The organism is Legionella busanensis (assembly GCF_900461525.1).
In the GTDB taxonomy this organism is placed as follows: Bacteria; Pseudomonadota; Gammaproteobacteria; order Legionellales; family Legionellaceae; genus Legionella_C; species Legionella_C busanensis.
Map to the genome: position 1 here is coordinate 3,366,029 of NZ_UGOD01000001.1, position 48,883 is coordinate 3,414,911.

A 48,883-nucleotide genomic window follows, 5' to 3' on the forward strand; every position below is an offset into this window, starting at 1 on the left:
AATCTAATCTATATATAGATTAGATTCAGTCAACTTTATTTACATTTAGGATATTTTATTATCAGCCTACTTCTAGACTATACTAATTAAGAAATGCCTTTCAATGTATTTAGATATAAGGCCGATGTTCTAGAACATTGCCTACTGAATTTTAGCCAATTTAGTATAAAACTTAGTGGGGCATTAGATTAACTCATAAATAATATTCAATTGATAAATACTTTTAAAAGGAATTAATTATGAAAGCACTGTGTTGGCATGGAAAGCACGATGTAAGGGTTGATTCTGTTGATGATCCTAGAATACTTCATGATCGAGACGCTATTGTTCGAATTACAGCAAGCGCAATCTGTGGATCTGATTTACATCTTTACAATGGGATTGTTCCGACTATGGAGTCAGGTGACATCTTAGGTCATGAATTTATGGGAGAAGTTGTTGAAGTCGGACGCGGTAATACTAAGTTAAAGGTTGGTGACCGTGTTGTTGTGCCTTTTACAATTTCCTGTGGTGAATGCTTTTTTTGTAAAAAAAGTTTATTTTCCTTATGCGAAAATTCAAATCCTAATGCTGAAATTGCTAAAGAGAGAATGGGACATTCACCTGCAGGGATATATGGTTATTCACATATGTTAGGTGGATTTTCTGGCGGGCAAGCTGAGTTTGCACGCGTACCTTATGCAGATGTGGGTCCAATTGTTATTCCAGATGGCTATAGTGATGAACAGGTTTTATTTTTATCAGATATTTTCCCTACTGGGTATATGGCTGCTGAAAATTGTAATATTCAACCGGGAGATACCATTGCTATATGGGGTTGTGGACCTGTAGGGCAATTTGCAATTCAGAGTGCTTGGATGCTAGGAGCCGGCCGTGTTATTGCTATTGACTGTGTTCCTGAACGCTTAAGATTAGCCGAAACGTGGGGGAAAGCAGAAACCATTAATTTTGAAGAAAAAGATGTTTATGAGGAATTAATGTCTATGACCAAAGGCTTAGGACCGGATGCATGTATTGATGCAGTTGGTACAGAAGCCCATGCAGGACCTAAGTTCGATGCTATGATTGATAAAGCAAAACAGGTTTTACATTTAACCTCAGATAGGCCACGCTGTCTTCGAGAGACCATTATGTGTTGTCGAAAAGGTGGTACTATTTCTATTCCAGGCGTTTATGTTGGCTTTGCCGATAATATTCCCTTTGGGGCGGCTATGAATAAAGGCTTAACCTTTAAGATGGGGCAAACGCACGTACAACGTTACTTACCTTTACTGTTATCAAAAATTATGGATGGTAAAATTGATACAACGAAAGTTATTTCCCATCGTATAACGCTTGACGAAGCACCAACTGCTTATGAAAAATTTTGTGAAAAAGAAGACAATTGTATCAAAGTTGTCATGACACCTAATTATCATTAATATAAATAATCTGCCCTTTATTTATAGATAAAGGGTAGATTTAAATGCAGCTCTTTAATCCCCCATGAGGCCAGGTTATACTTTCATAATTAAATTATAAGTTAATTAGCTTAATGATTAAATTTTCCACAGGGATGAGCTACCTTTTACTAGGCATGGTAAATTTACCGACAAAAGGACTTAAACGCTTTGTCATTTTACCTATTTTTTTTAATCTTCTTGTTTTTATCGGCCTTTTTTATCTTTTTTATCATTATCTATTTCCTCTCTCTAATTATTATATTAATCAGCTACCTTCTTGGCTGAGCTTCTTAAGTACTATTTTCATGATTTTTTTTATTTTAAGTTGCTTTCTCTTTTTCTTAACAACATTCACTATTGTATTTAACCTGATTGCTGCGCCTTTTAATGGCATTTTAGCTGAGCGTGCTCAATATCTATTACGTAATCAAATGATTCCTGAATTAACTTATTCAGAAATTACAGTGCGGACTATTAAGCGTCAAATACAATTTATTGGTTATTTTTTGCCGCGCTTTATTGGTATGTGTTTTCTTTTTTTTATCCCTTTTATCCATCCTTTTTTTCCTTTCATTTGGTTTGCATTCAATTCCTGGATTTTAAGTATGCAATATCAAGATTATGCCATGGATAATAATTTAGTTGATTTCAAAACTATGCGGCAATTAATGAGGCAAAACAAAGAAGAATCTTTTGGTTTTGGTTTTCTAATTAATGGTATTAGCTTCATACCTATTTTAAATATAGTTAGTATGCCCGCTGGTGTCATAGGTGGTGTCTTAATGTTTTGTGATAGGCACAGCCAGAAACTACCGCCTATACTGATTAAAAAACAATAGACTTTTATTTAAATTAGATAGGTTAATTTAAGATAACTTAAAAAATTAAATACTTATTTTAGTGAAGAAAATTATGGAATATAAAGACTATTATAAAATAATGGGACTTGATAGAAATGTAAGCCAAGAAGAAATAAAACGGGCCTATCGAAAACTCGCGCGTAAATATCACCCTGATGTAAGTAAAGAGCCTAATGCTGAGAGTAAATTTAAAGAACTTGGTGAAGCTTATGAAGTATTAAAAGATCCAGAAAAACGAGCCAAGTATGATCAATTTGGGCAATATTGGCAAAATCCTAATGCTGGAGCCTCTGGTAGACAGGGTGAGCAATCTAATTATCAATACTCACACTCTTTTGATCAAGGTAGCGCTGCCGATTTTGAAGAATTTCTTAATAGTATTTTTAAACAGCGTCAACAGCAAGAATATGATTATTTTGAGGAGTCTTTAGATATTCACGCTAAAATAACAATTAGCCTTGAAGATAGCTTTCATGGTACTGAAAAAATGTTACAGTTACAAAAACCTGTTATGGCTCAACCAGGTTGGCCAGAGTATGAGACACGAGCTATCAAAGTAAAGATTCCTAAAGGGGTCACAGACAAACAGCAAATTCGCTTAAAAGGTCAAGGGAATGAAGGTAGAAAACATCACAAGGGCGATTTATATATCGAAATTAATATTGCTCCTCATCCTTGGTTTAAATTAGAAAAAAAAGATATTCACTTAGAATTACCTATAACACCTTGGGAAGCAACCCTAGGCGCTTCAGTTCAAGTACCAACTCTAGGCGGACCGGTGCGGCTTAAATTACCTAAATTGTCACAAACTGGTAAGCAAATGCGCCTTAAAGCTAGAGGTTTACCAGGAAATCCAGCAGGGGATCAGTTAATTACTTTAAAAATTGTTATTCCAACCACTGAAAATAATGAAGTTAATAAATTATATGAGCAAATTGCTGCCTTAACAAAATTTAATCCCCGTCAAAGTTTAGGAGTAAGTGATGACTAGAAATCAGAATAAAACTCAATTCCCTGAATGTGAGGAACACTTTTATTTATCTTTGCAAGAGATCACCTATTCTTTCGGGGTTTCACAAGCAACTATTTTAGAAATCATAGATGAAGGCATTATTTCTGCCACAAAAGATGAGCAAGACGAATTACAATTTGATCACGAAGCTTTTCGGCGTATTCGTACTGTTTTAAAATTAAACAGAGACTTAGGCGTTAATCTAGCCGGCGCTGGCTTAGCCTTAGAGTTATTAACTGAAATTGAGCGTCTAAGACATTTGCTTGAAAGAAAATAATATGAAGTTATGATTTCCAGTTGTTACTGACCGTTAGTTTCTTGCTGTAGTTATTCTCTCGAGGGTAGGCTTGAAAACAAAACATATTAAGGATTTAAAAGAAGGAATAAGTGCATGAAAAAAATATCCATTTTAATAAGTCTACTTTTTATAAACTTAAGTTACGCTGATGAACCAAATGATCAATCACTTAAGGAATATTGTGAGCAATCAAGCGGTCAAGTTGAACGTATGCCGGCTCAATTTAGTACTAAAACTGGTTTAGTAGAAGGCTTTAGTAAAGATTTCTGTACGTTCAAAATCGATGGTGGTTTTATTGCTGTAGGGTTAGGAACCTTTGCATCAACATCGCCTAATATCGCGGCAACCTTTATTAAACAATTACCGCCTATCTCTCATGACTCTCCTTTATTTAAAGGCAAATACGAAAATCCATCTCTTAATTTTTGTAAAAATATAGGGGGAGCCAGTATTGCATTTCTTGCTAATGGCGGTTTTAGTAATGCATTAGGACAGACAGATATGTGTGTTTTCGGCGATGGCTCAATGGTGAGTGGTTGGTCGCTAATTTATATTGCTAACGGCAGGAAAGGCTACCATCTAGTAAGGGATAAGATAAAAGCTGAACCTTTAGCTATCAAAATGCCAAGCTAGGATTACGGTCTAAAACTAAAATTTGGTAAAAGATTAAGCTTAAGTTTAGGTTGCAAGAAAATAAGAGCAAGAAACCCAATATAGTTATCTATGTGCACATCCCCATCTACCTGGGGACAGGCTTCGCAGCATTATTTTCTTGCAAGACGTACGACTGCCTCGTGACAAAGTTAATCACTTATGATTATCTTTCATCACACACCGTGTAGTATCCATGTCGGTATGGATTACTACGCGCTCTAAATATGTAATCGCGGCAAGATTGACCACGCTCATCACGATAGCGCTTATCTAGACGAAAAGCAAAATCATTAAAATTCATATCCTGTTGCCATTCTCGTTCTTGACGAGCCCGGTCTTGAGCATCCATTTTGTTTAAATACTTACTAAGCTTACTAGCATAACCAATAGAAACAAAAAGAGTTGTTAGAAAAGCCATAAGAAAAATAAATTTTTTAGCCATAATACTCTTAATTAAAACAACAGAGACAATATTAAAACATAAAAATAAAATTTAAACAAATTGTTCCTACCCATGCCTACTTAGTGCGGCTTGTCGGCAGGAGCCAGGAAAGGGTTAAATCATAGGTTCCGCAAACAAGTCGCAGAACGCAAAGGAAGGTGAAAACAAGCGTAGGTTGAGCTAAACGAAGCAAGCGTAGGGTAGTAGCCTGGGTGAAACAACGTGAAACCCGAGTTTCGTCCTATAGGCCTGCACCCAGGCTACTTAGTCTTTTATAAATTTAATCCCTATACTGCAATAGGCGCTTTTATAGTAGGATGCGATTGATAATTTTTAAAACTAAAATCTTCAAATTTATAATCGAATAAAGATGAAGGATGGCGATGAATAACTAGCTCAGGTAAAGGAAATGGCTCTCTTCCTAACTGAATTTGCGCTTGCTCTAGATGGTTTGTATATAAATGGCAATCGCCGCCTGTCCAAACAAAATCCCCTACATCAAGATTACATTGCTGAGCAATCATATAAGTCAATAATGAATAAGAGGCAATATTAAAAGGGACCCCTAAAAAGACATCAGCTGAGCGTTGATATAGCTGACAAGACAGTTTCCCTTGTGCAACATAAAATTGAAATAAAGCGTGACAAGGCATTAAAGCCATTTTATCTAACTCACCCACGTTCCAAGCACTTACAATCAGACGTCTTGAATCAGGATTTGTTTTAATCTGCTCTAAGAGCTCAGCTAATTGATCAATACTACGGCCATCAGAAGTTGGCCAACTACGCCATTGTCGTCCATAAACGGGGCCTAAATTACCTTGATCATCGGCCCATTCATCCCAGATGGTAACACCATTGTCATTTAAATAAGCGGTATTTGTATCACCACGCAAAAACCACAGCAATTCATGAATAATACTGCGCACATGTAATTTTTTGGTAGTTACTAAAGGAAACCCAGCCGCTAAATTAAAACGCATCTGGTAGCCAAAAACAGATAATGTACCAGTCCCTGTCCGATCTGATTTCTCAGTACCATGTTGTAAAATATGTTTTAATAACGCTAAATATGTTTGCATCGTCTATTCCACCATAACCAAAATCCTGCAGCAAGCATAGGAATGGATAATAACTGTCCCATGGTTAACCAATTAAACGCAATAAACCCGACTTGAGCATCCGGTTCTCGGAAAAACTCAATAATTAAGCGACTGCAAGCATACCCAATTAAAAAAATAGCAGATACGCAGCCTTGAGGCCTCGGTTTTGCAGCATACCACCAAACTAAAATAAATAGTCCAATTCCTTCTAGCCCAAATTCATAAAGTTGAGAAGGGTGACGAGGTAAGCCATCTGAATGTGGAAAAATCATAGCCCAAGGTACGTCAGTTACCCGTCCCCATAACTCACCATTAATAAAATTTCCTAATCGGCCAGCAGCAAGTCCTAAAGGTACCAAAGGTGCTACAAAATCACCAATTTCTAAAAATGACTTCTTTATTTTACGTGAATACAAAGTTAGAGCTACAACAACGCCTAACAATCCACCATGAAATGCCATCCCACCTTCCCATAATTTAAAAAATATAAGGGGATTACTAATGAATTGGTGGGTATTATAAAATAGCATGTATCCTAATCTACCGCCTAAAATAACCCCTAGAGCAGCATAAAAAATTAGATCGCTGATTTGCTCACTTGTCCAATTTAAGTGATAACGTTTAGCACGCCAATGAGCTAAACCCCAGGCCGCTGTAATGCCAAATAAATACATTAAGCCATACCAATGTACTTTTAACGGTCCAATAGAAAATGCAACTGGATCAATAGCAGGATAAGTGAGCATATTCTTACCTCAAGTTATGTGCAGGATTTTGCTAAATTGCTGGAAAAAATAATTAATTCTTTAAAGTATCTAAGGTTAAATACTTACATATTAAAAATTAAACAACACTAATATTATTAATTATGACGCAATAAAACTACAATGCTAACTGGATACTTGTTATAAGTAAAATTACTATAAAAACATATTCTAAATGTTTTTGAGAAAGAAGATAAGTCAGTTTCGCTCCCCAGAAAGCACTAAAGATACTAGGCAAAGCAACACATAATACTGCTGGCCAATAAACATAGCCCGTACTATAAGCGGGAAGTGCTGCTTCAGAAAAGCCAATTACTATAAACATAATAGTACCAACAATAGCGGCAGTCATAATACATAAAGCGGCTATAGGCGTGATTTTTTTTATATTTAAGCCACAGTAAGACAGATAGGGAATAATAAGCACGCCACCGCCAATACCTAATAAACCAGAAATTAGCCCAATAAAAAAACTAATTAAAATATTTAAGGCAGTAGGTGGATAATGTGGTGTAGGTTGACTGAGTTTAAAGTTAAATATTCTCTCTATAGCAATCAGTAAAAGAAAAAAAGCCAATATTCTTTCTAACCAAATAACCGGTAAATAATTAGATAATAAAACGCCAACAAAGGCACCCATAAAAATACCTGGGGCTAGCTTAAGAAAAGCCGACCATAAAATGGTACCTTGTCGATAATGCGCCCGTACCGTTGCTTGGGAAATGAATAGAATAATTGCAAGAGAGGTGCCTGTGGCTAAATGAATAGCTAAGTCTGCGGGCATTTTGCCTATGTATTGAAAAATAAAGAGTAAAGCAGGCACAATAATAATTCCGCCGCCAATACCTATCATACCTGACATTAAACCGGCGACAATGCCAGTAAAACTATAAAGAGCACCCGTTAGAAAGGTAATTAACATCATTATATTCTGCCAGCTCTAATTAAGCCGCCTAGACCTTCATCTTCTAACGCTTTTTGTAAATAAAGTCTTATTTCAACAGCATGCTCTAATTCTAATACATCAGCCAGCACTTTTCGTGCTTTAGCTAGAGAAATATTACGCACTACCCATTTTATTCGCGGTAGACTTGTTGAATTCATACTTAATGTATCAAAGCCCATAGCGATTAGTAGAACTACCGCCAAGGGATCGCTAGCCATTTCGCCACAAATACTTACTTCAATACCTGCGGCATGGCCGCCTTCTACTATTTTTATGAGAGACCGTAGCATTGCAGGATGAAATGAATCATATATATTCGCTACACGAGAATTATTCCTATCTACAGCCAGTAAATACTGCGTTAAATCATTGCTTCCTACCGAAATAAAATCAACACGCTTGGCTAAATCTTTTGCTAAATAAACAGCCGCCGGCACTTCAATCATCACACCTAATTTAGGTTTTTCAATAACACAGCCTTCTTCTAGTAATTCTTGAAATGCTTGTTCAATCAATAATGCTGCTTCTTCCACTTCACTCAAACTGGTTATCATAGGCAGCATAATACGCAAATTATTTAAATCGACACTCGCTCGCATCATGGCGCGGACTTGAATCAGAAAAACGTCAGGATGATCAAGAGTCACTCTTATACCACGCCAACCTAAATAAGGATTATCTTCCTTTACTGGAAAATAAGGTAAAATTTTATCACCGCCAATATCTAAAGTACGCATGGTTACCAATCTAGGTGCAAAGGCTTTTAATATTTGACGATAGATAATATGCTGTTCATCTTCAGAAGGAAAACGATCGCGACTCATAAAAGGAACTTCAGAACGATAAAGGCCTACTCCTTCTGCCCCAACACTCATAGATAATCCAGCATCCATTGCCAACCCTGTATTAACTTGTAGTGAAATTTTAAAATTATCAAGTGTTTCTGCTGGTTTATCTCGTAAGCTTTCTAAGCTTTGATTTAACTCTAACTCTTCACGAGCTAGTTTTTTAAATTCCGCAAGTAAAACACGTGAGGGGGAGACATAAATATGGCCTAAAAAGCCATCAACAATAACAGCTCGATTAGATAGTGTTTCTAATTTAAGACCTCGTACACCCATAATGGTAGGAACACCTAGAGCGCGAGCTAAAATGGCAACGTGTGAATTATTCGATCCTTTAGCTGAAACAATTCCCACTAATTGCCCTTCTGGCACTTCAGCTAATACAGACGCTGTAATTTCTTCACCAACTAAAATTGTGCGTCTAGGATAGGTAATTTCTATTCGCTGTGAGAGTTGTAATTCAGCAAGCACGCGTCGTCCTAAATCTCTAAAGTCACTTGCTCGCTCTTGCAAGTACTCATCTTCCATACTTTCAAATTGCTGCACATGTTTACGTATAACAACAGATAAAGCAGCTTGAGCGCTTAGCTTTTCAGCTTGAATAACAGAGATCACTTCCGCACCTAAACTGTCTTTATCTAAGATGCGAATATAAACATCAAATAAGGCTTGCTCGTCTTCTGCAACAGTTGCTTTCATACGCCTACTTAATCGTTGCATATCTTCACGAGCTGATTGAAGTGCTTTTAAGAAAATATCTATTTCAGCTTCAATATCCTCAACCATATGACGTGGTACAGAATCAATATCTGCAGGCGCATAAATAACGACAGCGCGCCCAATACCTACGCCAGGTACACAACCAATTCCAGATAAAGCTATATGCGCAGGTAGTTCAGCTTTTTTGGCACCTAAAGGCTTAGGTTGAGTTAATTGAGCTAGTTCCCCTGTTGCCTCAGCATGCGCAATAATACCACCTAATTGTGCTGCTAAAGTAATTAAAAACGCTTCCTCTGCGTCATCAAAATAGCGTTGTTCTGTTTGTTGTACAGTGATAACACCATAGAGCTTACGATGCTGGATAATGGGAACGCCTAAAAAAGCGTTTAGATGTTCCTCACCTAAAAGAGGATTTTTATGAAATTCAGAATGCAAATGTGCATCAATAATATTAATAGGTTCTTCACGCCTACCGACTAGCCCAATAATACCACTATCTAAACCTACTCTAACTTTAGATTCAGCATATTTATTCAAGCCTTCAGTTGCGATTAAAACATATTCAGCATGTTTATTGTCTATTAAATAAACAGACACAGCATCTGCGGCTAAAGCTTTATGCAAACGCTGCACGAGAATAGCTAAAGCCTCAGATAAGTGATTAGCAGTTGTAACATCCTGTACAATTCGTTTTAAAATTTTTAACATTTATGAACTATGATTACCTCGCTTGCGACGCATACCAAAAGGTGTACGACGTTTTTTTAACAGGTGCTCTAACTCCTTCATGGCTTGAGCATAGACTTGTCTTTTAAAAAAAATCACCTGTTCCTGAGGTTCGTGATAATCAATCCAACGCCAGCTGTCAAATTCTGGCGAATCACTTAGATCAAGACGTACCTTCTGTTCACAAGCAATTAACCTAAGTAAATACCATTTCTGTTTCTGGCCAATTACTAATGGCTCACTTCCATGTCGTAAGTATTGTTTAGGCAAGCGATATTTTAACCATCGCTTTGTTACCCCTATAATTTCTATATCTTCTTTATCTAAGCCTATTTCCTCGCGTAGTTCACGATACATTGCTTCAAGCGCCGTTTCACCTGCAATTAAACCGCCTTGCGGAAATTGCCAAGCATCATGGCCGTTACGCCGCCCCCAAAAAACTCTACCGGAATCATTAACTAAAATAATTCCTACATTAAGCCTATAACCGGCTCGATCAATCACCATTTGATTACTATTTACATATAAGTCATTAATTCGTGATTTTTCCATAAAGTGCAAGACTTTGGCAATTACTCTCTATGTTAATTTAAGCACAAGGAAAAATATTATACGGTGTAAGAAAAAAATTCGTATTTCTTTAAGCGTTTTTTTGATAATTTTGGTGTTTACAATTCTGTAAAAAAATTTTGAATAATTTGAGGGCAATTAAAATATAAATAAATCAATTTGGATTTAAAAAATTCCAAATATAAATAAAATTAACAACTTACAAAAAAAATAAACTTTATTTAAAATTAGGCGCCAAAAAACAGTAAATTTACAGTTTTGTAACAAGTTATTGAACATATTTGTTTCACATCACATAAATATTTGCTATGATGCCAGCGATTTTTTCAAACATATGGAGAAAAATTATGGCATTATTTAAATTTAAAACACCAGAAATCAATTTTAGAAATTTTTTAAAAAATAATTGGAAAAGTGCTGCTGCAATCGGTCTAACTGTTGCAGGCGCAGTAGGTGTTGGCTTACTATGTGCATTCTTCCCACCAGCAATTCCTTTTATCGCTGGTATTACTGTTTTCGGTGTGGCTCCTTTCGCAGGCTTAGCTTCAATGTCTGTCGTTGCAGCTTCTTTCGCAGCTGCTGGTATTGCTGCTGCTGCAGTGGTTGGTTTTTCAGCTATCGTTAATGCAGTGACTAAAATTTCTAACTTATTGGATAACTTATTCCGTAGTAAGAAAACTCACGTTACAGACTTCAAACATGAAGAAATTGTAACGACTGCTAGTCCTTTTAACAACCCTGCATTAAAACGCAATAGTCATGGTCATGATTCTAACGCAGCAAATAATTCTACTTTAGGTGAGGAAGAGCCATTGATTCGTAAAGGTGGCCGTCCTGTAGAGATCACTCCTCCTACGACTGCTCCTATTACTAAAGTTGAAGACTTAGGAACAACTAATAAGCGTTATGGTTTCCTTCAAGAAACTCCTGTTGACGCTAAAGTCTTAACAGATACAAATGTTGAAGTAACTTCACACGAATCACTTGTTGTCAATGGTCCTAAGTAATTTAATTTACTTCAGTATATGTTGAGCTTGTGCTCAACATATACTTTTTTACCAAGCCTTAATTTCTCTTCATCTCTTCAATCAGTAAACCAATTTGTTCTATAAAAAAAGTCAAGAGTAAGCAGTATTTCGCTAACAAATGAATTATAATCTGTCATTTTCTTGATAGGACAGGGTTAAGTATGACTCGCAAATTAGTAGTAACCAGTGCGTTGCCTTATGCTAACGGCCCACTTCACTTAGGACATTTAGTTGAGCATATTCAAACAGATGTCTGGGTACGCACACACAAGATGTTAGGTAATACTTGTATCAGTGTTTGTGGGGACGATGCGCATGGCACGCCTATTATGCTAAAAGCAGAACAGCTTGGCATTAGCCCAGAAGAATTAACTACCCAAATGAAGCAAAGCCATGAACAAGACTTTCAAGATTTTGCTATTCACTATGATTACTATCATACAACCCATTCCAGTGAAAATCAGGCTTTGGCCAGTAAAATTTATCAGCAACTAGAAGCCAATGGTGACATTGTTAAAAAAACAATACGCCAAGCCTATGATCCCGTGAAAGAAATGTTTTTGCCTGATCGCTATGTAAAAGGTACCTGCCCAAAATGCAAAACTCCTGATCAATATGGCGATAATTGTGAGGCTTGCGGTGCAACGTATTCAACAACTGATTTAATCGATGCAGTTTCAGCTATATCCGGTGCTAAGCCTATCGAAAAAGAATCAGAACACTATTTTTTTGATTTACCACGCTATGAACAATTACTAAAAGAATGGACTCGCCAAGGCCACTTACAACTAGAGGTAAGTAATAAGCTAGATGAATGGTTTGCAGCTGGCTTAAAACAGTGGGATATTTCGCGCGATGCGCCTTATTTTGGTTTTCCTATTCCCGGAACTGTGAATAAATTTTTCTATGTCTGGCTAGATGCACCTATTGGTTATATGGCAAGTTTTCAAAAATATTGTGAGATAAATGGATTAAATTTTGATGACTACTGGAGTAAAAACTCTAGCGCCGAACTTTACCACTTTGTTGGTAAAGATATTGTTTATTTTCATGCTTTATTTTGGCCTGCTATACTTGCTGGCAGTAATCATCGTCTTCCTACCGCTATTTTTACTCATGGTTTTTTAACGGTTAATGGCCAAAAAATGTCTAAATCACGTGGCACTTTTATTGAAGCCAGGACATATCTTAACCATTTACATCCTGAGTATTTGCGTTACTACTTTGCTGCTAAATTAAATGGCCGAGTTGATGATCTTGATTTAAATTTTGATGATTTTATTAATCGCGTTAATGCTGATTTAGTTGGTAAGGTTATCAATATTGCTAGCCGCTGTGCAGGCTTTATTAATAAACGCTTTGATAATCAGTTAGCAGAAAAGTTAAGTGAGCCAGCACTCTACCAAGATCTTTTAAATCTGCGTGAAACAATTATCGATGCTTACCTACAACGAGATTATGCAAAAGCAATTCGGCAAATTATGGATTGTGCTGATCGCGTTAATCAATATATAGATACGAATAAACCTTGGGTATTAGCCAAAAACCCAGAGCAACTACCTGATGTACAAACCATCTGTACAATGGGATTAAATTTATTCCGCATTTTAATAACCTATCTTAAACCTGTGCTTCCTTTAATGGCAACACAAGCTGAATCCTTTTTAAATTGTGACTCACTTACTTGGAATAGTTTAGATAAACCCCTACTTAATCATGCTATTAAGTCATTTACACCTCTAATGATTCGTGTGGAGCGTGATAAGATAGATGCCCTACTTACAGAAACAAAAGAAAATTTAATTAACAATAAGCAATCAAAACCTATGAAACCAACGCAGACAGACTCCATTAGCATCGATGATTTTAGTAAAGTTGATTTACGCGTTGCCAAAATTATCGCAGCTGAACCCGTTGAAGGTGCGGATAAATTGTTGCGTCTTAAACTAGATTTAGGCGATAGTCAAAAACAAGTCTTTGCCGGTATAAAAACAGCTTATGCTCCTGCTGATCTTGTTGGCCGTTTAACAATTGTTGTTGCTAATTTAGCACCACGTACCATGCGTTTTGGCGTATCTGAGGGAATGGTTTTAGCCGCTGGTGATGGTAAACAGATTTTTTTATTACAACCTGATACGGGCGCGTTACCCGGTATGAAAGTAAAATGAACATTACAGTAAAAGATATCGACGCCGTACTACCCCAAACTCAATGCGGCGAATGTGGCTTTTCTGGCTGCATGCCCTATGCAGAAGCTTTGCTGCAAGGCAATACACCTATTGATCGCTGCCCACCAGGTGGGATTGAGACCGTGCAAGCGCTTGCGAAGTTATTAAAAGTAGAGGCTGCTCCGTATCTTTTAACTGCCCAAGAGAATAAACGCAAACCCAGTGTTGCGAAAATAAATGAACAAGATTGTATAGGCTGTACAAAGTGCATTCAGGCATGTCCTGTTGATGCCATTGTTGGTAGTAGTAAATTAATGCATGTTATTATAAAAACAGAGTGCACAGGTTGCGGGCTTTGCGTGGATCCTTGCCCAGTCGATTGTATTGAAATGCAATCACTAGATGAGCCTACCTATGATCATGATATTGCTCGGCAACGCTTCCAAGCTAAACAAATAAGAAAATTACGTGAACAACATGAGCAACAGCAATTATATCGCTCTAAAAAACAACTAGCACAGCGTACCCACCTAATGCAAGAGATTGAAGCAAAACAAAACTACATTTTACAAGCCCTTAATCGTGTTAACAGTAAAAAAAATCATGGATAATTTAACTCGCCAGGAAATTTTTAAACGCTTGCAAGCAGCCAATCCTAATCCAACAACTGAATTAAAATTTAATTCTGCTTTTGAATTGCTAATTGCAGTTATTTTATCTGCTCAGGCAACTGATGTCAGTGTTAATAAAGCGACTGATAAATTATTTGCTGTTGCTAATACGCCGCAAGCATTTCTTAAGTTAGGGGAAGAAAACTTAAAAGAATATATAAACAAAATTAATTTATATCGAGGAAAAGCTAGAAACATAATCAAAACGTGTCAAATGCTGCTCGAAAAGCATCACGGCAATGTTCCAATAACGCGCCCTGAGTTAGAGGCACTGGCAGGCGTTGGCCGTAAAACAGCTAATGTTGTTTTAAACACCGCTTTTAAACAACCCATGGTAGCGGTTGATACTCATATCTTTCGGGTAGCTAATCGTACAGGTATTGCGCCGGGTAAAAATCCATTAGAGGTTGAACTCAATTTACTTAATGTTGTTGATGAAGAATTTATTCTTAATGCTCATCATTGGTTACTTTTACACGGTCGTTATGTTTGCGTTGCCCGTAAACCTCACTGCAGCGTCTGTTCTATTCGTGACTTATGCGAATATCAAGAAAAAACCTTATAAATTATCTTAATTTTAAGCTCAATAAATTAAACAATAAAATGTCTAGTAAATAATTTACTTTAGCCATAGAATAAAATTTCCGACTTCAGCAAGGAGCATTTATGGGGTGGTGGGATAAAAGCAATGAGCCAGATAACGCTGTAGGGAATAATAGTATAGTTTCTCAAACAACTAGCACAGGTTGGTGGGATAAGATAAAAGGATGGGGCAGCGCTTTATGGAATAGTAACTTGACTGCTCAAGTGACAAACAATGTCAGTAGTTTTACATATAACACCATTCTAAAATCTGTCGAACTTGCACCTGCAACTGTTAAAACAGCTGCCTCAGTACTTACACATGCACCAACTAGAAGAATTGCTTATAATGTCGCACGTATTTTAGTTGAAGATATCGCACCTTATGTTGCAATTAATTATGTCTTTGATTCGCTAAAAAAATACACGCAAGATGAATTAATAGAAAAAGATGCACCTTGGGTAAGTACTAGTACTTTCTTACAAACTTCATTAGCTTTATTACAAGTCGCTTTGTGGGCTTATAATACCCGCAGAAAAACGCAGGCAACAGTACGTATGACTGTTGTAGCCATTGAAGCGGCTAAATCATTAAGTACAGTTAATAATGACTTACCAAAACAAGTCTGCATTGACGAAAACTGTGATCTATTTCGCTACGTACGTGGTAATTTTCGTGATCTTACAACTTTTTGGGCTACGGAAGTAGCTTTATCCTTAGTTGGGTATTTGCCACTAGGTGATAAAATTGTGCCAGTTCTATCTGTTTTTCACCGCGGACGTTATGCTTTAACTATGGTATTACCCGATTTATGCCAACGTCATCAAGTAGAATATTTAAAAGAGTATGCTGAGCTACCAATAACATTAGGTATCCATGAATTCATTTCAACAACCTTACTAAGCTGGGGTATTGAATCATTAACAGGCATACCCAGACATTACTATAAACCTTTCGTAGCTCAAGCCATGCTTTTAACCCAAATCAGTGTTGTAGCACACTCACGCTTGCCACCACCCGTTATTCAATCGCAACGAAAAATTATTGACCCTGTTGGCGCTTACCAGAGCTTTATCGGATTTATTTTTGACATTGTATCCTCTGGCCTTAAGAAACAACTTCCTCTTTTATTGCAAGGGCCACCAACTAATATCCCTTGGCAAACAATTTACAATTTAGCAAAAGAAGTACAAAAAAATCCTTATACCCAAAAAATTGAAACAATTATTCTACCCCGCATGCTACATAGCTCAGAAGCCTTTATTTCTGACCCCGTTATTCAACCTTATTGGCTGTATTTACGTGAACGCTCTATTTTAGCTTTAAAAGCAATAGAAAATTCAAAAGAATCATTTTTAAAAATTTCCAAAGTAGCAACGGTTGATCCTGGAAAAGCAGCTAAATTAATGTTAATTAAAGTTGCGGTTTATGATCCCCAAAAAGCGGCGAAGTTATTATGGTTAATTTTTGGAATACCTAAATCTATTGGCCGTGAAGTATTAACATTATTAGGTAAGAAAGAATTTATGCTTGATCTTGGCTCTATCCGCAGAAAATTAGAGTCTTTAGAAGTTAAGAAGTCACTCAAAGAAGTTGATTTAAGTCCGTTAGCAATTCAACTAAGGCAAGCAGATTCTACAAAAGCATTAATGCCACCACCACCTCCAGCAAGTGAAGATAAGGAAGAAGGTAAAAAAGTAGATGCTAAAGCGATAATTAATCCGAGAAAGAATACAGGCACTAATCCAGCAAAAAATATTATTATTACTTCAAATCGACCAGCACTACATAAACAGCCTACTAATTTAATTCAGACTAAATTTACTCCCCCTATTGTCTCTAAACTATCAACGAATAACCTTCGTATGTTTAATTCGAGTGAATCTGATCAACAAGATAAATCTGAACTCGATTCTATTGATGGCATGAGCTTATTCTTATAGATATTTATTTTGTCTATTAAATGTCGCAGGCTTACTGCGGCATTTAGAATAATCTACTGCAGTAATGGTTAGCACCTATGAATTTTATTTTAGTAATGCATAAATTTTAATTTAATTCTCATTAGCTACAATTTTAATAAAGAGATTTAGCTAGATTTGCCAAATAAATAATGATAGTGTTATATTACCGGGCAGCCAATCTAAATTAGATACTTTACCTGCTATAGATTTTATAATGCCCTACTTGACCGGCATGAGGTATAAGTCAATCTATTGAACCAAAATAAAGAAAAGTTACGCTAGTTTTTGTCCAAATCTTTACTGTAAATAATGAGAGAGTTAACTCAGTAGTTACAGAAAAAACTAGTTAATTACTCAAGGATTTATGCGCTGTAGTTTTAGTAAATGGTTTTAATATGAATTTAATTGCTACACCATTTTACGATCGTAGGTTCATGTCTCTTACATTGGCAATAGTAATTTGTTTAATTCTTCTAATTAATGTTTCATTTAAAATCATCGTAATTCATGGTTTATTTTTTACAGCTAATAGTGTCCTATGCTCTTTAATTGCTGGTCTATATCTTTTAGTATTAAAAAATTGTAATTTAATGCAACAACGGCAAGTTTTAAATCAATCTTTACTAGCTTTATATCTCTTTTCTATCGGTGTTTACCTTTTATTAAATTTACCTTCGATAGGAAATATACGTAATACACTTGCTTATCAAATTGTCTTTGAAGAGATACCTCGAAAATTTTTCTCTTCAACGATTGCTTTTGGTATTAGCTTTTACCTGCCGCATCTCCTAGTTTCATCACGATACCCTCAGGTCTTTAATTCACCACATAAATGTATGTTGTTGTCTTTGTTAGGTGGTTATACTTTTTTTTCGATTGATTTTTTATTACTTTTCTCTGAGCCTTATACTAAGAATTTTGGCTTAATTTATATGGATTCTTTGCTAATCACCGCAAGTATTTTATTACTTATAGGTATTAGTTTTTTAACTTATATACTTACGCTACATAATAGTAAAACGTTTACTAAACCCGATTACTTTTTTAATCCTTATTATCATTATTTAACTGGCTTAGCGGTTATTGTTTTATTAATTTGTTTTGCTTGTGAATACCGTCTAATCTCTTTGGGCGATCATCGGATTATAGCAGCTAATGGTATTTTATTTCCTTTTACTATGCTGATTAGTAGTTTAGTAGGCGAATTATTTGGTTATAGGGCTAATTTATATTTAATATTTATTATGATCTCAGCGGAATTAGTTTTTGATCTGCTGTTTTTATCCACTATCTTATTACCATCTCCTGATTTTTTTAATTTAAATCCTTATTATTCTTTCATAATGCCTAAACGAATTCCCATGATGACATTAGCAATATTAATTGCCTTTAGTAGTAATGCATTTTTACTTGAAAAATTTAATAAAAATAATTATGTCACTTCTCGTTTTATACGTATTTTGACTGCTAGTATGCTTGCCAATACCTTACTTTGTATTATCAACTATACTATTTTATTTGCGGGTATTTATCCTTACGAAGAACTCTTTAATTTAAGCTTAAGTGGTTGGGTTTATAAATTTGTAGTTACTCTTTTTAGCTTACCTTTTGTCCTTTATTTATATAATAAATTACAAAAAAAAACAGAAATTACAAATCTTAAATTAGCTACCTGTTAATTAACGTGAATTCGCCATAAAATATATTCATGATAACGTTCGTTTAGCGCCATGAAAGAGCCTTCGTCTCTTTTCTGGCGAACTCACGTTAATTATTTAAATTAAATAATACAGGTTAGATATTTTATTATTTCTTTTTTATAGGCCTTTTCCAACCTAAAATTGTCTTTTGTCGATTTTCGCATATTGTTAGTTCACCTGCAGGAACATCCTTACGAATAGTACTACCAGCACCAACTGTTGCGTAAGCACCTACTTTAACGGGTGCAACTAATTGGGTATCTGAGCCAATAAAAGCCCCATCTTCAATAATGGTTTGATGTTTATTTGCGCCATCATAATTACAAGTAATGGTACCAGCGCCAATATTAACATCTTTACCTAAAGTTACATCACCCAAATAACTTAAGTGACTGGCTTTACTGCCCTCAGCAAAGACAGCGTTCTTAGTCTCAACAAAATTGCCTATTTTACATTGCCGTCCTAATTGGGTACCCGGACGTAAACGAGCAAAAGGTCCTATTTGACATTGTTCTTCGATTTTACATTTTTCAAGGACACTATTTGCTAAGATTTCAGAGCCAGTGCCTAAAGTTACATTGGTAAGGACACAATTAGGTCCAATAGAGCAATTATCCCCTATAATTACATCCCCAATAAAAATACAATTAACATCAATAAATACATCTCGACCACAAACTAATTTACCGCGTATATCAATGCGATTAGCATCAGCAATCATAACACCACTTAATAATAATTGTTCGGCTTGCCGTTGCTGCCAGGCTCGCTCCATTTGCTGTAATTGTAATCGGGTATTCACTCCTTGAATTTCTAAATTATCTTCTGTTGTAAAAGAATTAATGCTATATCCTTCGTGAACTGCAAAAGAAATGATTTCAGTAAGATAATATTCCTTCTGGGCATTATTATTATTAAGTAAAGGTAGCCATCGTTCTAAGTCTTTCGCCGGAATACAACAAATTCCCGTGTAAATTTCATTAACTTGCTTTTGTTCTAGAGTGGCATCTTTTTCTTCGACGATTTCTTTTATAGCGCCTGTATGATCACGAATAATTCGTCCAAGCCCCGTTGGGTCAGGTAAATTTGCTACTAATAAAGCAAGAGAGCCAATAGACTTATTAAAGCTACAAGCCATTTCAACTAATTTTTGCAACGTATGCACCTGAATTAAAGGGACATCCCCTGAAAGAATCAATACCTGGGAATTAATTGAAAGATGAGACAAAGCTTGTTTAACCGCATGCCCTGTACCTAATTGCTGATCTTGTGAAATCCAATTGACCTCTAAATTATTTAATTCTTGTCTGACTTGTTCGCCACCATGGCCATAAACGATATGAATAGCGGCTGGCTTTAATTGTTGAGCTGTAGTAATGACATGCTGCAACAAAGGCACACCTGCAAGTGTATGAAGTACTTTTGGTTTAGCAGAATACATCCTTTTACCTTGTCCCGCTGCAAGTATAATAATCTCTAAAGATATCATTACTGTAATTTCCTTAAGCTAATTGGCATCATCCTAGCTGCTAGATACCTGATTTAAGCAATTTGATTTGATATTGCTAATATTATAATTACTGATATGATAAAAAAATTGCGCCACAAGGAGTAGTGTAAAATGACTATTTTTCTAAAAATAATTCGTGATCACTTAATTAATGAGTTAACAGATTATATGGGTAACTCTTCCGCTGCAGATAAATCTTTTTTTAATCGTATTTCTCAGTCTTTAAGTGCGGGCCGAGAAAGCACACTTTCAACTAAAAAGCGTGCTATTGCAAGTCAATTGCTTCATACATTAAATAATCTTAATCCTTCAATACCTGCTTTACCAAAAGCACCTGATACAAATTTAAAGGAAAAAGATAAGGAATCAAAGTTACAATCGGATAAAACAGAAATTTCACTTGCCCCTGATAACCTCGATGAATCTATTCTAATAGGAGAAAAGACATTTCAAGATAAAGCAATCGCAGAGCAAATTATTAAACTATTAACAGATGCTAAAGATGAGGCAAAGAAAATTTGTGATGCTTTAAATTATGATGAAGGTACATTTGGTCCTTTGATTCTCGATAATGTAAAAGTCATTAATAAATTCTTAGAGAAATTAACTGATATGCAACTACAGGATGTCCTTGATGACTCAGATCCTTATAATAAATTCTGCTTTCACATGGCGAGTTATTTATTCAAAAATACATTAGCTGAACTACACTCTAGTACCTTAGATAAAATAACTAATAACCCTAAAATAACTAACTCTCGTAAACTTACTCGAGAGAAAGAAGAGCTTGTTAAAGAGATGATTAAAACATGTAAAGAAGATTTGGATGTATTAAATAAAAATCATAGTAAATATCGTCAACATCGGCAAAAGTGTGTTCTAGATAATATAGGTGAATTAAAAAGAAGAAATGTTGATAAAGTTAATGAATACGGTATAAATGTGAGTGTACCTATTACTTTTGCTTTTTTCTCTACACTTAATATCAATGCCCCCAAACTAGGCCCTGAAGCAGGAACACTTAACAACTGTTTAACGCTTGCAGAAAATGAAATAAGAATGGAAAACCTAGGACAGCTAGTAGAGAATAATACTTCAAGTGTCAACACACTTTCGCTATAGAAGATAATATATTTTTATAGAATCCAAACAAATATTATCCCGTAAGATGCTTACGCATTTATACGGGATATAGATATCCAATATTTATTTACTATAAATGGAGAAAACAATTTAGATGCTAAACGAATACTAATTTATGCACTAAGCTCACCACATAAATTTGTCTCCATGAGCGCCTTTATGCGAGTAGGCGTTAGATTTTTACTTAATAAATAAAGTAATTTACAGTGGGCCGCTTCAGGTGTCATATCACGCCCACTAATTAAGCCTGCTTGCTTTAATCCATGGCTCGTTGCATATTGACCCATTTCAACTGAACCCTGCTGACACTGTGTACAATTGACAATAATAATATTACGCTCACATGCCTGCTTCAGTAAATTTAAAAACTGTAAATCATAATTAGGCGCATTACCTGAACCATAAGTTTCTAAAACAAGACCTTTTAAAGGCTGTTGTAATAACGAAGCTAAAATATCGGTTAAAAACCCTGGAAATAAACGAATATTAGCAATTAAATGAGTAGAAATTTTTTGTAATTGTAATTCTTTCGTAGGTTTAGGTAATAAGAGCTTATGATGGATATTAATAGAAATCCCAATGCTTGCAAGGTGGGGATAATTGGGCGAATCAAACGCTCGAAAACGTTCAGCACTGATTTTTTGTGTTCGATTACCTCGCAATAATCGTTGATTAAAATAAATGCAAACTTCATGAATTGGCTCATGTGCACATAACCATAATGAAGTAATGATATTATCAGTTGCATCATTTCTTACTTCTGATAAGGGAATTTGTGAACCTGTTATAATTATAGGTTTAGCAAGATTTTCTAGCATAAAAGATAAGGCTGAAGCCGTATAAGCCATAGTGTCGGTACCATGGAAAACAATAAAACCATCGTAGGTTTGATAATGTTCAAAAATATCTGTAGCAATACGATTCCAATCGGTCATCGTCATGTTAGAAGAATCAAGTAATGGTGTATATTCTTTAATATCATAAACAGGCATATCAGGATGATGTAAAGCAGGGATTTGAGTCAATGTCTTTTCAACATAGCCTAGCGCAGGTTCATAACCGTAGTTGGTTTTGATACTGCTAATCGTGCCACCGGTATTTAAAATTAATACTCGTTTCTTCATGTCTTTAATTATTTTCTAAAAGATCACGAGTTTACCATAATGGTTTAATTTTTTTGAATGAGATAGTTTAAAAATAGCTCTATTTCATTAGAGTTATCCTCACTGCGAATTTTTTTCTCTTAAGATTAAATAAGCTCTCTTAATAATAAATTCACTCTCATTAAAAATGAGCTCGGTGCAGTTTTATTCCTACTCATACCGCTTTTTCAAATCTAAATCATTGTTTTGTATATTTTTGTTAATCTTTTAAAAATCTTCCTAATTTAATAAGCCATTAGAATGTGCAAATGAATCGCAAAAAATGGCCTTTTATTAAACAAAAAGATTCAGCAAAATTAGTTTGCAAAAATGTAAAATCTTACAAATCAACCTGTTATTTACTTACAATTTGTGTTAGAAAAAAACTTAGTGCGGCAAATAAAATCAAGATACCATTTTATTTAAATTTTAGGTAGTAATAATATGAGCAATAGCCTTTGGAGTCTTATACTCGGACAAGAGGGATTAAATCGAGCTCGTAGTTTATTTGTGAACCTGGATGCTAATCCCACAGACCCTTTTGCTAATTTAAAATTTGAAGAAGCTCATCAGTTACGTAACTTACTACCGTCGCTTTCAAGTTACTATAGCTTCGAATTAACTCATATTAATCCGGCCTATTTTAGGTATTTAAATGATAAGCAACGTGAAGAGCTAAGAGATAAGCTATTTTTCATGTTTTATATTTTTGCGCTAGAACATACTATCCATTTAATAGAAGATCGCAAAGAAAAAAGGATTGAGCTTGAAGATAAACTCAAACAATGTAGTATACTTTTAGATGAATTAAGAAAAAGCACTCTGCCGTTAACGCCTCAAAATCAATTAAATAAAGAAATTGATAGTACCGAAAAATGCTTATATTTATTAGGCTATACTATTGTTGCGCCTATTGATGTAGAGAAGGCTCTGGCTCTCCTTAATAGAAGATATAAAGAGTCTAAACAAGTCGATATCGATGCTAATACGGGAAAAATAAACGAATATCTAACAATTATAAATAATGCACGCCTATATTGGGTGTGGGCAGGTAGTTTACTTGATAATGTTTTTAAAGCGATGTTTAATCAAGAGGCGCAAGAACATTTAAATATTATTGGGCCTGCTGCAGGCTATATGAGCTTTATCGTCTATTATTTACGTTTCATTAGAAATTTTCTTTTACTACTTAAGCATACCATCAAAGGTTTTTGGATGAGCGCTGCTGAACAAGAAATTGATCTTCCCGCTTGGGAAAAATTAAAAACTCAGTGGCAACAGCGTAAATTTGCACTATTAAATGATTTAATCTGGGGGCTTGCTAATATGGCTTGCTACCTTTGGCTTAAAGGTGATGGCAAGCTAGGTTACGCTGGTAATATAGTTTGCGCTGGTTTATTACTCATGGATTTAACCTTATCAATCTGGCGTTACAAAGAAGAGAAAAAAGAATATAACGAAAAAATAATGGCCCTTAATGAAGCTAAACAACACTTATTAAAGCTCAGAACTAACCTTGAAGAGCAGATAGAGCTGCGAGAAAAATTAGCGGAGTGCACCCAAGTAAGAGAAGCTCTATTAGCTTTATTACGAGAGCAAAGAGAGTTGAATTATAAACTTGCTGAAAATGATAAGCTAAAGAAAGATATTGAATTTAATTGGAAATATATTCGTTATCAACATATTAATAATATAGCTTACTCAGCGATTTTATTATCAAGTTTTACAGTTATGAGCAGTTTTCTTATGCCATCTCCTCTAGCAGTACAGGTATTAGGTCATGCAGCTTTATTATCAACAGGCATAGCAGGAGCCGCATTATGCTTTGCTTTCACTACTATTTATGCTGCTGTCAACTATGCCATTGAAATAGGTAAATTAAGGGAATCAAAAAAATCAATAGAAACGGATTTAGATCAATTATATAAAGAATTTAAAGGCTTACAAAGTGATGATGAAGATTCAGAAAATCAACGCAAGCAACTTTTTTTACGCATTAAGGGATTAGAAGCAGAGGCAGACTATAATCGACGACTAATTTTATTTCAAAATTTGAAATTAGCTAAATCCATTATAAGCAATGTCTTAATTCCCGCACTTGTCTTTATTGCACTTGCCTTCATGCCATTTGGCTTCGGGGCTGCTGTTATAGTTGCTAGCCTCCTTTTGATAATCTTAACTAACGTCTTAATAAATAGGCAAGAGCCCAAGGCGCCTACATTAATTAACTTTAATAAACATGCCTATCAGCAGTTCCAACAAGAACAAGATGATGTAGCAGCTGTAGAAAAGAACACAGGAAGAAAAATTAATCGCTCTAGTTTTTTTTACTCACCAAGCATAGAACTAAAATCAGCTACCGAAGAAAGAGAACTACTTTTAGCAGGAATAGGAAGCAAAGTAACAAGTGCGGGTGGAACCTAAGAATTAATTTGTGCAAATTCACATTCATTTTATTGATACCCTTCCCTTATTACGTAGTTTTCTCTTAAAGAGAAATTTAGAATGCTTTAAATTACTACTAATAAAATAGAGCGACAAATGATTCTAGGACCATTCGGATAATTTGCAATAAAATTCGCTGTGTTCGGTTTTCAATTAAATCAAGAAGTAATTCACGGTACGCTGGCTTTAGACTATCATAATAATTATTTGGTATTGTTGCTGAGCCTAACAAATTATTAATTTCATCTACTGTGCGTGGCATAAACAACTCCAAAGCGCAATTCTGTACTAATGTTATACAATAAAATCAAGTTTTAATAAAAAATTTTAGCGAGATATAATCCTTCTAAGCAATTTAATTAATAGGAGAAAAGGATGTGTGGACGCTTTGTGCTAGAAATTAATACTGAGCGCTTAAAAGACCAATTTGGGCAAGTCACTATTGAATCCATACCACAAGGTTATAATATAGCGCCAACGGAGCAAGTACTGTGTTTAAGACAAACCGAACAAGGCTTGCTGGCTGAAAAGATGAAATGGGGTATAACACCTTGGTATCTAACTGAAAAAAATACGGTATTATTTAACGCACGCCAAGAAAGTGTGGCTGAAAAATCCGTTTTTCGTCAAAGTTTTAAACATCGCCGTTGTCTTATGCTAATGAGTGGTTTTTTCGAATGGCAACATACAAAACAAGCAAATTCTGTTAAAAAGCAACCTTATTATATAACCCGAGCAGATAAAAAATTGCTTGCTATCGCTGCAATTTGGGAGCAAGGTAAAACCGCGGAAGAAACAAATAACTTACCTTCTTGTTGTCTATTAACTACAGACGCTAATGATATCCTTAAAAAGGTGCATAATCGTATGCCTTGGGTTTTAAATGAAGAACAGCAGGAATTGTGGTTACAAATTAAACCTTTAGAAGCTAACCATCTTGAACTCATTAAACAATTAAATAAGCCCATTGAACTTGATTATTTTCCAGTACGTACGATAGTAAATAATGCTCGATATAAGGCGAAAGATACTATAAATCCCTTATAACTCATTTATAATTAGCTATTTTATTTATTATGCGGTCACAATACTAAATGTAATAAATTCAGCTAATTGTCCATAACCTAAGTAATCATAAACTAAGTTAGCTAACTTTACTTGCACCTTCTCGCCTATGGTTAAATCATCCCTGCTTTTTATATTTAGTACTCAAATTTTTAATTTAACACGCTACATCTAGCTATTACTTATTATATACTGCCTGCCTCGTCGACATGTTTAATTAATCCTTTTTGCAAGTAAAGAGGGGCTATAATTTGACGAATTTTAGGAATCTTCTTCATATACCAAAACAAGACAAACAAAAGTATTATTGCAGCAACACCAAAAGCAATCATGACATTAAAAAAACTACCAACCAAGCCATAAAATAAAGTACTACCAATAGGAATAGTACCAAAACTTACCATAGTAATAATGCCAATTACCCGACCCTGAAAATCTTGGGGAACAATTTGCTGGATAAATACCATACCAGCCGTTAGCGTAACCATTAAGCCAAAATCAACTAGGAGCAACACGGGTATCGCCAACCATACTGAACGGCAAAAAGCCAATAAGAACATACTAATTACTAAAATTAAAAGAGAAATAAGGAATATTCGATTTAATCCTAGCACTGTTTTCCGTGCTGACATATAGAAAGCACCAATAGTACCTCCTACACCCCCTATAGCTAACAATAAACCTAATGTTCCTGCATTACCGCCTAAATAGTAGCGATTAACGACAGGTATTAGAAATAGATAAGGCCATCCTAATAAACCGATAAAACCTAATACGGTAATAATAACAAACACAGGCAATGAATTTTTTACATAAAATAAACCAGCAAGCATTTCTTGTAGAACTGACTTTCTAGTTATCTGCTTTTCTACTTTATGAGGAATATTTAATAAGAAAACAAAACTTAAAAGAAATAATAACGCATTAAACCAGTAAGTTGCCCCCTCGCTTATATAAGTAATAAGAAGCGCCCCTAATCCATAGCCAAAAAACATAACTACGCGATTGGTTGAGTTAATTAGGCTAGTAGCACTTCCTTTTACATTTTCATCGGTAATGATATCAGACACACTTGCTACTATAGCAGGGAAATAAAAAGACTGGCTAAATCCATATATAATTACTAAAAATAACATTAGCCAAAAATTTGGCCAACCAAATAATAAAAGTATGGCCATAAAAAGTGCTGCAAACAGTCCACTTAAAGAAACTAACCTCATAATAAGAGGCTTTTGATATCGATCTACAATTGCCCCTACTAAAGGGCCAAAAAGCATGGGTAAATTAAAGCCAAAACCTATTAAACCCACATAAAAAGGAGAATTACCTTTAATATGTGTAGCGATTAAGCCAAATACCATGCCTGCCATCCAAACAGCTGTAAAGAAACATATTTCTGAACTATATATGAAGCGAAACCCAGGATAAGTAAAAGGTTTTACAAATGGTAATTTAAAAAAATTCATATAGAGCTCTCTAACTGTATTTAGTGGTAGGTATTTAAGAATGTAGCGACATTATTTAATTTTAGTTGTTTATCTAGATAGTTTAGTTCAATAGCTAATTTTAATTGATAAATGTTATTCAAAGCAGATAAAAATTTATTAAAGTAGTATTAATTCATTTAGTTTGTTTTTATAAATTAAATGTGTATAAATTTATGGTTATTTGCCCGATAAAAAAATTTTCAACTTAAATTATTGAATTTAAAGACTTTTTAAAAAGAGGGCTTGTGGGTAAGTTGTGTATAATTTTGTTAATAATTTAAATACGTTATTTTAAAGCGCACTTTGCCTTTTATAATTCTAAAATGCAAAGTGCATAACAAGTCTGCTTATTTTAATGTTTTGCGCAATTTTTGTATGGCTCGAATTTGCGCCACCGCTCTTGCTAACTCTGTCGCAGCTAAAGCATAATTCAATTCAGCATTCTTACCAGACATTGCTTCTTCAGCTCTTGCTTTCGCTGCAAGTGCAGCTGTTTCATCTAGGTTTTCTGCTCGCTCAACAACATCTGCCAAAACTGAAACATGATAAGGTTGAACTTCCAACATACCACCAGAAACATAATAAATTTCCTGCTCACCACCTTGATGCGTAACTCTAATTTCACCAGGTTTTAATACTGTAAGCAAAGGCGCATGACCAGGCGATATACCAACTTCCCCCAATTCGCCAGTAGCAACCACCATTTCTACGGGCCCTGAAAAAATCTCTTGTTCTGCACTGACAATATCCAAACGAGTTGTATTTGCCATATTATCTACTTGCCTCATAATGTTTTTGCTTTAGCTACGGCTTCTTCAATACTACCAACCATATAGAAAGCTTGTTCAGGTAGATCGTCATACTCACCAGCAAGAATACCTTGGAAGCCTTTGATGGTATCTTTTAGCGACACATATTTTCCAGGAGAACCCGTAAATACTTCTGCAACGAAGAAAGGTTGTGATAAAAAGCGTTGAATTTTTCGCGCACGGGTAACAACACGTTTATCTTCTTCTGACAATTCATCCATACCTAAAATAGCAATGATATCTTTTAACTCTTTATATCGTTGTAACGTCTGCTGGACACGACGCGCTGTATCGTAATGTTCTTGCCCTACAACAAGTGGATCAAGTTGTCGCGAGGTAGAATCAAGTGGGTCTACAGCAGGATAAATACCTAGCTCAGCAATTTGACGTGATAACACAACTGTTGCATCTAAGTGAGCAAATGTAGTTGCAGGTGATGGATCGGTCAAGTCATCCGCAGGTACATATACTGCTTGTATTGATGTAATCGAGCCTGTTTTTGTAGAAGTAATGCGTTCTTGTAACATACCCATTTCTTCAGCTAAAGTTGGTTGATAACCTACAGCGGAAGGCATTCGGCCTAGTAATGCTGAAACTTCCACACCTGCCAAGGTATATCGGTAAATATTATCAATAAATAAAAGTACATCTCGACCTTCATCACGAAACTTTTCAGCCATGGTTAAACCAGTTAACGCAACGCGTAAACGGTTTCCAGGTGGTTCATTCATCTGACCATAAACAAGTGATACTTTATCAAGTACGTTTGAATCCTTCATTTCATGATAGAAATCATTTCCTTCTCGAGTTCGCTCACCAACACCAGCAAATACTGAGTAACCGCTATGCTCAATAGCAATATTACGGATTAATTCCATCATATTTACAGTTTTACCAACACCTGCACCACCAAAGAGGCCTACTTTTCCTCCTTTAGCAAATGGACAGAGTAAGTCAATAACTTTAATACCAGTTTCTAATAGCTCTTGGCTACCAGCTTGCTCTTCATAACTTGGAGCTTTACGGTGTATTGGCCAAAGCTCTTCCGCTTCAACAGGGCCTTTTTCATCAATAGGACGTCCTAAAACATCCATAATTCGGCCTAAGGTTTTCTTGCCAACGGGTACTTGAATTGGCTGTCCTGAATTAGTAGCACGTATACCTCGCTTAAGGCCATCAGTAGAACCCATAGCAATCGTACGCACAACACCATCACCTAATTGTTGTTGTACTTCAAGTACTAATTCATTATCCAATTGCAGCGCATCATTAACTTTGGGAACGTTATCACGATCAAATTCAACGTCTACTACCGCACCAATTATCTCAACTACCGTACCTAAACTCATAAAATTACCCTCTTATAAAGCGGATGCACCACCGACAATTTCTGCTAACTCTTGTGTAATGGCAGCTTGCCGAGCTTTGTTATAAGCCAATTGAAACTGTTTAATTAATTCACCAGCGTTGTCAGTTGCGCTTTTCATAGCAATCATTTTTGCTGCTTGCTCACAAGCAATATTTTCTACAACAGCCTGATAAGCCTGTAATTCAATATAGCGTTCCAATAAAGCATCTAATAATTCTTTGGCATCAGGCTCATAAATATAATCCCAATAATGCCCTAAGTTTTGACTATCTTCTTCTGCTACAGGAAGAGGAAGCAATTGTTTAATGAGAGGCTTTTGAGTCATTGTATTAATGAACTCATTATAAACAATATGTAAAGCATCAATTTGACCATCATAGAAAGCATCCAGCATTACTTTAACTATACCAATTAAATCTTTTACACCAGGTTTATCACCTAAATGATCAGCTGAAGCAATAATATTGCCTCCTACTCGTTTGAAAAAAGCTTGGCCTTTACGACCTATGACACATAAATCAACTTCTTTATTTTCATTCTGCCATTGACGCATTATACGCACAGTTTCACGCAATAGATTGGCATTTAAGCCACCCACTAAACCTCTATCAGAAGTTACCACGATTAAACCTACGCGTTTAATTTCCCTTGCCGTCATAAAAGGATGACGATATTCTGAATTGGCACGCGCAATATGTTTAACAACATCATATATTTTAGTGGCATAAGGTTTAGATGCACGCATTCTATCTTGCGTTTTTCGCATTTTACTTGCTGCAACCATTTCCATCGCTCGAGTAATTTTTTGAGTATTTTTTGTACTCGCAATTTTCGAACGAATCTCTTTTGCTCCAGGCATATACTCACCTTAATTTATTTGTTGGATATTAAACCAACTACAAGCTTATTTGTTACTTACCAGCTGCCTGTACGTTTAAATTCCTCAACGGCTTTGCTCATTTCTGCTTCTATATTATTATCATAAGCACCGCTTTCATTAATTTTACCCATCAATGAGGCGTAAGAAGAATGCATAAAGGCTCGTAAAGCAGCTTCAAAACTACCAATTTCATTAGTAGGAATATCGTCTAAATAACCTTTTTCAACGACAAATAAAGAAACGCTCATGTCTGCTACAGATAATGGAGCATACTGCTTCTGCTTCATGATTTCTGTAATGCGTTGGCCTCGCTCTAATTGTTTACGCGTAGCATCATCTAAATCAGAAGCAAACTGTGAAAATGCCTCTAATTCACGAAACTGAGCTAATGCTAAACGTGTACCGCCTCCAAGCTTCTTCATGATTTTAGTTTGTGCCGCACCACCTACCCGTGATACAGAAAGGCCAGAATTAATTGCTGGACGAACACCTGAGTTAAATAAATCAACATCTAAGAATATTTGACCATCTGTAATAGAAATAACGTTTGTTGGTACGAAAGCAGATACGTCGCCTGCTTGTGTTTCAATAATGGGTAATGCAGTGAGTGAGCCAGTTTTACCTTTTACTTCACCGTTGGTTAAACGCTCAACTTCTGCAGCATTAATACGTGAAGCACGCTCTAATAGTCTTGAATGTAGATAAAAAATATCACCAGGATAAGCTTCACGACCTGGAGGACGTTTTAAAAGCAGGGAAATTTGTCGATATGCCCAAGCCTGTTTAGTTAAATCATCATAAACAATTAAGGCATCTTCACCGCGCTCCATAAAGTATTCACCCATAGCGCAGCCAGAATAAGGAGCAATAAATTGTAATGCAGCAGAATCAGCAGCGCTTGCTACAACAACAATAGTATGTTCCATCGCACCATGTTCTTCAAGTTTGCGTACAGTGTTAGCGATAGAAGAAGCTTTTTGACCAATAGCAACATAAATACATTTAATGCCGGTGCCTTTTTGATTAATAATCGCATCAATAGCAATAGCTGACTTACCTGTTTGTCTATCACCAATAATTAACTCCCGTTGCCCACGGCCAACAGGAATCATGGCATCAATAGCTTTTAAACCAGTTTGTACAGGTTGATCAACTGATTGACGAGAAATAACGCCCGGCGCTACTTTTTCAATAGGTGACATTCTTTTAGCATTAATTGGGCCTTTTCCATCAATAGGATTACCCAATGCATCCACTACTCGACCTAACAAAGCTTCACCTACAGGTACCTCAAGAATTCGACCTGTACACTTACCTTTTTGGCCTTCTGATAAACTTGAAGCATCGCCAAGCACAACAGCACCTACTGAATCACGCTCTAAATTCAGCGCTAATCCATAAATACCGCCAGGGAACTCTATCATTTCGCCCTGCATTACATCGGCTAGACCATGAAGGCGAACAATTCCATCCCTTAAACTGACAATTGTACCTTCATTTCTTGCTTCTGAGACAACATTAAATTGTTCAATTTTCTGTCTAATTAGTTCGCTAATTTCAGATGGGTTTAATGCAACTTGTTCTGACATGAAATCTATCCTCTTAATTTATGCGGCCAAACTGGTGCTAAGTTTTTCTAATTTACCACGGACTGAACCATCTATTACTAAGTCGCCAGCTTGAATTACAGCACCACCAATAAGCGTTTTATCAATTGTAATTTGTAAAGTTACCTTACGTTGTAAACGTTTACTTAATGAATCAATCAATTTTAGCTGCTGATTTTGAGACAACTCTGAATAACTAATTACATTGACTGTAAGCGTTTTTTCTTGTTCCGCACGCATTGCTTCAAATATATTAAAAATATCAGGCAAAGCTTTAAGGCGCTTATTCTCTGCTAACAGAGTAATAAAGTTTTTCAGATAAGTAGCATCTTCAGAATCAACTTGACCTGCAGTAGCGATCAGTAATTCAATATGCTGCTTTACTGTTGATGCAGGATTATCAATAAAGTTCTCTGCATTTTCATCCAATACCGATAAGGCTAAATTACGCAAGTAATCTGACCAGCGTCGTAATTTTCCGGTATTAAATGCATATTCAAAAACAGCTTTGGCATAAGGCCTAGCAATCGTTACACACTCAGACATGATGTCAAATCTCTTTATCTAAAATTTCAAATTTCTTCAATTAAACTATCTAGCAATTGATTATTTATTTTTTCATCAATTTTGCGCTGAAGAATAACTTCAGCTCCGGCTACAGCTAGTTCTGCTACTTGCTTACGTAAGTTTTCTCTAGCTTGATTAATTTCTTGCTGTAGCTTCTCATGCGCTATTTTAGCTTGACGATTTGCCTCTTGCTTAGCATCTTCTTTAGCTTCTTCAATCAGCTGTGTAGCCCGCTTTGTCGCCTTTTCAATAATATCTGAGGCTTGCGCTTTAGCGTGCTTTATTTCGTCTTTAACACGAAACTGTGCCAATTCAAGCTCTTTGCGACCTCGTTCAGCCGCAGCAAGGCCATCTGCAATTTTATTTTGGCGTTCTTCCATAGCCTTTGCCAAAGGAGGCCAAACAAATTTCATCGTAAACCAAACAAATACGGCAAATACCAGCATTTGTATAATCAGTGTAAAATTAATATCCAACGCAGTCTCCCCCTGTAACTTTTAAAACGCAAAGGCGCCTCTTGTTATCAAGCACCTAAATTACTTAGGAAAGGGTTAGCAAAAGTAAAGAACAAAGCAATACCTACACCAATCATTGTTACAGCATCAAGTAAACCAGCAACAATAAACATTTTTACTTGTAACATAGGAACCATTTCTGGTTGGCGTGCAGAACCTTCAAGAAATTTACCTCCTAAAAGGCCAAAACCTATTGCTGTACCTAAAGCCCCAAGACCAATAAGTAATGCGACTGCAATAACAGTCATACCTTGAACTTGTGCGATTAAATTTGCAGCTTGCATATAAATCCCCTTAAATGAACAATGAAATTAAAACGAACTAATGATCTTCATGAGCTAAACTGAGGTAAACAATCGTTAAGACCATAAAGATAAATGCTTGTAATGTAATAACCAATATATGAAAAATCGACCAACCAAGTGATAATAAGAATTGGGCCACACCTAATGTTGCAGTACCTGCTATAGATGACTGAGCTGTAACATTAAGTGTTAGCAAAGCAATTAAAATAAAAATCAGCTCGCCTGCATATAAATTACCAAATAACCGTAATGCTAAAGAAATAGGTTTAGCAATTAAGCCGACTAGTTCTAGTAGCATGTTAAATGGAATAAACAATGGATGATTAAAAGGCTGTAAAGTTAATTCTTTTGCAAACCCTTTTATGCCTTTGATTTTAATACTATAAAAAATAATTAGTAAGAATACTGATAATGCTAAAGCGAGTGTTAAGTTTAAATCATTTGTAGGTACGACTTTTAGATAATGAATCCCTACCGATTTTGCCATAATAGGGAGAACATCCACAGGGACAATATCCATAAAGTTCATTAAGAAAACCCAAGCAAAAATCGTTAATGCTAATGGCCCAATGAGTTTATTTTTGCCATGGAAACAGTCTTTTACTTGGTTATCAGCAAATTCGAGCATCAATTCAGCGAAGTTTTGTAACTTTCCGGGAACACCCGTCGTAATTTTACGGGCGCCAATATACAAAAGGCCTAATACTATAAATCCCAAAACCACAGAGAAAAATAACGTATCAAGATTTATGGTCCAAAAACCACCGGTTGACCCTAAACTCATCGTTTTAAGATCATAAGTCAGGTAAGTTAAATGGTGTTTAATATAATTTGTACTTGATGCCATTTCAGTCACTTTCGGGCCTATTCTGTTTACTATCAACCAGTAGTGGAGCAAACCAATGCGTCATCACCACAACTATATATGTTAAAAAAAATGCCAGAGGAGTTACCTCAAAAAATATAAAAACCAAGGTAAATAGTACAATTGATGATATTATTTTTAGAAATTCCCCAAGATAGAAACTTCTAACTATTTGCCTTGCTGCTCTTGCTCCATGATATTGAAATAACTTTTTTGCAAATACCATCGAAGGCAAAAGAGCGACTAAGCCGCCTAGGAATGCAGAAAAAGCTGCTTGCTTCCCTAAAGCAGTGAGCAATCCTAATACACTTATGGCCCAAACTGTTAATTGAACTAACAGCAAGCGCCTAATTCGGCTCAGACCTTGTTCATCTTTCACTTAGTATACCTACCTTTCAGGCGCGGATTATAAAGTAATCAATTTGGATAAGCAACGCCAATTTCTAATTTTGCTAATCTTTACTCTAACTTATCACCTACTTACCCTAGTATTTGGTAATTTAAAAGCAAATTGCTATATTTAAAATGAGGTTGTTTTTTTTATTGCCATTGAAATTGATAACGTTATTTACTTTAACTCTATGGCACTCATAGTAAGTTTATTTTGAGTTTCAACTTTAAATTAATCTCATGATAGGAATATGTTATGTCTGAGAAGCAACAAGGTACAGCGTATAGCATGCGCGAAAAAATGCTCAATCGTTACGGTGATAGTATATACCATAAACACAATAAAAACCACCTTCCTTACCGTAAACATGCCAGAACCCACCCCGTCAAAATTATGGAATATGAAAATGGGGATGCTCTTGAAGACTTTACTAACTTTAAGGGCACAATTAAATTAAGAAAAATGCGCAAACGACTGGATAATGGTCGTGACCATTGATAAAGTTAACCTTAACCTCCCAGGTTAGCCACTTCCTGGTTTGGGTCGGTTGCCCTGTGGCCTTTTAATAGGCCACAGACTTTAACCGGCAGGCGCTTCACTTAAATTTAAGTAACGCATTAATTTTACAACCCGCATAACGCCTTGTGTGTTTTTTGCTAAGTTTAATACTCGCGCTGCCTGATTAGGTCTAACATCACCCATAACATAAACAATATTATCAACGGTAACAATTTTAAAGTCATTAGGATCAATTTCAGCATCGGCTAATATTTGACTTCTTATTTTAGTTGTGAGCCAGGCATCAGTAAGGTCATTTGCTGGTGCTGAATAAACAGCAACTTGTAAAAATATTTCTCGGTATCCCTCTAAAGTGCGTAAGCGTGCTTCAGCTAAGTGACGTAATTTTCTATTAGGTAAGTGCCCTGCTAATAAGATATCCCCTTTAAATACAGCTAGATCTAGATAACAACCTTCTTGTTTTAATAGACGATCTGCAAATAAGGCTTGATTAGCTTGTAGAGCAAGTTGATAATCATAAACCTTTTTATAAACATTATGCCTATCATAAATTAGCGAAGCGCCTGTCCATAAAGTACCTATGCAGCTAGTTAATAGCAAAAAGGTTAAAATGATAAATAAATAAAACCCACATCGATGCATATTTAGCAAATCCTTTACTTAAAAGCACTATTAACGTGAGTTCGACATAAAGAGATAAATGTTCTTTTATGTCGTTAAACGAACGTTATCCCATAAAATGCAAAGCATTTATGCAGGATTCATATTAAATAAAATTTAATATACAAATTATTTTATACTAGTTATGTAATTGTAATCCCTTCTTTCTATATACATTATCTAGACTGGCGCCATACTGAAATAAGATTATTTTAATATTAAAATAAGACAATTAAGTAATATAGCGAAATACCTTAACTACCTTACGAACACCTTCCACATGTCTAGCAACATCAACAGCTAGCTCAGCCTGCTCCTGTGTTACTATTCCCATTAAATAAACTATTGAATTTTCAGTAACAACCCTTATAGAACCAGATTCTAAACCTTTTCGACTAAGCATATAACTTCGAACCTGACCTGTAATGAAAATATCGGTGGTTTTTTGTTTTAAAGGAAGTGGCTCGCCAATAGTTAATTCATTATACACACGGCAAACGGCAGGTGCATTTTGAGCTAATTTTTCAGCATTAATTCGTAAAGATGGATTAGACGTTTGCCCAACTAGTAAGACAATTTGATTAAAACTAACTACATTTATATGCGAGCTATTAAAACGAGAATCCTCAATAATCGCTTTGTGTATTAAATGAAATATCCGTAAGTCACTTTCTATTGACTTTAAAGAGCGCCGATCATAGACAATTACGCCTGCAGCAGCTCCAGCTACCACAGCAGCCACACAACTACAAAGTAAACTACTAATTAATAAATAAATTACAGCACGGCACTTCATCGTTACTCCAACATTTGCCCAAATAAAGATTGATCAATTAAGTCGCAAAAGCAATGTAATATAAATAAATGAATCTGACGAATTAAAGCGGCATTATCTGCCACGACACGAATTTCAATATCTTCAGGACCTAAATGGTTAGCTAAAACACCACCATCTCGGCCATTCAAAGCAATCGTGTCCATACCACGATCATTAGCTGCATTGATTGCATTTAAAATACTATCAGCATTACCTGAGGTTGAAATAACCATCAGAATATCACCTTCTTGACCCAAAGCTTGAATTTGGCGAGCAAAAACATGTTCGTAATGGCTATCAGTTGCTATTGCCGTAACTGATGAGGTATCCCCTGTTAGATTAAATACTGGTAATGCTGGACGTTCCACTGCAAAGTGATGAAGCATAGCGGCCGAGAAATGATGGCAATTAGCGGCAGAGCCACCATTTCCACATAACAATATTTTGCCATCATTCAATAAGCAGTTAACTAAACGAGCTCCAGCTTTTGCTATTAGTGCTGATAAAGAGTCAGCAGCAGAAATCTGATTTTCGATACTCATACCAAAAAGTTGTTTAACTCTTTCTTCCAATTGCGACATAACTAATAGTTCCAGGCTTTTTGCATCAAATTCAATATTGTTTTTTTACCTAGCCAAAGGTTAGATTTCCGCAATATACTTATTTTTGGGAAATAATATCAAATTTATTCTTTATCTTTTCTTGGCAAAATGTAACTTAAATAAATATAAAACACTAGTTTAAATTTAAAGGAAAGACTGCCTACTTAAAACGCATTTTTAAGCCATTGCAGTTTTTGCTGATCAATACCAATTACATCAAAACGTACTGGATATTTATCTGACCAGTTTTTAGTTAAGATAAAATGATTAGCTGTTTTTGTAATTTTACTTTGTTTAGCGGCTGTAATACTGGCAAAGGGGCCACCAAATAATGCAGAGCTTCGGGCTCTAACTTCAATAAATACTAGATATTCCCTGTCTTTCATAACTAAATCTATTTCACCCCAACGACATTGATAGTTACTTGCCAATAAGACTAATCCTTGTTGAAGAAGGTAATTACAAGCTTGCTCCTCTGCCGCTAAACCTAGCTTTCTTGACATAGATTCTTCGCTTAACTTTAAATTTAGGTTTTTTATACAAACATATTTATTAATTTAGCCCAAACAAGATGTCTGAGATTATACACTTAGTAATGACTTTCTATGTTTAAAAACTAAGAATTTTGGTAGCATACGTCAATCCAAATCGTATGAATGCAATAGGATAAACGATGGATACTACTTCAGCAACTGCCCAAGGTATACTTTATGTTGTAGCAACGCCAATAGGTAATTTAGACGATATTAGCCAACGTGCTATTAACACCTTAAAACAAGTCGATACTATTTTAGCTGAAGATACACGGCATTCTTTACCTTTGTTAACAGCCCTTGGCATCAGCAAGCCAGTGTGGTCTTTTCATGCTCACAATGAACATGAAAAGACTGAAATTATTTTGCATGCTTTAAAAATGGGTCAAAGCTTCGCATTAATAAGCGATGCTGGTACTCCCCTAATTAGTGATCCAGGCTTTCTATTAGTTAAGCTAGCCAGAACAGCGAACATCCAAATAACGCCTATTCCGGGCCCATGCGCTTTAGTTACTGCTCTCTGTGCAGCAGGTGTACCATGTGATAATTTTTTATTTATTGGCTTCCCACCCGCTAAACAGCAAGCTCGATTAACAAAAATAAAGTCACTATCGCAAAGTGAATATACTATTGTACTCTATGAATCAACGCATAGGATACGTGAGTGTGTTAATACTATTACTGAGGTATATGGCTGCGATTATGAATTTGTATTAGCTAAAGAACTTACTAAAACTTTTGAGCGATTTATCTATGCCAATAGTAATACTATTAAAGCCTGGCTAGAAGAAAATCCTGCTCACATTAAAGGCGAGTTCGTTATTATTTTACCTGCCAGACCTGTGATTAAGTCAGATGAAGAGGATAAAAAATTATTAACTACACTTCTTAAAGAACTACCTTTAAAACAAGCCGTTAAAATCGCTAGTTCACTTTCTTCCACAGCCAAAAATGAGTTATATAAATTGGCCCTAGATTTACAAAATAGGTAAGATATTGGGAAGAAATTGAATAATAAATTAAGTATGAGTAGGTTGGGCTAAACAAAGTGCAGCCCAACAAATGATGAATAGACTACAGAACTTATGATTGAAACTGTTGGGCTGCGCTATACTTAGCCCAACCTACTTATGCTTCAGCGTCAAAATTGAATTGATACATAACATCAAGACAGCCTGCAGTAAGTAAATTTATTAATCTAATATTTACTATAATTTATTTATAACACTCTAATTAATGATAACCTTATGACCTGGATAAAAAAAACTGGTTTTATGCTTGTTTTTTTATTAGTTTTCTTACCTTTCCTTGGCTACTCTCTAGGCGGTCTTTATAACTTTTTGCCTACCCTTCTACTATTTACTCTTGTACCCTTTATTGATTATTTAGTTCAAGATTATTCTAACCCTAATGATCAGCAAGAATATTCATTAAAAAAGGATTGGTATTTTAAAGCGGTTACATTAATTTATGTCCCAGTCCAAATCATTTTTTTATCAGTAGCAATTTATATTGTTAGTACTCATACCTTAATATGGTATGAGTGGCTAGGTTTTTGCCTTTCAATCGGTGCTTTAACAGGCGGTATAGGTATTAACCTAGCGCATGAACTTGTTCATAAAAATAATACATTAGAACAATTTGCAGGTAAGGTTTTATTAAGTATGGTTTTTTTCGGACATTTTATAATTGAACATGTTCGTGGTCACCATATTTGGGTTGGCACGCCTCATGATCCTGATACAGCCAAATTAGGTGAAAATTTTTATCAATTTTTTCCAAAAGCCTTTATAAAGTCTTTCATTTGGTCGTTAAAATTTGAAAAAAATCGGCTGCAAAAAAATCAGCACTCTTTTTACAGTTACCATAACCAGTTTTGGTGGATTATTTTTGCGCCCTTAGCAATAAGTGCCTTTTGTTATATCTTAGGAGGATGGTCTGCCTTACTGTTTTTTATAGGGCAAGCAATAATAGCTATTTTCATATTAGAGACTGTAAATTACATCGAGCATTATGGCTTAGAGAGACAAAAGCTTGCTAATGGTCAGTATGAAAAAGTTTCTTTTCAACATTCATGGAATGCTAATCATTGGCTCAGTAATGTTATCTTATTTCAACTACAACGTCATGCTGATCACCATTTAAATGGCGCTAAACCCTATCAGGTTTTAAAGCATATCGATGAAAGCCCCCAATTACCCACAGGCTATTTAGGTATGATTTTTCTAGCTTTAATTCCACCGCTTTGGCATAAGGTAATGGATAAGAGAGTCTTGGATTATCGAAGCAAACATAATATTCAACTTAATGTAAGATAAATAGATACGTTACGGTAAATTAAATATAAAAGAGACTAACACTCGTATACTCTATTATAAGGCCTTGTCTAAAATGAGAAGTATTTATTACTCATTTCTATTATAAGTAAGTCCATAGCAGAAAACATTTTCAAAATATATCATTAAAGCCACTAAAAGTTAAAAAAACAAATCTAATCGAGTAAATTTATTACATTTAGCTATAATATACAGCAAGTAATTAATTTTGAGATGATATGGAAGAGCTACATAAAAATGAGCCAGAGTTTTATAGAAAAAGATATGAAGAATATTTAAGTGAAAAACCAGATGGCTTATACGCGTTTTATACTCCGCCTGATAATAAAACATATTTTAAATATGACGGTGTATGTTATGAAGTAAAAAATAAATTAGGGAAAGGATCATATGGGGATATCTATTTATTAAAAAATAAAGACGATGAAAAAGCACTGAAAATTATGAAAGGTCCTGCGTCAACTAGCAATTTAGCCGACGGTGTTAATAAAGCGTCTTCTGAAAATAGTATCTCTCTCCAAGAAAAAAAGGGAAATATTAATAAAGCGTCCTCTGAAAATGATCTCTTTATTCCGGAAAAGAAAGAAATACCACGAGCTTCACGCAGTGCACCTACTAGAAGAAAACATGGTGATAGATTTGATTTTCAACCGAATGAAGTGAAAGAGAAAGCCCAGCATGAACTTATAGGCTTGCAAATACTTAACCATACCTCTATGAAAGACATTGTTCAAATGGAAAGAAAAGATGAGAATGGCGAAACTTATACCTATTTTTACATCCTTATGGATTATTGTGGCATACCTCTTTCAGAGATTATAGATCCCGAAAATAAAAACCAATATACCTTCCAAGATTACCTTGATATCGCCATTTCTACGGCTGAAGAGTTAGAAAAATTACATCAGGGTCTGCAATTTGACAGGGATGGAGAGAATTTTCAAGAATCCAATCCAATAGTAGATTCAGGCTATTATCATGGTGATTTGAATCCCAAAAATATTTTAGTCTTAAAACAACCTAATGGTCAGTATAAAGGAAATTTGGTTGATTTTGGTAATATGGCAAAGATTGCACTAATGGAAGTGGATATCCATGAAAAATATGTTTGGAAAGATATGAAGGGTAAAATTATTACTAAAGAAGAAGCTGCGTTGTTACCCTATGATTCTTATGAAGAATCCGTAAAAAAACGAGAAAAAGTTATTCAAGGAATAAAGGCTAGAGCAGGCGGAACACCAGGGTATTTTGATCCACAACAATCAGCGCGCTCAACAAAAAGCTCAGAGGTTTACGAATTAGGAGTAAACTACGCTCTATTATTTAATTATGGCAGAATAGAGTATTCTGAAGGGCCGCCTGTATTTAAATTAGATGAGAATTACCAGCCATTCTCCCTTCAAGACGAAGAAATTTATAATTTAGTAAAAAAAATGGTATCAAAAAATGTAGAAGAAAGGCCTAAATTATTATTAAAAGTAATAGAAGAATTAAAAACTCAAAGAAATAAACTATTAAACATTTCACCTAATTTGGAAAACGCCTCACCTAATGCAGAAGATGCGACAGTTGCTCCAGAATCTAAGCAGCCCCCTAAATTAAATCCCTAAAATTTATAGGAATGTTAACTAAAAATAATTAGGCAAAAAAGTATTAAATATTGATATAGCCTACTCTATAAGCTTCAGTGAATACTTTGAGCAATTTCTAGCTGAAAGCTCGTGATTAGACTGCGCTACTTTTTCTTTGCATGTATTAAAATCAGATGAAAATAGAATGGAAATTATTTCCATTATTCAGGGACAGTTTCCCTAAGTGCTTATTATAACAACTCTTTAGAACTGACCCAATTATTTAAATAACACCTTTTTAAGCAGGACAACAGCTCAAATAAGATCCAATACCTTCGTCCTCTTCAGGCTCTTGTATTACCTTATTTTTTTCTAGTTCAGAATCACCTGCAAATTCTACCATTTTAACTTGAGGCTTATTAGCCTTATGCTTTTCATAAGCCTCATAAAGCTTATAGGTAAGATAAACTGCCGTTAATACTAAAGCTGCTTCCCAGCAGATAGCAAAAGTAGCGATCATAATGCCAGGTAAAACTGCATTTTTAACCATGGTTAATATAAATTCTTGTCGCGCTGCTTGAAACTCTTGCAGTGCTAAAGCCATATCTTTTTCACTTGCATTATCTACTTTTGCTTGAGTAAGCCGCAATTTTTTATCTTTATATTGACTATAAACAGGCGCAGATAAATACATGGTAACTGCAATGGTACAAACAGCATAAGATAAAGGAACTAGCACAGGAAAGCCTACAATCATTGCTGCACTAAAGCCTGCAGCCAGTAACAATGCAGCGGCAATATTAAATAAGAAAGTTGCGCTATTTACTTTCCAATTTAATTCAAGTTCCTTTTGCTGCTCTTTAATTAAATCACAATGTTGTTGTAACTTAAGGATTTCAGCCTTATTAGTAGTATTAACTAGTAATTGCTCATAATGTTTAAGCTCTTCTTGATACTCAGACTTCTTAAGCAAATACTCTTGTTCTGCAAGATGATGGCGCCAAAGCAATAATCCAACGTCAAACATTAGAAAACCAGCTGTAATCCAACCCGCTGCTGTAGCAGAAATATGGAAAAACTCTGCATAATTGGTTACTCCATTAACCGTTGCCCACACGATATCATTTAAAAATTCAGCATGGCGCTTAGATATCTCTTTGCTAAAACGTTCCCATTTACTTAGCTCTTTTTCAGAATCAGTAGGCGAAAAAGTATGCTTAAGTACTATACCAGCATTAATAATAAAGCGAGCAGCAAAGAAACCAACACTAAATGCGCGAAGAATATCATTGGGCGTTTCAAGCTGTTTAACTATTTTTTCAGCATCAATGGGTTTATTTATCCATTTGCTCAACTGCTCTAACCAATGAGTATTTTTAGCTAAATGTTGAAATGAATTAGTTAAGGTTAAACGACAAAATGTCCAATACATCCGCCCCATATTTAAAAGGCCAACCTCATTACGCAATTTAGAAGCATGCTTAACACTCGTAGCAATATCTTTTAAATCATCGCCGACTTTCTGACCTAATTTTTTAATAAATCCTGCAGCCACTGGCTGTTTTTTATTAGGATATTCTCTATGTTTTTCTAATTCTTGCCAAATTTTTTTACGTAAATTGCTATACTCAACCACTTTAGCGGGCTGGTCATAATCTAGATAATAGGTTTCAAGCATTGAACAACAATAATAGCAATAGAGCCAAAACTCTTCTTGTTTTTCTTTATGTTTACTTAAACTAGCATAAAGTTGACTAAATTCTTGTTCAATAAGCCCTTTATTTTCGGATAAAAATTTAAAGTTTTTTTCTTTTGCTTGTATGTCAATCATTTCAATTGAGTTGTTTGATGCATTTTGTGATGTATTTTGAAAAAAACTATATTTATCATCGCGAAAAGCTCTATATTTTGTTGAAAAAGGCATGATTCAGTCCAAACAAAAAAAGTACAAGAAGTTTAAAAAATACAACTTAACATTCTTTTAACTATCAGACAATCATTTCTTGTATTTTTTTTCTGCATATTGCCTTATAGATAACAAAGTACAGAAATTTATTAATTAACGAAGAAGAAAATAAGGTATTAAATAAGCGAATAATAATTTTTTATTTACCAATGCAAAAACTAGAAAAAATTTTCCCTAATAAATCATCGGAGGTAAATTCACCGGTAATCTCACATAAGCATTGGTGAGCTAACCTCAAATCTTCAGCCAATAACTCACCTGCACGGGCTTGAATTAATTGTTGTTGTCCAACTAACAAGAGTTCTTTTGCCCTATCTAAGGCATCTAAATGTCTTCTGCGTGCTAAAAATTGTCCCTCTGTTGGTTGAAAACCAACTACAGATTTAATTTTATTAATTAGGAGATCAATACCAGCACCAGATTTAGCAGATAAATAAATAGTATTATCTTCTTGTTTAACTTGGTGATGTAACGTATCAATTTTATTAAAAACTTTAATTAAGGGAACGCCAACAGAGAGGCGAGCAGAGATTTCTTTATTAAGCTCATTTTCTTGTTGAGGCTGGTTAATATCAACCATTAATAAAACACAATCAGCTTGACTAACTTCCTGCCACGCGCGTCTAATACCTTCTTGTTCAACTATATCATTACTTTCTCTTAAACCTGCTGTATCAATAAGATGGACTGGTAAATCATCTAATAAAATATATTCTCGCATTACATCACGGGTAGTACCAGCTACTTCTGTTACAATGGCTACTTCACGCCCAGCTAAACGATTAATTAAAGTTGACTTACCTGCATTTGGCTTCCCTGCAATAACGATGGATAAACCTTCTCGTAACATCGCACCTTGTGAAGCATTTTGTCTTAAGTTGGTAAGGTCTAAGAGAATTTCATTAAGTAAAGAGCTAACTTTACCATCCCCTAAAAAATCAATTTCTTCTTCTGGAAAATCAATGGCAGCTTCAACATAAATACGTAAGTTAATAATTTTTTCACTAAGTTCATTTATTTTCCGGGAAAAGTTACCTTGCAAAGATCGTAGAGCCAGACGAGCAGCGGTTAGAGAACTAGCATGAATTAAATCTGCAATTGCCTCAGCCTGGGTTAAATCTATTCTTTCATTTAAAAAAGCTCGTTCTGAAAATTCACCAGGCTTAGCAAGCCGTGCACCATAAGTAATTCCTTGTTGTACTAAATAATCTAAAATAATGGGGGCACCATGACCTTGTAATTCAATTACATCTTCACCTGTAAAAGAATGAGGTGCTTTGAAATAAATAACAATACCTTGATCAATTAATTTATTTTCATTGTCGAAAAAATTAGTGTAGGTAGCTGCACGTCGCTTGATTGTAGTTTGCTTTGTTAATTTAAGAGCAATAGAATAAGCCAGAGGGCCAGAAAGTCTTACTATACCTACTCCACCTTGGCCTGGTGGAGTAGCAATCGCAATAATTGTATCTTGAGAAACATTCATTTTGCTGTTATAAGCTGCTTCTTAGAGGTAGGCCGATTATCACTATATTTCCGCGTAATATACCACTGTTGCAGAATAGATAAAGTATTATTAACAATCCAGTATAACACTAAGCCCGCGGGAAAATTCCAAAATAATGCAGTAAACACAATAGGTAATAACATCATTATCTTTGCTTGTGTTGGGTCTGGTGGAGCAGGATTTAACCGTTGCTGTATCAACATAGTAGCGCCCATAATGATAGGCAATACATGATAAGGATCAGCAGTTGCTAAATCTTTAATCCATAGAATAAATGGCGCTTGTCTTAACTCTACGCTCTCTAATAAAACCCAATATAATGCAATGAATACAGGAATTTGTACTAAGATAGGCAAACAGCCACCGAATGGATTTACCTTTTCTTGCTTATAAAGCTCCATCGTCGCTTGACTAATTTTAGCTTTATCATCACCATAACGCTCACGTAAGGCTTGCAACTTGGGCTGCAATTTACGCATATTTGCCATAGATTTATAACTTGTCGCAGACAATTTAAAGAAGGCCAGCTTAATAAGTACTGTTACAAGTATAATAGACCATCCCCAATTACCCACTACAGAGTGAATAGCTTTCATAATTGAGAATAGAGCTGAAGATACAAACCATAACCAACCGTAGTCAACAGTTAAATCCAAACCAGGTGCTATGGCACTTAAGGTACTGGTCGTTTCTGGTCCGATATATAGTTTAGTACTTAACTCTCTTTTTTCACCTGGCTTAACAATTAAAGGCTGACTAATTGTACCAATGGTATAGTCATTATTAGCGTTACGAGTATAAATAAGATTTTTACTTTTTGTCTCTGGTACCCATGCACTAAGAAAATAATGCTGCTGCATTGCTATCCAGCCGCCTGTTACATCAATGTTAAGATTAGCCTTAGACATATCTTTGAAGCTTACCTTTTTATAACGGCTATGCTCTGGATTCGAGTAAGAAGCGCCAGTATAAGAGCCAATATGAAATAAACTAGACTGATCTTCAGCTGGTAAAGTGCGAACCAGTTGTGTATTCATATAGCCTTGCCAGTCTTGTTGCCCTGCATTTACAATTTGGTAGTTAACTTCAATTAGATAACTTCCTGGCGTGAAAACAAAATTTTTGACTACTTCTAAGCCTGTATCAGTTTGTCCTGTTAATGTTACAACTAATTGTTTCTGATTAGGGTCTAGAAAATAATCTTGTTTAGGTGAGTTATAATTTATTTTAAGATTTTCAACATCGCCATTTTTGTTTACTACAAGGCTACTATTCGCCGTATAACGCTCATTAGGCTTATCATACAATAAAGTTATAGGGGTCTGGCGCTCCTCAACACTTACAGGATAATTTGAAAGTTTAGCTTGAGTAATATCACCAAAATTTTTATCAATTAAAACAGACAATACATCAGTCTTAACTTGAATAGCTTGTGAAGCTGAATAATTTTGTTGTGTATTTGGCGTTTGGCTTACTTGATTTAAGTTGGTTGTCTGATTGCTATTAATATTAGGTAATAAACTATCTTTAGTAGTTTTATTAATGTTACTAGAAGAAGTTACTGTCGTAGCAGGTTTAGCAGGAGGGTAATCTTGTTGCCAAGCAGACCACAAAGAATAAATAACTAGCGCAAGCGCTGCATATAATACAACTCGTCGAATATCCATCAAGATTTCTCTTCATTATGTAACACAGGATCGTAACCTCCTGCTGACCAGGGATGGCAACGGAGTAAACGACAACACATTAACTTTATACCTTTAAAAACACCAAAATGATTAATTGCTGATAAAGCATATTCAGAACAACTAGGATAAAAGCGGCAACTTGGCCTTAACATAGGGCGAATAAATAATCGATAAAGGATTATTGGAAAACTAGTCATTTGACGTAGAAAGTATTTAATTTTTTCCATGCATTACCTAAATGTGCAATAATTAATCTATTTTCTACTTTTCCTGCCCCATGTCTTGCTAAAAAAATAATATCGACTGCAGGTAAGTCTTGCGTGCGAAAATATTCACGTACCAAACGCTTCAGTCTATTTCGTTGACATGCTTTTGCTATTTTCTTTTTTGACAAGGAAAGCCCTAATCTTGCATAGCCCAAGGAATTCTGTCGATATAAAATAATAAATTCCTGGATTATAACTTTATTGGCTTGTGCAAACACGTAATCATAATCACTTTTCGCGATTAAGCGGCGTTTTTTGTCAAAATCATACACTAAGCTGATAAACGTTTACGTCCTTTTGCACGTCGACGCTTTAATACAAGGCGGCCTCCTCGGGTTGCCATACGTTGACGAAATCCATGATCGCGCTTGCGTTTTAGCTTACTAGGCTGGTATGTACGCTTCATTTTAGACCTACTTAAATTAATTCAAAGGTGGGCAATGATAGAAAACTTTACAAGTTCTGTCAAACCATCTGAATCAACAAGCTATGGTCTTTTTAATTCTAGATTAATAGGTTTAGGCAATTTGGGAGAAAATGTAGATTTAATGGTTTTTTGAAAAAATACTTTAAAAAGGTTTAAAAAGTAGTCTGTAATAATAATTAAATCTTAAATATTTATTTATTTTTTATTATTAGTGAGAAAAATTCTGTTTATAACCTTTAAATCTTTCAATTATACAATAACTTATATTAATTATAGATCTGTTAAGAGATCGTGTTTTTCATGATTACTAGTTTAAGATTATTTTTAAACTTTATTAATATATGACTAACTATGCACATCCTTTACCTTGTTAAATTACTTCTTTGTTAACACTTTATTAATGCCTATTTAATTTTCTTTTGTTCTAATTATGCTCACTTTAAACTGGCTATCTAATTATAATAATAAAATAAGAATTTAAATTTGTTATGATTATTAAGTGGCGATTTTCTGTTAGTAACTTATAAAAAATATTATTAATGAAGTACTTAACTAAAATTTATCCTGGTAATATTTAGTATTTAAGTCGTTACTGATTACATTAATAAAAACGTAATTTGAAAGTTTTAAGGCTATTTTGGGGAATTGTCCCCATGTTAAGCTCGATTTGTAGATGGTTTTTAAGGGACATATTCTAATTTTATAAACAAGTATGTACGATAGCTCATCAAATAAGAGGTATGATTGTTTATTTATACTTTTAATTTATTTGTTAATTAGTATTACCTTAAAAAGGATTTCAATAAGTTTATTATTTTCTTCACGATTTACCTGGCTTATGAATCTATATTGCTTACTGATTTTTTAATTTGAATAAAAAAATTTTAATTTTCCCATCTAAGATCGCTTTATCTCTAAACTTTTTTGCGCTACATTATTCTTTGATATACAAAGTTATTCTCCAATGTGTGGGAAATGTAGTTGTGATTTATCTATTTATTGTTTGTATATCCATTTAAATTGACTAATTTTGCTTAGTTAGATCAACGGACCTCATGTAATTAGTAGTTTGATTGACTTTATTTCGGTTTTGAATATTTTATATTCAATTTTATTAAATATTAAGCGAATAAGCCGCGATATAAAAAGTCGATTTCAAAACTATATTTTTATTCTTTGCTAGGTATAATGATCGACCCGCCTATAAATTGTTTTAGTGTAGTGTTCATAATTTTTACTTTATAAAGCAATTTAAAGGTAATGACGCTGTTATTAAATTTAATTATTGTGTTAATAGCAAAGTAATTTAGTTTACTTGCTAACTGGCTTTGGTGGCAGTATTTAACTTTTTTGGTTGTCTATTAATAGCAACCATTGTTGCTTGAGGAGTTTTTT

General features: G+C 35.0%; 47 protein-coding genes. 18 read left to right on the forward strand and 29 right to left on the reverse strand.

What is annotated here, in order from left to right; all coding sequences use genetic code 11:
* Positions 1–239 precede the first annotated feature (239 nt).
* From DYH30_RS14915 to DYH30_RS14935, 5 genes are all read left to right on the forward strand, one after another.
* Positions 240–1,421: a zinc-dependent alcohol dehydrogenase gene (locus tag DYH30_RS14915; RefSeq protein WP_115332410.1), complete on the forward strand. Its 1,182-nt coding sequence runs from the start codon at positions 240–242 to the stop codon at positions 1,419–1,421.
* 113 nt (positions 1,422–1,534) lie between these two features.
* Complete coding sequence (cysZ, locus tag DYH30_RS14920; RefSeq protein WP_115332411.1) at positions 1,535–2,281, forward strand: sulfate transporter CysZ; 747 nt, start codon at positions 1,535–1,537, stop codon at positions 2,279–2,281.
* 73 nt (positions 2,282–2,354) lie between these two features.
* Positions 2,355–3,293 (forward strand): DnaJ C-terminal domain-containing protein, encoded by a 939-nt coding sequence (locus DYH30_RS14925; RefSeq protein ID WP_115332412.1) that lies wholly within the window; start codon positions 2,355–2,357, stop codon positions 3,291–3,293.
* Positions 3,286–3,591: a chaperone modulator CbpM gene (locus tag DYH30_RS14930; RefSeq protein ID WP_115332413.1), complete on the forward strand. Its 306-nt coding sequence runs from the start codon at positions 3,286–3,288 to the stop codon at positions 3,589–3,591. The genes DYH30_RS14925 and DYH30_RS14930 overlap by 8 nt, the downstream gene beginning before the upstream one ends.
* Before the next feature lie 114 nt (positions 3,592–3,705).
* A complete protein-coding gene (locus DYH30_RS14935) occupies positions 3,706–4,245 on the forward strand; it encodes a hypothetical protein (RefSeq protein ID WP_115332414.1) in 540 nt (179 codons plus the stop codon).
* A 184-nt stretch (positions 4,246–4,429) separates the two neighbouring features.
* On the opposite strand, the gene DYH30_RS14940 is transcribed toward DYH30_RS14935, so the two are convergent.
* The 6 genes from DYH30_RS14940 to DYH30_RS14965 form a co-directional block, all read right to left on the reverse strand.
* Positions 4,430–4,708, reverse strand: a complete 279-nt coding sequence (locus tag DYH30_RS14940; protein WP_115332415.1) for a hypothetical protein — start codon at positions 4,706–4,708, stop codon at positions 4,430–4,432.
* A gap of 287 nt (positions 4,709–4,995) precedes the next feature.
* A complete protein-coding gene (gene thyA, locus DYH30_RS14945) occupies positions 4,996–5,790 on the reverse strand; it encodes a thymidylate synthase (protein WP_115332416.1) in 795 nt (264 codons plus the stop codon).
* On the reverse strand, positions 5,775–6,557 hold the full coding sequence (lgt, locus tag DYH30_RS14950; RefSeq protein WP_115332417.1) for a prolipoprotein diacylglyceryl transferase: 783 nt from the start codon (positions 6,555–6,557) through the stop codon (positions 5,775–5,777). Before lgt ends, thyA begins: the two co-directional genes overlap by 16 nt.
* A gap of 136 nt (positions 6,558–6,693) precedes the next feature.
* Positions 6,694–7,500: a sulfite exporter TauE/SafE family protein gene (locus DYH30_RS14955; protein ID WP_242604692.1), complete on the reverse strand. Its 807-nt coding sequence runs from the start codon at positions 7,498–7,500 to the stop codon at positions 6,694–6,696.
* On the reverse strand, positions 7,500–9,794 hold the full coding sequence (gene ptsP / locus DYH30_RS14960; RefSeq protein WP_115332418.1) for a phosphoenolpyruvate--protein phosphotransferase: 2,295 nt from the start codon (positions 9,792–9,794) through the stop codon (positions 7,500–7,502). The genes DYH30_RS14955 and ptsP overlap by 1 nt, the downstream gene beginning before the upstream one ends.
* Positions 9,795–10,319 (reverse strand): RNA pyrophosphohydrolase, encoded by a 525-nt coding sequence (locus tag DYH30_RS14965; RefSeq protein WP_115332603.1) that lies wholly within the window; start codon positions 10,317–10,319, stop codon positions 9,795–9,797.
* A 410-nt stretch (positions 10,320–10,729) separates the two neighbouring features.
* Between DYH30_RS14965 and DYH30_RS14970 the strand changes: the two genes are divergently transcribed.
* The 6 genes from DYH30_RS14970 to DYH30_RS14995 all read left to right on the forward strand — a co-directional run bounded on the left by DYH30_RS14970 (position 10,730) and on the right by DYH30_RS14995 (position 18,475).
* Positions 10,730–11,389 carry a hypothetical protein gene (locus DYH30_RS14970; RefSeq protein WP_115332419.1) on the forward strand — a complete coding sequence of 220 codons (660 nt, stop codon included), beginning with the start codon at positions 10,730–10,732 and terminating at the stop codon, positions 11,387–11,389.
* A 182-nt stretch (positions 11,390–11,571) separates the two neighbouring features.
* Entirely contained in the window at positions 11,572–13,578 is a 2,007-nt protein-coding gene (gene metG / locus DYH30_RS14975; RefSeq protein ID WP_115332420.1) for a methionine--tRNA ligase, read from the forward strand.
* Positions 13,575–14,189: an RnfABCDGE type electron transport complex subunit B gene (locus tag DYH30_RS14980; RefSeq protein ID WP_115332421.1), complete on the forward strand. Its 615-nt coding sequence runs from the start codon at positions 13,575–13,577 to the stop codon at positions 14,187–14,189. Before metG ends, DYH30_RS14980 begins: the two co-directional genes overlap by 4 nt.
* On the forward strand, positions 14,182–14,814 hold the full coding sequence (gene nth, locus DYH30_RS14985; RefSeq protein ID WP_115332604.1) for an endonuclease III: 633 nt from the start codon (positions 14,182–14,184) through the stop codon (positions 14,812–14,814). The genes DYH30_RS14980 and nth overlap by 8 nt, the downstream gene beginning before the upstream one ends.
* A gap of 101 nt (positions 14,815–14,915) precedes the next feature.
* The gene (locus DYH30_RS14990; protein WP_115332422.1) at positions 14,916–16,775 is read left to right on the forward strand and encodes a hypothetical protein; all 1,860 of its coding nucleotides are present in this window, start codon (positions 14,916–14,918) and stop codon (positions 16,773–16,775) included.
* Between the two features lie 416 nt (positions 16,776–17,191).
* Positions 17,192–18,475, forward strand: a complete 1,284-nt coding sequence (locus DYH30_RS14995; protein WP_115332423.1) for a VUT family protein — start codon at positions 17,192–17,194, stop codon at positions 18,473–18,475.
* 127 nt (positions 18,476–18,602) lie between these two features.
* Here the strand turns inward: DYH30_RS14995 and glmU are convergent, their stop codons facing one another.
* On the reverse strand, positions 18,603–19,982 hold the full coding sequence (gene glmU, locus DYH30_RS15000) for a bifunctional UDP-N-acetylglucosamine diphosphorylase/glucosamine-1-phosphate N-acetyltransferase GlmU (protein ID WP_115332605.1): 1,380 nt from the start codon (positions 19,980–19,982) through the stop codon (positions 18,603–18,605).
* A 135-nt stretch (positions 19,983–20,117) separates the two neighbouring features.
* On the opposite strand from glmU, the gene DYH30_RS15005 reads away from it, so the two are divergent.
* Positions 20,118–21,128: a hypothetical protein gene (locus DYH30_RS15005; protein ID WP_115332424.1), complete on the forward strand. Its 1,011-nt coding sequence runs from the start codon at positions 20,118–20,120 to the stop codon at positions 21,126–21,128.
* Between the two features lie 134 nt (positions 21,129–21,262).
* Here the strand turns inward: DYH30_RS15005 and ansA are convergent, their stop codons facing one another.
* Entirely contained in the window at positions 21,263–22,273 is a 1,011-nt protein-coding gene (ansA, locus tag DYH30_RS15010) for an asparaginase (RefSeq protein ID WP_115332425.1), read from the reverse strand.
* Between the two features lie 462 nt (positions 22,274–22,735).
* Here ansA and DYH30_RS15015 point away from each other — a divergent pair, with 462 nt between their 5' ends.
* The gene (locus tag DYH30_RS15015) at positions 22,736–24,715 is read left to right on the forward strand and encodes a hypothetical protein (protein WP_115332426.1); all 1,980 of its coding nucleotides are present in this window, start codon (positions 22,736–22,738) and stop codon (positions 24,713–24,715) included.
* Between the two features lie 97 nt (positions 24,716–24,812).
* Here the strand turns inward: DYH30_RS15015 and DYH30_RS15020 are convergent, their stop codons facing one another.
* The gene (locus DYH30_RS15020; RefSeq protein ID WP_115332427.1) at positions 24,813–24,998 is read right to left on the reverse strand and encodes a hypothetical protein; all 186 of its coding nucleotides are present in this window, start codon (positions 24,996–24,998) and stop codon (positions 24,813–24,815) included.
* A 113-nt stretch (positions 24,999–25,111) separates the two neighbouring features.
* Between DYH30_RS15020 and DYH30_RS15025 the strand changes: the two genes are divergently transcribed.
* Positions 25,112–25,783: an SOS response-associated peptidase gene (locus DYH30_RS15025; protein WP_115332428.1), complete on the forward strand. Its 672-nt coding sequence runs from the start codon at positions 25,112–25,114 to the stop codon at positions 25,781–25,783.
* A gap of 203 nt (positions 25,784–25,986) precedes the next feature.
* On the opposite strand, the gene DYH30_RS15030 is transcribed toward DYH30_RS15025, so the two are convergent.
* The 10 genes from DYH30_RS15030 to DYH30_RS15075 all read right to left on the reverse strand — a co-directional run bounded on the left by DYH30_RS15030 (position 25,987) and on the right by DYH30_RS15075 (position 34,584).
* Positions 25,987–27,267, reverse strand: a complete 1,281-nt coding sequence (locus DYH30_RS15030) for an MFS transporter (protein WP_115332429.1) — start codon at positions 27,265–27,267, stop codon at positions 25,987–25,989.
* Positions 27,268–27,635: 368 nt separating this feature from the next.
* On the reverse strand, positions 27,636–28,058 hold the full coding sequence (locus DYH30_RS15035; protein WP_115332606.1) for a F0F1 ATP synthase subunit epsilon: 423 nt from the start codon (positions 28,056–28,058) through the stop codon (positions 27,636–27,638).
* 14 nt (positions 28,059–28,072) lie between these two features.
* Positions 28,073–29,446, reverse strand: coding sequence for a F0F1 ATP synthase subunit beta (atpD, locus tag DYH30_RS15040; protein WP_115332430.1), 1,374 nt, complete (start codon positions 29,444–29,446; stop codon positions 28,073–28,075).
* 12 nt (positions 29,447–29,458) lie between these two features.
* A complete protein-coding gene (gene atpG, locus DYH30_RS15045) occupies positions 29,459–30,325 on the reverse strand; it encodes a F0F1 ATP synthase subunit gamma (RefSeq protein WP_115332431.1) in 867 nt (288 codons plus the stop codon).
* Positions 30,326–30,381: 56 nt separating this feature from the next.
* On the reverse strand, positions 30,382–31,935 hold the full coding sequence (gene atpA, locus DYH30_RS15050; RefSeq protein ID WP_115332432.1) for a F0F1 ATP synthase subunit alpha: 1,554 nt from the start codon (positions 31,933–31,935) through the stop codon (positions 30,382–30,384).
* A gap of 18 nt (positions 31,936–31,953) precedes the next feature.
* The gene (locus DYH30_RS15055) at positions 31,954–32,499 is read right to left on the reverse strand and encodes a F0F1 ATP synthase subunit delta (RefSeq protein ID WP_115332433.1); all 546 of its coding nucleotides are present in this window, start codon (positions 32,497–32,499) and stop codon (positions 31,954–31,956) included.
* 26 nt (positions 32,500–32,525) lie between these two features.
* Complete coding sequence (locus tag DYH30_RS15060) at positions 32,526–32,996, reverse strand: F0F1 ATP synthase subunit B (RefSeq protein ID WP_115332434.1); 471 nt, start codon at positions 32,994–32,996, stop codon at positions 32,526–32,528.
* Positions 32,997–33,043: 47 nt separating this feature from the next.
* On the reverse strand, positions 33,044–33,319 hold the full coding sequence (gene atpE, locus DYH30_RS15065) for a F0F1 ATP synthase subunit C (protein ID WP_115303948.1): 276 nt from the start codon (positions 33,317–33,319) through the stop codon (positions 33,044–33,046).
* Positions 33,320–33,356: 37 nt separating this feature from the next.
* Positions 33,357–34,187, reverse strand: a complete 831-nt coding sequence (gene atpB / locus DYH30_RS15070; protein WP_115332435.1) for a F0F1 ATP synthase subunit A — start codon at positions 34,185–34,187, stop codon at positions 33,357–33,359.
* A 1-nt stretch (position 34,188) separates the two neighbouring features.
* On the reverse strand, positions 34,189–34,584 hold the full coding sequence (locus DYH30_RS15075; protein ID WP_176579744.1) for a F0F1 ATP synthase subunit I: 396 nt from the start codon (positions 34,582–34,584) through the stop codon (positions 34,189–34,191).
* Between the two features lie 267 nt (positions 34,585–34,851).
* Between DYH30_RS15075 and DYH30_RS15080 the strand changes: the two genes are divergently transcribed.
* On the forward strand, positions 34,852–35,094 hold the full coding sequence (locus DYH30_RS15080; RefSeq protein WP_115332436.1) for a hypothetical protein: 243 nt from the start codon (positions 34,852–34,854) through the stop codon (positions 35,092–35,094).
* Positions 35,095–35,175: 81 nt separating this feature from the next.
* Here the strand turns inward: DYH30_RS15080 and DYH30_RS15085 are convergent, their stop codons facing one another.
* The 4 genes from DYH30_RS15085 to DYH30_RS15100 form a co-directional block, all read right to left on the reverse strand.
* Positions 35,176–35,757, reverse strand: a complete 582-nt coding sequence (locus tag DYH30_RS15085) for a BON domain-containing protein (protein WP_115332437.1) — start codon at positions 35,755–35,757, stop codon at positions 35,176–35,178.
* A gap of 250 nt (positions 35,758–36,007) precedes the next feature.
* A complete protein-coding gene (locus DYH30_RS15090) occupies positions 36,008–36,571 on the reverse strand; it encodes a BON domain-containing protein (protein WP_115332438.1) in 564 nt (187 codons plus the stop codon).
* Positions 36,572–36,573: 2 nt separating this feature from the next.
* The gene (locus tag DYH30_RS15095) at positions 36,574–37,173 is read right to left on the reverse strand and encodes a D-sedoheptulose-7-phosphate isomerase (RefSeq protein ID WP_115332439.1); all 600 of its coding nucleotides are present in this window, start codon (positions 37,171–37,173) and stop codon (positions 36,574–36,576) included.
* A 185-nt stretch (positions 37,174–37,358) separates the two neighbouring features.
* Positions 37,359–37,697 (reverse strand): YraN family protein, encoded by a 339-nt coding sequence (locus DYH30_RS15100; RefSeq protein ID WP_115332440.1) that lies wholly within the window; start codon positions 37,695–37,697, stop codon positions 37,359–37,361.
* 170 nt (positions 37,698–37,867) lie between these two features.
* Between DYH30_RS15100 and rsmI the strand changes: the two genes are divergently transcribed.
* The 3 genes from rsmI to DYH30_RS15115 all read left to right on the forward strand — a co-directional run bounded on the left by rsmI (position 37,868) and on the right by DYH30_RS15115 (position 41,673).
* Positions 37,868–38,719, forward strand: coding sequence for a 16S rRNA (cytidine(1402)-2'-O)-methyltransferase (gene rsmI / locus DYH30_RS15105; protein ID WP_115332441.1), 852 nt, complete (start codon positions 37,868–37,870; stop codon positions 38,717–38,719).
* Positions 38,720–38,974: 255 nt separating this feature from the next.
* Positions 38,975–40,045: an alkane 1-monooxygenase gene (locus DYH30_RS15110; protein WP_115332442.1), complete on the forward strand. Its 1,071-nt coding sequence runs from the start codon at positions 38,975–38,977 to the stop codon at positions 40,043–40,045.
* Positions 40,046–40,281: 236 nt separating this feature from the next.
* On the forward strand, positions 40,282–41,673 hold the full coding sequence (locus DYH30_RS15115) for a protein kinase family protein (RefSeq protein WP_115332443.1): 1,392 nt from the start codon (positions 40,282–40,284) through the stop codon (positions 41,671–41,673).
* Positions 41,674–41,932: 259 nt separating this feature from the next.
* Here the strand turns inward: DYH30_RS15115 and DYH30_RS15120 are convergent, their stop codons facing one another.
* The 6 genes from DYH30_RS15120 to rpmH form a co-directional block, all read right to left on the reverse strand.
* On the reverse strand, positions 41,933–43,558 hold the full coding sequence (locus DYH30_RS15120) for a hypothetical protein (protein ID WP_115332444.1): 1,626 nt from the start codon (positions 43,556–43,558) through the stop codon (positions 41,933–41,935).
* A 181-nt stretch (positions 43,559–43,739) separates the two neighbouring features.
* The gene (mnmE, locus tag DYH30_RS15125) at positions 43,740–45,086 is read right to left on the reverse strand and encodes a tRNA uridine-5-carboxymethylaminomethyl(34) synthesis GTPase MnmE (RefSeq protein ID WP_115332445.1); all 1,347 of its coding nucleotides are present in this window, start codon (positions 45,084–45,086) and stop codon (positions 43,740–43,742) included.
* Positions 45,083–46,774, reverse strand: coding sequence for a membrane protein insertase YidC (gene yidC, locus DYH30_RS15130; protein WP_115332446.1), 1,692 nt, complete (start codon positions 46,772–46,774; stop codon positions 45,083–45,085). Before yidC ends, mnmE begins: the two co-directional genes overlap by 4 nt.
* Positions 46,774–47,022 (reverse strand): membrane protein insertion efficiency factor YidD, encoded by a 249-nt coding sequence (gene yidD / locus DYH30_RS15135; RefSeq protein ID WP_115332447.1) that lies wholly within the window; start codon positions 47,020–47,022, stop codon positions 46,774–46,776. Before yidD ends, yidC begins: the two co-directional genes overlap by 1 nt.
* Positions 46,989–47,333: a ribonuclease P protein component gene (gene rnpA / locus DYH30_RS15140; protein ID WP_115332448.1), complete on the reverse strand. Its 345-nt coding sequence runs from the start codon at positions 47,331–47,333 to the stop codon at positions 46,989–46,991. The genes yidD and rnpA overlap by 34 nt, the downstream gene beginning before the upstream one ends.
* Entirely contained in the window at positions 47,333–47,467 is a 135-nt protein-coding gene (gene rpmH / locus DYH30_RS15145; RefSeq protein WP_115303963.1) for a 50S ribosomal protein L34, read from the reverse strand. Before rpmH ends, rnpA begins: the two co-directional genes overlap by 1 nt.
* Between the last annotated feature and the right edge of the window lie 1,416 nt (positions 47,468–48,883).

Bases quoted from the DNA above. Each gene is read 5' to 3' on its own strand.
- DYH30_RS15035 (WP_115332606.1), bottom strand. From the start codon at position 28,058: ATGGCAAATACAACTCGTTTGGATATTGTCAGTGCAGAACAAGAGATT.
- DYH30_RS14990 (WP_115332422.1), top strand. From the start codon at position 14,916: ATGGGGTGGTGGGATAAAAGCAATGAGCCAGATAACGCTGTAGGGAAT.
- rsmI (WP_115332441.1), top strand. From the start codon at position 37,868: ATGGATACTACTTCAGCAACTGCCCAAGGTATACTTTATGTTGTAGCA.
- DYH30_RS15005 (WP_115332424.1), top strand. From the start codon at position 20,118: ATGACTATTTTTCTAAAAATAATTCGTGATCACTTAATTAATGAGTTA.
- nth (WP_115332604.1), top strand. From the start codon at position 14,182: ATGGATAATTTAACTCGCCAGGAAATTTTTAAACGCTTGCAAGCAGCC.
- DYH30_RS14940 (WP_115332415.1), bottom strand. From the start codon at position 4,708: ATGGCTAAAAAATTTATTTTTCTTATGGCTTTTCTAACAACTCTTTTT.
- DYH30_RS14915 (WP_115332410.1), top strand. From the start codon at position 240: ATGAAAGCACTGTGTTGGCATGGAAAGCACGATGTAAGGGTTGATTCT.
- DYH30_RS15055 (WP_115332433.1), bottom strand. From the start codon at position 32,499: ATGTCTGAGTGTGTAACGATTGCTAGGCCTTATGCCAAAGCTGTTTTT.
- DYH30_RS15115 (WP_115332443.1), top strand. From the start codon at position 40,282: ATGGAAGAGCTACATAAAAATGAGCCAGAGTTTTATAGAAAAAGATAT.
- DYH30_RS14930 (WP_115332413.1), top strand. From the start codon at position 3,286: ATGACTAGAAATCAGAATAAAACTCAATTCCCTGAATGTGAGGAACAC.
- yidC (WP_115332446.1), bottom strand. From the start codon at position 46,774: ATGGATATTCGACGAGTTGTATTATATGCAGCGCTTGCGCTAGTTATT.
- DYH30_RS15110 (WP_115332442.1), top strand. From the start codon at position 38,975: ATGACCTGGATAAAAAAAACTGGTTTTATGCTTGTTTTTTTATTAGTT.
- DYH30_RS15025 (WP_115332428.1), top strand. From the start codon at position 25,112: ATGTGTGGACGCTTTGTGCTAGAAATTAATACTGAGCGCTTAAAAGAC.
- DYH30_RS15120 (WP_115332444.1), bottom strand. From the start codon at position 43,558: ATGCCTTTTTCAACAAAATATAGAGCTTTTCGCGATGATAAATATAGT.
- DYH30_RS14955 (WP_242604692.1), bottom strand. From the start codon at position 7,500: ATGATGTTAATTACCTTTCTAACGGGTGCTCTTTATAGTTTTACTGGC.
- mnmE (WP_115332445.1), bottom strand. From the start codon at position 45,086: ATGAATGTTTCTCAAGATACAATTATTGCGATTGCTACTCCACCAGGC.
- DYH30_RS14970 (WP_115332419.1), top strand. From the start codon at position 10,730: ATGGCATTATTTAAATTTAAAACACCAGAAATCAATTTTAGAAATTTT.
- atpB (WP_115332435.1), bottom strand. From the start codon at position 34,187: ATGGCATCAAGTACAAATTATATTAAACACCATTTAACTTACCTGACT.
- atpE (WP_115303948.1), bottom strand. From the start codon at position 33,319: ATGCAAGCTGCAAATTTAATCGCACAAGTTCAAGGTATGACTGTTATT.
- DYH30_RS15100 (WP_115332440.1), bottom strand. From the start codon at position 37,697: ATGTCAAGAAAGCTAGGTTTAGCGGCAGAGGAGCAAGCTTGTAATTAC.
- DYH30_RS15095 (WP_115332439.1), bottom strand. From the start codon at position 37,173: ATGTCGCAATTGGAAGAAAGAGTTAAACAACTTTTTGGTATGAGTATC.
- DYH30_RS15020 (WP_115332427.1), bottom strand. From the start codon at position 24,998: ATGCCACGCACAGTAGATGAAATTAATAATTTGTTAGGCTCAGCAACA.
- yidD (WP_115332447.1), bottom strand. From the start codon at position 47,022: ATGGAAAAAATTAAATACTTTCTACGTCAAATGACTAGTTTTCCAATA.
- DYH30_RS15090 (WP_115332438.1), bottom strand. From the start codon at position 36,571: ATGAAGTGCCGTGCTGTAATTTATTTATTAATTAGTAGTTTACTTTGT.
- DYH30_RS14965 (WP_115332603.1), bottom strand. From the start codon at position 10,319: ATGGTGATTGATCGAGCCGGTTATAGGCTTAATGTAGGAATTATTTTA.
- cysZ (WP_115332411.1), top strand. From the start codon at position 1,535: ATGATTAAATTTTCCACAGGGATGAGCTACCTTTTACTAGGCATGGTA.
- DYH30_RS15080 (WP_115332436.1), top strand. From the start codon at position 34,852: ATGTCTGAGAAGCAACAAGGTACAGCGTATAGCATGCGCGAAAAAATG.
- ptsP (WP_115332418.1), bottom strand. From the start codon at position 9,794: ATGTTAAAAATTTTAAAACGAATTGTACAGGATGTTACAACTGCTAAT.
- DYH30_RS14995 (WP_115332423.1), top strand. From the start codon at position 17,192: ATGAATTTAATTGCTACACCATTTTACGATCGTAGGTTCATGTCTCTT.
- DYH30_RS15015 (WP_115332426.1), top strand. From the start codon at position 22,736: ATGAGCAATAGCCTTTGGAGTCTTATACTCGGACAAGAGGGATTAAAT.
- DYH30_RS14925 (WP_115332412.1), top strand. From the start codon at position 2,355: ATGGAATATAAAGACTATTATAAAATAATGGGACTTGATAGAAATGTA.
- thyA (WP_115332416.1), bottom strand. From the start codon at position 5,790: ATGCAAACATATTTAGCGTTATTAAAACATATTTTACAACATGGTACT.
- atpG (WP_115332431.1), bottom strand. From the start codon at position 30,325: ATGCCTGGAGCAAAAGAGATTCGTTCGAAAATTGCGAGTACAAAAAAT.
- rpmH (WP_115303963.1), bottom strand. From the start codon at position 47,467: ATGAAGCGTACATACCAGCCTAGTAAGCTAAAACGCAAGCGCGATCAT.
- atpA (WP_115332432.1), bottom strand. From the start codon at position 31,935: ATGTCAGAACAAGTTGCATTAAACCCATCTGAAATTAGCGAACTAATT.
- ansA (WP_115332425.1), bottom strand. From the start codon at position 22,273: ATGAAGAAACGAGTATTAATTTTAAATACCGGTGGCACGATTAGCAGT.
- lgt (WP_115332417.1), bottom strand. From the start codon at position 6,557: ATGCTCACTTATCCTGCTATTGATCCAGTTGCATTTTCTATTGGACCG.
- DYH30_RS15030 (WP_115332429.1), bottom strand. From the start codon at position 27,267: ATGAATTTTTTTAAATTACCATTTGTAAAACCTTTTACTTATCCTGGG.
- DYH30_RS14980 (WP_115332421.1), top strand. From the start codon at position 13,575: ATGAACATTACAGTAAAAGATATCGACGCCGTACTACCCCAAACTCAA.
- atpD (WP_115332430.1), bottom strand. From the start codon at position 29,446: ATGAGTTTAGGTACGGTAGTTGAGATAATTGGTGCGGTAGTAGACGTT.
- metG (WP_115332420.1), top strand. From the start codon at position 11,572: ATGACTCGCAAATTAGTAGTAACCAGTGCGTTGCCTTATGCTAACGGC.
- DYH30_RS14935 (WP_115332414.1), top strand. From the start codon at position 3,706: ATGAAAAAAATATCCATTTTAATAAGTCTACTTTTTATAAACTTAAGT.
- DYH30_RS15085 (WP_115332437.1), bottom strand. From the start codon at position 35,757: ATGCATCGATGTGGGTTTTATTTATTTATCATTTTAACCTTTTTGCTA.